58 protein-coding genes (1 of these 58 running past the window's edge) are annotated in these 55,023 nt (G+C 64.7%); 22 read left to right on the forward strand and 36 right to left on the reverse strand.

All coding sequences use genetic code 11. The features are described 5' to 3' along the window. A partial coding sequence (locus tag D1Y85_RS27325; protein ID WP_221410317.1) for a hypothetical protein occupies positions 1-235 on the reverse strand: 235 nt, incomplete at its 3' end. Between the two features lie 143 nt (positions 236-378). Between D1Y85_RS27325 and D1Y85_RS17360 the strand changes: the two genes are divergently transcribed. Then, positions 379-804, forward strand: a complete 426-nt coding sequence (locus tag D1Y85_RS17360) for a phiTE_015 family protein (RefSeq protein WP_124152312.1) — start codon at positions 379-381, stop codon at positions 802-804. 78 nt (positions 805-882) lie between these two features. On the opposite strand, the gene flhC is transcribed toward D1Y85_RS17360, so the two are convergent. After that, complete coding sequence (gene flhC, locus D1Y85_RS17365) at positions 883-1,470, reverse strand: flagellar transcriptional regulator FlhC (protein ID WP_124152313.1); 588 nt, start codon at positions 1,468-1,470, stop codon at positions 883-885. 494 nt (positions 1,471-1,964) lie between these two features. Between flhC and D1Y85_RS17370 the strand changes: the two genes are divergently transcribed. Continuing rightward, positions 1,965-2,897, forward strand: a complete 933-nt coding sequence (locus tag D1Y85_RS17370; protein WP_124152314.1) for a tyrosine-protein phosphatase — start codon at positions 1,965-1,967, stop codon at positions 2,895-2,897. A gap of 30 nt (positions 2,898-2,927) precedes the next feature. Here the strand turns inward: D1Y85_RS17370 and D1Y85_RS17375 are convergent, their stop codons facing one another. The 3 genes from D1Y85_RS17375 to D1Y85_RS17385 form a co-directional block, all read right to left on the reverse strand. Continuing rightward, positions 2,928-4,190 carry an ATP-binding protein gene (locus D1Y85_RS17375; RefSeq protein WP_124152315.1) on the reverse strand — a complete coding sequence of 421 codons (1,263 nt, stop codon included), beginning with the start codon at positions 4,188-4,190 and terminating at the stop codon, positions 2,928-2,930. A 12-nt stretch (positions 4,191-4,202) separates the two neighbouring features. Next, on the reverse strand, positions 4,203-4,952 hold the full coding sequence (locus D1Y85_RS17380; RefSeq protein WP_124152316.1) for a response regulator: 750 nt from the start codon (positions 4,950-4,952) through the stop codon (positions 4,203-4,205). Between the two features lie 78 nt (positions 4,953-5,030). Beyond that, positions 5,031-6,020, reverse strand: coding sequence for a lysozyme inhibitor LprI family protein (locus D1Y85_RS17385; protein WP_124152317.1), 990 nt, complete (start codon positions 6,018-6,020; stop codon positions 5,031-5,033). A gap of 404 nt (positions 6,021-6,424) precedes the next feature. On the opposite strand from D1Y85_RS17385, the gene D1Y85_RS17390 reads away from it, so the two are divergent. Together D1Y85_RS17390 and D1Y85_RS17395 are read left to right on the forward strand one after the other, a co-directional pair. Next, positions 6,425-7,018 carry a hypothetical protein gene (locus tag D1Y85_RS17390; RefSeq protein ID WP_124152318.1) on the forward strand — a complete coding sequence of 198 codons (594 nt, stop codon included), beginning with the start codon at positions 6,425-6,427 and terminating at the stop codon, positions 7,016-7,018. Positions 7,019-7,100: 82 nt separating this feature from the next. Beyond that, positions 7,101-7,853, forward strand: coding sequence for a response regulator (locus tag D1Y85_RS17395; protein ID WP_124152319.1), 753 nt, complete (start codon positions 7,101-7,103; stop codon positions 7,851-7,853). Between the two features lie 71 nt (positions 7,854-7,924). On the opposite strand, the gene D1Y85_RS17400 is transcribed toward D1Y85_RS17395, so the two are convergent. From D1Y85_RS17400 to D1Y85_RS17430, 7 genes are all read right to left on the reverse strand, one after another. Then, positions 7,925-8,575 (reverse strand): flagellar basal body L-ring protein FlgH, encoded by a 651-nt coding sequence (locus D1Y85_RS17400; protein WP_124152320.1) that lies wholly within the window; start codon positions 8,573-8,575, stop codon positions 7,925-7,927. Positions 8,576-8,723: 148 nt separating this feature from the next. Next, entirely contained in the window at positions 8,724-9,515 is a 792-nt protein-coding gene (locus D1Y85_RS17405; RefSeq protein ID WP_124152321.1) for a hypothetical protein, read from the reverse strand. Between the two features lie 14 nt (positions 9,516-9,529). Next, positions 9,530-9,688 (reverse strand): DUF6726 family protein, encoded by a 159-nt coding sequence (locus tag D1Y85_RS17410; RefSeq protein WP_425466945.1) that lies wholly within the window; start codon positions 9,686-9,688, stop codon positions 9,530-9,532. Positions 9,689-9,771: 83 nt separating this feature from the next. Then, the gene (locus D1Y85_RS17415) at positions 9,772-9,957 is read right to left on the reverse strand and encodes a hypothetical protein (RefSeq protein WP_124152322.1); all 186 of its coding nucleotides are present in this window, start codon (positions 9,955-9,957) and stop codon (positions 9,772-9,774) included. A gap of 644 nt (positions 9,958-10,601) precedes the next feature. Beyond that, positions 10,602-11,954: a sigma-54-dependent transcriptional regulator gene (locus D1Y85_RS17420; protein WP_124152415.1), complete on the reverse strand. Its 1,353-nt coding sequence runs from the start codon at positions 11,952-11,954 to the stop codon at positions 10,602-10,604. A gap of 31 nt (positions 11,955-11,985) precedes the next feature. Continuing rightward, a complete protein-coding gene (locus tag D1Y85_RS17425; protein WP_124152323.1) occupies positions 11,986-13,881 on the reverse strand; it encodes a sensor histidine kinase in 1,896 nt (631 codons plus the stop codon). Positions 13,882-14,015: 134 nt separating this feature from the next. Continuing rightward, on the reverse strand, positions 14,016-15,296 hold the full coding sequence (locus D1Y85_RS17430; protein ID WP_124152324.1) for a dicarboxylate/amino acid:cation symporter: 1,281 nt from the start codon (positions 15,294-15,296) through the stop codon (positions 14,016-14,018). 526 nt (positions 15,297-15,822) lie between these two features. Here D1Y85_RS17430 and D1Y85_RS17435 point away from each other — a divergent pair. Together D1Y85_RS17435 and D1Y85_RS27685 are read left to right on the forward strand one after the other, a co-directional pair. Further along, positions 15,823-16,365: a hypothetical protein gene (locus D1Y85_RS17435; protein WP_124152325.1), complete on the forward strand. Its 543-nt coding sequence runs from the start codon at positions 15,823-15,825 to the stop codon at positions 16,363-16,365. 251 nt (positions 16,366-16,616) lie between these two features. After that, a complete protein-coding gene (locus tag D1Y85_RS27685; RefSeq protein ID WP_246024954.1) occupies positions 16,617-17,318 on the forward strand; it encodes a hypothetical protein in 702 nt (233 codons plus the stop codon). Between the two features lie 157 nt (positions 17,319-17,475). Here the strand turns inward: D1Y85_RS27685 and D1Y85_RS17445 are convergent, their stop codons facing one another. From D1Y85_RS17445 to D1Y85_RS17470, 6 genes are all read right to left on the reverse strand, one after another. Continuing rightward, positions 17,476-18,366, reverse strand: a complete 891-nt coding sequence (locus tag D1Y85_RS17445; protein WP_246024955.1) for an ABC transporter permease subunit — start codon at positions 18,364-18,366, stop codon at positions 17,476-17,478. A 10-nt stretch (positions 18,367-18,376) separates the two neighbouring features. Beyond that, positions 18,377-19,177: a taurine ABC transporter ATP-binding protein gene (locus D1Y85_RS17450; RefSeq protein ID WP_124152326.1), complete on the reverse strand. Its 801-nt coding sequence runs from the start codon at positions 19,175-19,177 to the stop codon at positions 18,377-18,379. A gap of 38 nt (positions 19,178-19,215) precedes the next feature. Continuing rightward, positions 19,216-20,274, reverse strand: a complete 1,059-nt coding sequence (gene tauA, locus D1Y85_RS17455) for a taurine ABC transporter substrate-binding protein (RefSeq protein WP_124152327.1) — start codon at positions 20,272-20,274, stop codon at positions 19,216-19,218. Positions 20,275-20,606: 332 nt separating this feature from the next. Further along, positions 20,607-21,611, reverse strand: coding sequence for a lipoyl synthase (gene lipA / locus D1Y85_RS17460; protein ID WP_124152328.1), 1,005 nt, complete (start codon positions 21,609-21,611; stop codon positions 20,607-20,609). A gap of 15 nt (positions 21,612-21,626) precedes the next feature. Further along, complete coding sequence (gene lipB / locus D1Y85_RS17465) at positions 21,627-22,505, reverse strand: lipoyl(octanoyl) transferase LipB (RefSeq protein ID WP_124152329.1); 879 nt, start codon at positions 22,503-22,505, stop codon at positions 21,627-21,629. A 161-nt stretch (positions 22,506-22,666) separates the two neighbouring features. Next, a complete protein-coding gene (locus tag D1Y85_RS17470; protein WP_124152330.1) occupies positions 22,667-22,993 on the reverse strand; it encodes a DUF2917 domain-containing protein in 327 nt (108 codons plus the stop codon). Between the two features lie 99 nt (positions 22,994-23,092). On the opposite strand from D1Y85_RS17470, the gene D1Y85_RS17475 reads away from it, so the two are divergent. Then, entirely contained in the window at positions 23,093-24,061 is a 969-nt protein-coding gene (locus D1Y85_RS17475; RefSeq protein ID WP_124152331.1) for a transcriptional regulator GcvA, read from the forward strand. A gap of 90 nt (positions 24,062-24,151) precedes the next feature. Here D1Y85_RS17475 and D1Y85_RS17480 read toward each other — a convergent pair whose 3' ends face one another. The 9 genes from D1Y85_RS17480 to D1Y85_RS17520 all read right to left on the reverse strand — a co-directional run bounded on the left by D1Y85_RS17480 (position 24,152) and on the right by D1Y85_RS17520 (position 32,241). Continuing rightward, positions 24,152-24,436, reverse strand: coding sequence for a DUF493 family protein (locus D1Y85_RS17480; RefSeq protein WP_124152332.1), 285 nt, complete (start codon positions 24,434-24,436; stop codon positions 24,152-24,154). Then, positions 24,433-25,440, reverse strand: coding sequence for a D-amino acid aminotransferase (locus tag D1Y85_RS17485; RefSeq protein ID WP_124152333.1), 1,008 nt, complete (start codon positions 25,438-25,440; stop codon positions 24,433-24,435). The genes D1Y85_RS17480 and D1Y85_RS17485 overlap by 4 nt, the downstream gene beginning before the upstream one ends. Continuing rightward, positions 25,440-26,657: a D-alanyl-D-alanine carboxypeptidase family protein gene (locus D1Y85_RS17490; protein WP_124152334.1), complete on the reverse strand. Its 1,218-nt coding sequence runs from the start codon at positions 26,655-26,657 to the stop codon at positions 25,440-25,442. The genes D1Y85_RS17485 and D1Y85_RS17490 overlap by 1 nt, the downstream gene beginning before the upstream one ends. Positions 26,658-27,097: 440 nt before the next feature. Further along, a complete protein-coding gene (locus D1Y85_RS17495) occupies positions 27,098-27,730 on the reverse strand; it encodes an alpha/beta hydrolase (protein ID WP_124152335.1) in 633 nt (210 codons plus the stop codon). 13 nt (positions 27,731-27,743) lie between these two features. Continuing rightward, on the reverse strand, positions 27,744-28,070 hold the full coding sequence (locus D1Y85_RS17500) for a (2Fe-2S) ferredoxin domain-containing protein (RefSeq protein WP_124152336.1): 327 nt from the start codon (positions 28,068-28,070) through the stop codon (positions 27,744-27,746). Positions 28,071-28,259: 189 nt separating this feature from the next. Next, positions 28,260-28,880 (reverse strand): ABC-type transport auxiliary lipoprotein family protein, encoded by a 621-nt coding sequence (locus tag D1Y85_RS17505; RefSeq protein WP_124152337.1) that lies wholly within the window; start codon positions 28,878-28,880, stop codon positions 28,260-28,262. Between the two features lie 133 nt (positions 28,881-29,013). Next, the gene (locus D1Y85_RS17510; protein WP_124152338.1) at positions 29,014-29,979 is read right to left on the reverse strand and encodes an MlaD family protein; all 966 of its coding nucleotides are present in this window, start codon (positions 29,977-29,979) and stop codon (positions 29,014-29,016) included. A gap of 244 nt (positions 29,980-30,223) precedes the next feature. Then, positions 30,224-31,111, reverse strand: a complete 888-nt coding sequence (locus D1Y85_RS17515; protein WP_124152339.1) for an ABC transporter ATP-binding protein — start codon at positions 31,109-31,111, stop codon at positions 30,224-30,226. Continuing rightward, positions 31,111-32,241, reverse strand: coding sequence for an MlaE family ABC transporter permease (locus D1Y85_RS17520; protein WP_124152340.1), 1,131 nt, complete (start codon positions 32,239-32,241; stop codon positions 31,111-31,113). Before D1Y85_RS17520 ends, D1Y85_RS17515 begins: the two co-directional genes overlap by 1 nt. A 282-nt stretch (positions 32,242-32,523) precedes the next feature. Between D1Y85_RS17520 and D1Y85_RS17525 the strand changes: the two genes are divergently transcribed. From D1Y85_RS17525 to D1Y85_RS17535, 3 genes are all read left to right on the forward strand, one after another. Continuing rightward, positions 32,524-33,432: a biotin--[acetyl-CoA-carboxylase] ligase gene (locus D1Y85_RS17525; RefSeq protein WP_124152341.1), complete on the forward strand. Its 909-nt coding sequence runs from the start codon at positions 32,524-32,526 to the stop codon at positions 33,430-33,432. Continuing rightward, entirely contained in the window at positions 33,429-34,256 is an 828-nt protein-coding gene (locus tag D1Y85_RS17530) for a type III pantothenate kinase (RefSeq protein WP_124152342.1), read from the forward strand. The genes D1Y85_RS17525 and D1Y85_RS17530 overlap by 4 nt, the downstream gene beginning before the upstream one ends. Before the next feature lie 118 nt (positions 34,257-34,374). Further along, positions 34,375-34,614 (forward strand): hypothetical protein, encoded by a 240-nt coding sequence (locus D1Y85_RS17535; protein WP_124152343.1) that lies wholly within the window; start codon positions 34,375-34,377, stop codon positions 34,612-34,614. A 45-nt stretch (positions 34,615-34,659) separates the two neighbouring features. Here the strand turns inward: D1Y85_RS17535 and rfaE2 are convergent, their stop codons facing one another. The 7 genes from rfaE2 to D1Y85_RS17570 all read right to left on the reverse strand — a co-directional run bounded on the left by rfaE2 (position 34,660) and on the right by D1Y85_RS17570 (position 40,930). Beyond that, positions 34,660-35,145 (reverse strand): D-glycero-beta-D-manno-heptose 1-phosphate adenylyltransferase, encoded by a 486-nt coding sequence (gene rfaE2, locus D1Y85_RS17540; RefSeq protein WP_124152344.1) that lies wholly within the window; start codon positions 35,143-35,145, stop codon positions 34,660-34,662. A 126-nt stretch (positions 35,146-35,271) separates the two neighbouring features. Then, a complete protein-coding gene (locus D1Y85_RS17545) occupies positions 35,272-36,141 on the reverse strand; it encodes a ferritin family protein (RefSeq protein ID WP_124152345.1) in 870 nt (289 codons plus the stop codon). Between the two features lie 449 nt (positions 36,142-36,590). Then, positions 36,591-37,796: a patatin-like phospholipase family protein gene (locus D1Y85_RS17550; RefSeq protein ID WP_124152346.1), complete on the reverse strand. Its 1,206-nt coding sequence runs from the start codon at positions 37,794-37,796 to the stop codon at positions 36,591-36,593. A gap of 55 nt (positions 37,797-37,851) precedes the next feature. Beyond that, entirely contained in the window at positions 37,852-38,529 is a 678-nt protein-coding gene (locus D1Y85_RS17555; protein WP_124152347.1) for a PhaM family polyhydroxyalkanoate granule multifunctional regulatory protein, read from the reverse strand. Between the two features lie 159 nt (positions 38,530-38,688). Continuing rightward, a complete protein-coding gene (locus D1Y85_RS17560) occupies positions 38,689-39,519 on the reverse strand; it encodes an enoyl-CoA hydratase/isomerase family protein (RefSeq protein WP_124152348.1) in 831 nt (276 codons plus the stop codon). 23 nt (positions 39,520-39,542) lie between these two features. Further along, positions 39,543-39,764: a hypothetical protein gene (locus D1Y85_RS17565; RefSeq protein ID WP_185219027.1), complete on the reverse strand. Its 222-nt coding sequence runs from the start codon at positions 39,762-39,764 to the stop codon at positions 39,543-39,545. A gap of 167 nt (positions 39,765-39,931) precedes the next feature. After that, complete coding sequence (locus D1Y85_RS17570; protein WP_124152349.1) at positions 39,932-40,930, reverse strand: fumarylacetoacetate hydrolase family protein; 999 nt, start codon at positions 40,928-40,930, stop codon at positions 39,932-39,934. 276 nt (positions 40,931-41,206) lie between these two features. Here D1Y85_RS17570 and D1Y85_RS17575 point away from each other — a divergent pair, with 276 nt between their 5' ends. From D1Y85_RS17575 to D1Y85_RS17590, 4 genes are all read left to right on the forward strand, one after another. Continuing rightward, complete coding sequence (locus D1Y85_RS17575; protein ID WP_124152350.1) at positions 41,207-42,127, forward strand: IclR family transcriptional regulator; 921 nt, start codon at positions 41,207-41,209, stop codon at positions 42,125-42,127. A 107-nt stretch (positions 42,128-42,234) separates the two neighbouring features. Further along, positions 42,235-43,653, forward strand: coding sequence for a DUF3108 domain-containing protein (locus D1Y85_RS17580; RefSeq protein WP_124152351.1), 1,419 nt, complete (start codon positions 42,235-42,237; stop codon positions 43,651-43,653). 398 nt (positions 43,654-44,051) lie between these two features. Continuing rightward, a complete protein-coding gene (gene pcaD, locus D1Y85_RS17585; RefSeq protein WP_124152352.1) occupies positions 44,052-44,840 on the forward strand; it encodes a 3-oxoadipate enol-lactonase in 789 nt (262 codons plus the stop codon). A gap of 148 nt (positions 44,841-44,988) precedes the next feature. After that, entirely contained in the window at positions 44,989-45,246 is a 258-nt protein-coding gene (locus tag D1Y85_RS17590) for a BTH_I0359 family protein (RefSeq protein WP_124152353.1), read from the forward strand. A gap of 109 nt (positions 45,247-45,355) precedes the next feature. On the opposite strand, the gene D1Y85_RS17595 is transcribed toward D1Y85_RS17590, so the two are convergent. Continuing rightward, entirely contained in the window at positions 45,356-45,841 is a 486-nt protein-coding gene (locus tag D1Y85_RS17595; protein ID WP_124152354.1) for a cupin domain-containing protein, read from the reverse strand. Between D1Y85_RS17595 and D1Y85_RS17600 the strand changes: the two genes are divergently transcribed. From D1Y85_RS17600 to D1Y85_RS17615, 4 genes are all read left to right on the forward strand, one after another. Further along, complete coding sequence (locus tag D1Y85_RS17600; RefSeq protein ID WP_124152355.1) at positions 45,840-46,193, forward strand: hypothetical protein; 354 nt, start codon at positions 45,840-45,842, stop codon at positions 46,191-46,193. The genes D1Y85_RS17595 and D1Y85_RS17600 overlap by 2 nt on opposite strands. After that, on the forward strand, positions 46,190-47,269 hold the full coding sequence (locus D1Y85_RS17605) for a homocysteine S-methyltransferase family protein (RefSeq protein WP_124152356.1): 1,080 nt from the start codon (positions 46,190-46,192) through the stop codon (positions 47,267-47,269). The genes D1Y85_RS17600 and D1Y85_RS17605 overlap by 4 nt, the downstream gene beginning before the upstream one ends. A gap of 92 nt (positions 47,270-47,361) precedes the next feature. Then, complete coding sequence (gene metH / locus D1Y85_RS17610; protein WP_124152357.1) at positions 47,362-50,079, forward strand: methionine synthase; 2,718 nt, start codon at positions 47,362-47,364, stop codon at positions 50,077-50,079. 198 nt (positions 50,080-50,277) lie between these two features. Next, positions 50,278-50,469, forward strand: coding sequence for an acid-shock protein (locus tag D1Y85_RS17615; protein WP_124152358.1), 192 nt, complete (start codon positions 50,278-50,280; stop codon positions 50,467-50,469). Between the two features lie 156 nt (positions 50,470-50,625). Here D1Y85_RS17615 and D1Y85_RS17620 read toward each other — a convergent pair whose 3' ends face one another. After that, a complete protein-coding gene (locus tag D1Y85_RS17620; protein WP_124152359.1) occupies positions 50,626-50,952 on the reverse strand; it encodes a DUF1840 domain-containing protein in 327 nt (108 codons plus the stop codon). A 365-nt stretch (positions 50,953-51,317) separates the two neighbouring features. Between D1Y85_RS17620 and argS the strand changes: the two genes are divergently transcribed. From argS to D1Y85_RS17640, 4 genes are all read left to right on the forward strand, one after another. Next, positions 51,318-53,102: an arginine--tRNA ligase gene (gene argS / locus D1Y85_RS17625; protein ID WP_124152360.1), complete on the forward strand. Its 1,785-nt coding sequence runs from the start codon at positions 51,318-51,320 to the stop codon at positions 53,100-53,102. 104 nt (positions 53,103-53,206) lie between these two features. Beyond that, positions 53,207-54,007 carry an SPOR domain-containing protein gene (locus D1Y85_RS17630; protein ID WP_124152361.1) on the forward strand — a complete coding sequence of 267 codons (801 nt, stop codon included), beginning with the start codon at positions 53,207-53,209 and terminating at the stop codon, positions 54,005-54,007. A gap of 186 nt (positions 54,008-54,193) precedes the next feature. Further along, positions 54,194-54,832 carry a thiol:disulfide interchange protein DsbA/DsbL gene (locus D1Y85_RS17635; RefSeq protein ID WP_124152362.1) on the forward strand — a complete coding sequence of 213 codons (639 nt, stop codon included), beginning with the start codon at positions 54,194-54,196 and terminating at the stop codon, positions 54,830-54,832. Between the two features lie 16 nt (positions 54,833-54,848). Then, positions 54,849-55,023, forward strand: partial view of an SDR family oxidoreductase gene (locus tag D1Y85_RS17640; RefSeq protein ID WP_124152363.1) — the start only. Its footprint extends 602 nt past the window's final position; 175 of the gene's 777 nt are visible here — the first part of the coding sequence; its start codon is at positions 54,849-54,851; its stop codon lies off the right edge, out of view.

Here is a 55,023-nt window from a genome sequence, read left to right on the forward strand (position 1 = left end):
GGTCCGATGGCATCGTCGCGGCATCGTCGTTTAGATCAACGCTGTCGGCCATCGCCGTGACATAGCCCTGTGGCGAGATTCGCACTGCGTCGTCCTGCGACGGCGCATCGCGGTCCGTGACGCCGTCGTTCGCGCGTGTGCCGTACTGGACGGTCTGTCCAGACACCGTCCCCGCGTTGAGTGTGCGCGTAGCGGCGTCGCCGTAGGCGTTACTCGCTGCTCCCCCGATTTGCATGGTCGACTCCTTGCGACTTTAAATGCCCCACGATGTTCGCCCTTTTCTGCTACTTAATGGCCCTCGAATAACACCAATAAATGCGCGATATTCGGCGACCCTACCTTTTGTCTCGTCTGTCACACTGTTTGCATCGGAACGCCATGCGCACATCGCGGCACGGTGACCGCACGACTCCCTCGATCCGCGAGAAGAAGCCCACCGCGACGCCGCATGTAGATGAAGTTTCCACTCCTCACCGATCCGCCCCGCCTCCCGAAGGGGCAAGCTTGAAGCGCCCGTCACGGCGCAAGGTGTTCGAGGCGCATTACCGAGCGCAATATCTACAGGCCCATGCGCGCCTACCCGATATGCTCGCCTGCGACAACAACGGAGACTACGTACAGAGCGTGACACAGATCGCATGGGAAACCTGGCAGGCCGCTGATGCGCACGCGCTCGCACTCGCCGCTCAACTGTGCGAGCATCGTCAGGTGAAATACATTAATCCGGATTCCAAAGCAATCTGCCGTCTATGCGCAAACGATATTCGCGCTTTGCTCTTCGATGCGGCAGGCGAAAACGAATGACGAAAATGCACGCCGCCCGACTTCGGTTACAGCGGACTCGGGTTCGGCCGAGGCGTATTGCTCGCGCAGCGCTTCGGATCAACGGACGTCGACAAGTGATCCGTATATCGCTTCGGGAAGCTCGCCGAACTCGGAACCTGCACGGCCGCGAACTTTACGCGTTGTACCGGCGCGCGAGGGTGGCACGCACATGCAGCAGGTCAAAGGCCTGTTTGCATCGCGCACGGGGCGTACGAAACGGCCGGAGCAGACGGTGCAGCGCGTCATCGTAAGCAGGCCCCCGTCGAAAAAGCGTAGGAGCGTCCACGCTCGCGTAAAACTCAGCACGCGTTCGGTTTCGGCGCACTCACAATGTTCAAGATAGAGTCGATATGCGCGGGTGAGTCCATCAAGACGCGAACACTTCGCCTCGTCCTTGAGAAACATGTAGATGTTGTAGAACAGCGATGAGTGAATGTTCGGCAGCCACGTGAAATACCAGTCCGCCGAAAACGGCAGCATACCCTTGGGCGGCGAAGCGTTCTTGAGTTCGCGATAGAGACAAATCAAACGACCGCGCGACAGCGTCAGTTCCTTTTCGAGCACCGGCATGCGCGCGCCAAGCTGAATCAACTCGATTGCGCGCCGTATCTCTTTGGCCTCGTCGATTACACTGCCTTTGTACATAACGTAGCACTCCTGATTGGCAATCGCTTAATCAAACAACCGCCACGCATGATCGCCTCTATTCACGGGCGATTATAGAGGCGCTGGAATTGACGTCAAGAATAATATTCAGAAAGGTTTGGTTATATTTATTAAGGAAAATCACCGCACTATTTTTATCAGTTCGTTATTGACCGATCCAGACAATCAAACATTACAGTAATGCTTACACGTTCTCGCGAACTGGAAAGGCCTGGCATGGATTTCCTGTATAACCACAGCACTGACCGCTTTTGTGGCGCTTCAAGATGGCACTGCTGCGTCTCGGCAACATACAGTTCGGCGCACCCGATTCCATCGACGCGTCGTGATGTCAACGCAAATTGTTATGGAATATTGCGCTGTAACCTTTTAGGGGCTGTCTGCCGCTAAACTTCGTTCTTTTCGAACGCGGTAGACTTCGGCGCCGCAGCGACTCGCCAGAAATTCGAGTTCCCTACATTAGTTGCCAATCGATGATTCCGCTTCTTCCCGTCGACCCATCTTCGCTCACGCAGGCGGGCAAGCCTTTGCGTGCGTCCGTAACCAGCGACTTCACGCGCCGAAGCGGCGCTACGCCCGCCAGCCCGCAGCGCCGCGCGCTCCTCAAAGGCAGCGTGAGCGTGCTCGCGTTGGGAGGCTGCGCCAGTACGCTGCTGAGCGCGTGTGGCGGCGATTACACCGGAGTCGGCGGGTCACCGGATGAATTAACACCCGTCGTCAATTCAATAGCGAATTTCCGCGATGTAGCGGGCGCCTCGCCTGGCTACGCGACAAGCGACGGCGCCCATGTGCGACGCGCATGGGTCTACCGCTGCGATGCGCTCACGCCGAACGCCGCCGATGCCGCCACGCTCCAGCGCATGGCGCTCGCATACGTCTACGATCTGCACGCGCCGGCCGACGCGGGCAGCGCACCCGACACGGTGCCGGGCACGGCCAGCTATCTCCCACTCAACGTGCTTGGGACGCTCGTGCCACCGTCGTTTGCGGGCATGCAGGCGGCGGAACTGGACGCGGCGATGCAAACGTACTGGAACGCACTCGTGACTGGCCGCGCCCAATGCGCGGCATACGGCACGCTGCTACAACATATCGCGGACGCGCCGGGGCCGCATCTGATCTGCGGCGGGCCGGGTGTGGACGTCGTGGGCTGGGCAAGTGCGCTGTTGCTGCTGATCGCCAACGTGCCGCTCGAAATCGTCGTAGAGGATTTTCTTCTCACGAATGCGTGGCGCTCGACCGGTGTGGATGCGGCCAACGTCGCGCCGCCCGTGCAGCAGAGCTACATTCAAGCCGCGTTCGACGCGCTTCAGACCAACTACGGCGATTTGAGCCGCTATCTCACCACCGGACTCGGGCTCGCGTCTGCCACGCTGGATCGTCTGCGCAGCCGGCTCGTGGTCTGAACGATAGGCAAAGGACGGATATCAGGAGCGTCACCCAGCGGGAAACGCAATACGCACGCGCAGTCCACCATCGGGGTGATTGGACAATTCGCAGCGACCGCCCTGATTGCGCACGAGACGCGTGACGATCGCGAGCCCGAGCCCGCAATGGCCTTCGCCGCCACGCGCCTCGTCAAGGCGCACGAACGGCTTGAGCGCCGCGGCTACGCGCTCGGCCGGTATTCCCGGACCATGATCGCGCACTTCGATAATCCACTGCCCGCCTTCGCGGCGCGTGGCGATGTCCACCGGCGGCACGCCGTGTTCGAGCGCGTTGTCGACGAGATTCGACACCAACCGGTCGAGCAGCGTGCGCGGCAAGCAAAACGCCGGGCCCGCGCGTAGATCGAGACTGAAGATCGCGTCTTCTCCGCCCGCGGTCTCCGAGAAAAACTGTTCGCGAAGCAGTACGTCCACATTCACTTCGGGCCCCGCCTCCGGGCGTTGCCGCGCAAATTCCAGAAACTGCTGGACGATATCATTCAGCGAATCGACTTCTCGAATGAACCGCTCGCGCTCGCGCTCCGTCGCCAGCATGCTCGCATGCAGCTTGAGCCGCGTGAGCGGGGATCGGAGGTCGTGTGCGACGCCGGCGAGCATAACGGCCTGGTCGTCGTCGGCTTCGTTGAGCCGCTTCATCATGCCGTTAAACGCGCCGATCAATGCGCGCAATTCGTGCGGCCCGTGTGCTTCGACGGGCGCAGGCCGATGGCCGGTGCCGAACGCGCGCGCAGCCTGGGCGACGCGCGCAAGCGGCCGCTGCATTTGCCACATCGCGAGCAACGCGAGTATCAGCGAGATCGCGAGCATCGAGCCGAACTGCGGGAGCAGATTGCGCGGCGGCGGCAGATCGATGGGCGCGACGATCCACGTGGGACGCCCCGCGAAACGCACCCAGAGCGCTTCGCCATGGTGCGTGTCGGCGAGTATCTCGGTGCCGGACGGAAGATCGAGCAGAAGTTGCTTGCGCAAGTCGGCGAGCGGCTCATGCCGGGGCACTGCGAGCCGCACGTTGGCGGGCATGTTCCAGGCGGGCACGAGATGCACGCGCAGCGTCGGCGCCAGTTCGACTTCGTTCGGCGCTGCGTTCGTGGCCGCGTAGAGCATGAGCAGCAGGCCGCGCTCGAAGCCCTCCACTTCGTGGCGGCGCGGCTGCGGCGCGAACAAAACGAACCAGCACGTCTGAATCGTGAACAGCACCAGCGCCGACATCAGCGCCATGCGTCCAAACAGCGTATTCAATGGATTGCTCATGCGTTCAGGCAATCATCCTGCGGACAGCACGTTGCCGGCGACCTGGCCTTCGGCGCCATCCTCGTGCTGCGGCACGAACACATAGCCCTTGCCGCGTACGGTCTGCACGAAGCGCGGCTGCGATGGATTGTCCTCGATCACCCTGCGCAGTCTCCAGATCGGAACGTCGATGCTGCGCTCATGACATTCGAGGCCGTCCGCTTGCAGCAGATCATGAATCAGCACGCGTGAAAGCACACGGTACGGATGCCGCGCAAATATTCGCAGCAGTGCAAACTCGCCACCACGCAAGGGTACGCGCACGCCGTCGCGCATTAGCTGCCGCGCGTCGAAGTCGAGCTGGAACGGCCCGAAGCAGTAGCATCCACGCGCCTCGGACGCGCCGGCCGACACGACACCGCGCCGTCGCAGCACGGTCTGGATGCGCAGCAGCAGCTCTTGTGGATCGAACGGCTTGGCGACGTAGTCATCGGCGCCAAGCGTGAGACCCGCAATGCGGTCGCCCACCTCACCGCGCGCGGACGCGAAGATCACCGGCGTGTCGTCGCCCTTCGCTCGCAACGCGGCGAGGGCGCGAAGGCCATCGGCACGGGGCATCATGACGTCGAGAACGACGACTGATGGCCGCTCGCGTTCGAGCATCTGGTCCAGATGCATGCCGTCGATCAAAACCGAGGCTTTGAAGCCGTTGTCCCGGAAGAAAGAGGAAAGGAAATCGCGTACGACCGGATCGTCGTCGACGATGAGAACGTGTGGACTCATCGTCGTATTTTATTTTATGGCGGCGTTTCGCAGAACAGAGCTGGCGCTCGTGAGTCTTGCCGGCGCTTACACGCGCGCCTACTTCACGACCACAGCACCTGACTCGCTGGATGACTCCGCTGCGCGCACAGGCTCCTGCGATGCAACGGCAGAGCACGTGATCACGTTCGTGCCCGATTTCGCACTGGATTGCGCGGACCGTTGCGCGGCGGCACGATCCTGCATGGTTTCTGATGCGCCAATCGCAGGATTATTTTCCGTGGTGCTCGCCGCGCCATTTCCAGTAATTTTCGCGGACTGAGCGACCGGCGAATCGAGAGGCGCCATCCCCACGACTATCGCCAATGCTGCGCTCGCGTTTGCCATTTTCGCGGCCATCGCCGAGGTATCGGTTCGCGCGGATGCCGCTGCGTCCCCGGCTGGCAAGTGGTGCGCGTAAGCTTCGGTGAGGCGCTTCTGGCGCTCATCAGCCGTAACGCCGCTCTGCATTTTCTGCAGCTTGAGTGTTGCATTCTCCCGGGCCGACGCGGAGTTCGCGCCTGCTTTCGTCACGTCCTTCACGTTGTCGGCAGGAGACGCGGGTGCTGCTTTCTGGCCCGTTTGTGCCGGCTCAATGCCATTCATTTCGAGCACGGCATCCTGTGCCGGAGGCGTCAGGTGCTGGTCCACGACCCCCTCCTTAACGCGCTGAACGGCGACCTCCTTGCCGTGTTTCAGATCGCCTTCGAGTTCGGCGATACGGCGGTTATACCAGGCCGTCACGCACTCCTTTTCCTGGCAGTTGTGCTGACGCCATTGCCACTGGCTCACACGATCGGCGTCGAGCGCATCGGCGTCGGCTACCGTATTGAACGCGTTGCGATAGAGCGCGGCCAATTTGTCGTCGAGCGCCGAGAGCGTGGGATCACTGCACACGAGGCGCTCCGACGCGGACGCATTGTGCGGGCAGCGGAAGCTGGCAGCGTGCGCGAACGGCGAACTGGTGAGCGATGCGACGAGTACGATCGCAGCCGCGTTCAGGCAGCGATGGAGAAAATGGGCACGACGGATTTTCTGTTCTCGGTTCATATCAGGCACGATGTTGTTGAACTGGCAGTAAGCGACGGGTGGCCTGCCGGGCGTTGCCACGGCACGAAGCGTCGTTGTGGAAACGATAGCGCAGCGACTTGCGCACCATATGGCGCACAAAGGGCACAATGCAGCGCCGCTTACGAAACATTTCATGGCAACCTCGCGCGATAAGCGATAAGGATCGCGTTGCCAGCGACGCGCCGATCTCACACCATGTGCGCACTATCGGCGCTCAGGCCCTTACAGTTCGAGAGGATTGAAAAGAAGCGGAAAGTCGCGCTAAACATTGGCCGATGTCCCGGTCATTGCACGATGCGCTTTAAAACGATGATGCATGACGAGTTCTGCCGGCCACGTGTCGTGTTTCGCGCAGCCCATTAACGCGTCCGGTATCCGCATCCATGCAACACGAAATCGTGTCACTCCTCGGCCATGCGCGTCCGACGAAATTCGCCGTGGCGCTAGGCGCAGTGCTCGCGCTCAACGGCTGCGCGTGGACGCTGATCACAGCGGCTGACGCGACCGGCTCCGTCATTCAGGCGGGTTACGCGGTTGCGTCGAATTACTCGTCGCCGAAGTTCGTGACGGGGCAGCCGGTGAATCTCACTTCGATCTGCATCGAGAACAATCCGCTGGTCCCGTCCGCCGATTTCGTGCCCTCACTGCAACTCGTGCTCGCACGACGTGGCGTACGCTCGGATGTCTACAGTCCCGGCACCGAGCCGGTCAATTGCGAAGGGCGTCTCGTCTATAACGCGTCGATCGATTTCGGCAGACCGACGTTCAGCGACGACAGCCGCGCCTACCTCTCGACGATCAACCTGACGATCCTGAAGCAAAACCATATTGCGGTGACTGGGCGCTACGAAGTGCACGGCCTCGGCACCGATCGCTATTCGAGCGCAGAGGTGAAACTCAAAGGGTTGGTGGAAAACATGCTGGTCGACCAGACGCAAGCGAGAGGCTGGTTCGCATCCGTGTCGAACAGCCAGTAACCGTCGCTCGGGCGCGGCTCAGGAAAGGAATGGAAAGGAGACGAGCCTATGCCGGCGCGTTTCTCTCCCTTACGATTTGTGCATGGCAAATAATATCTTTCTCGTTGACGACGACCCGGTCGTGCGCGACGTCACCGCCGAATATCTGGAAATGCGCGGCTTTTCCGTCACGAAGCTGTCGTCCGCGCGCGCCATGCAGCAGCAGCTTCGTTCGGAACGGCCACAAGCCGTGGTGCTCGATATCATGATGCCGGAGCTGGATGGCATCGGTGCGCTCCGCGCACTGCGTGAAAACGGCGACGACCTGCCGGTCATTCTGCTGACCGCGCGCAATGACGTGATCGACCGCGTGCTGGGCCTCGAATTCGGCGCCGACGATTACGTGTGCAAGCCGTTCGATCCGGGCGAGCTTGCCGCGCGCATTCGCACCGTCATGCGCCGTCGAAACGCCACACACCTGACGGGTGCGCCTGAAAGCCGCGCCTCGTTTCGCTTCGGTCCTTTCGAACTCGATTTCCGCTCGCGCGAACTGTGTCGCCACGGCGAACGCATTGCGCTGCGTTCGAGCGAATTCGCGTTCCTGAAGCTGTTCGTCAATCACCCGATGACGATTCTTTCGCGCGAGTTCATCATCGACAACGTGTACGGCGAGGCGGGGCGCTGTCGCAATCGCAGCCTCGACGTCGCGATCTGGCGCTTGCGGCGGCTGATTGAAACCGATCCGTCCGAACCGCGCTATTTGCAGACGGTATGGCGACAGGGCTACGTGTTCGTACCGGAAGGCGAAGCGGGTTACGCAGAGCAATTCGGCGAATCTACCGGCGTCGACGACTAAACGCGAACTGGTCCGACAATGAATAAACGCCCCGGACGCACCCTGTGCGCGTTCGGGCGCAACGAACGCGGTTAGAACGTCAGCACGCTGAGAAACATGCGCTGCAGCCAGCCGACCGTGGTCGCATCGTTGAGCATGCCGTGGCCGACGTGCTCGATACGGGCGTTCGCTATTTTTCCCGATTCCACATAATTGTCCGCCTCCACATCGTTCGGGTTGACGATGCCCGAGAGACGCAGGCGCTGATGCTCGCCGCTCATCGAAATGATTTTTTCCCCGGACACAACAAGGTTGCCAGTGGGCGTCTTGCTGATGATCGTGACGGCCAGCGTGCCCGTCATGTCGCTTGTGAGCGAATGGCTGCCATTGCCGTCAAACGTAGTAGATGCCGATCCGACGTTGAAGAGTCGCGCGAGACGTGCTGCTGCACCAGTCGATTGATCGGCGGCGGTGGCCGTGATCGCGCTGTCGCGCTTTGCGGCAGCACCCGAACTATCGTTGCCGCGATAGGCTTCAGACAGGCGGATCGTCAGCACGTCGCCGATACGCTGCGCGCGTGGCGTTTCGTAGAATGCGATGGCCATGCCCGGCTGATAGATCGAGCCGCCGGTGTTGACGTTCAGCGGCGGTTCCGCGAGCGGCGGTGTCATGGGCGTATTGACGATCGAATCGGGTGTAGTACAGGCAGTGAGGGTCGCTGCGATCGACGTGCACAAGAGCATGCCTGGCAGCACCCTCGAACGAATCGATCTCCCTATGCCGACATTCAAGGCGTCAGAGCTGATTAATGATTTCACGGCATAGCGGGCGCTTGAGTGACTCATCGGATGCGTGGTGTTCTTCGGGAGAATCGGTTGACGCGCGCCGCGTTCAGCCTGCGTCGAACTCGCTGATCTTCAGCGACCTCTGGGTACCTTTGGCGCGCGGGCCCGCAGGCTTGAGCAAATAGGTGAGCGTGGCGCTGTGGCTTTCGGACTGCATGCAGATCGTGATCGTGCTCGCCGCGTTATCCCACACGAGCAACGGCAGCGATGGCGTGCCGAGCACGCGCGGCGGCCCATAGTGCACCGCGAGCATATTGCGAAGATCGACGGCCGTTTCGTCGTCCACCATGAACGACATTTCATAGAGACGCAGCGGATCGCCGGCAGAAGCGTGCGCAAAGCGCAGGACATGATCGGCCGCGGGCGTCGCATCCACCACGGCGCGCGATGGCGCCCAGCCCTGTGCGGTTCGATGTGCCCAGCGGCACGCAACCGTAAGGCTCGTCTCACTCTTGATCGTCATGCCGATGTCGCCGCCCGCGACGTCGGTTTCACAGAGCAATTCGCTCTCGTGTGGCGTCGCGCGCACCATGTTCGCCTCGCGCAGCGCAGTCAACGTGATACCAAGTGGAATGCCGCGAAACGCGAACGGTGTGTCGGCGTGCGTGGCTTTACGCGTGCTGGTGACCGATGCAACGGGCGCCACGCGTCGTTGCGCCGTCGCGCTACTTGACGATGCCGGATGCGGCTCGCTCGCACTGTCCACGGACGCAGCGACGTTCGACGCGGCAACCGGCAGCACGCGCCCTTCGAAGTGCGTGTCCGCATGCGCAGGCGAACCCAGTGCGCCAATGCTCGCTGCAAAGACAACGGAAGCGATGAATGTCGCACGCCTCATCAAGTGGACCTCACTCAGTCAATCGCCGCCGCACACGCGTCGAATGGCACCGCTGTGGCATGGCCGACGACCGGCACGATCTTCAGCGTCGCCGACGCGATCCGGCACGGAAACGCCGCCACCGCGCAGCCTTCAAGCGGCATGGCGACGAAGGCGAGTGCAATGGCCGGCACGACACGCGGCAGATACGATTTCAGGCCGGATCGCAAGGGCGTGGATCTGTGCGGCAGCGACACCTCCCGGGACTGCGATGTCGTCATGCGGTGGTGTTGATGTGGTGGCCGATCGGACCGAGGGGCGTCGCTGGAAGCGTGGATTCCCGGTGCGGGGTGGTGTCGCCGCCGTCGCTTTCAGCGCCGGGGTATTTGTCGTAGCGGTTGCCGATCGGCGACGTCAGGGACGACGGCAGTGCAGAAGTGCTCCGGCCGATAGGGCTGGTCATGATGAGGCTCCTTGGCAAAATGAAAAAAAGGGGCGCGCCAAGGGGAATGAGGAGGGTGCGCGCCCCGCGTAGTACCCACGGGTTATGTCGGGAACCGACAAGACAATCATCGCGTCTGCGCGGCTTCGATGAAGCAGGAATCAAAGGGCCCCTTTGACGGGTGCCTTACGGGTCCTTGCGGGTGCGTACGAAAGCGCAAGGAGCGCCTTTTACACGTGAGGTGAGGTGGCGTAAATCGGAACGGCTGGGGCGCGCGTGGTTTTTTACGGGTCACAGGGCTTGTGCGCAAAGACGCCGCTGCCCCGATAGTCGCCGCTCTCGTCGTAGCGGTACCTGGCAGCTTGACTCGTGCGTCAATATCGCCCGCTTAATTACATAGCATTGCTAATTAATTAAAATATTCGAGTACGCTGTGACGAGATTTTTCATCCAGCCACGCTGGTAAATCACATATCGATATTTTCGAACCCCAGCGAGGCTCAGAGGGCCACAGCTGAAGTTCTGAGCCATCGGAGAACTGCGGTTCTCCGAACTTGACCCGTTGCCGAAGAAGGCGCTCGCCACCTGAGCGCACACAATGCGCGGTCCAGATCACACAAACGGCAGCGGTTTCCCCGCTGCCGTTTGTATTTTCGAACGCGCCTCTACTGCTCGCCGCGCACCGCCAACCCGTACCGGCGGATCTTCTCGTAGAGCGTCGCCTTCGCCACCTGCAACTGCGCCGCTGCCTGCGCGACGGCTCCGCCGGACTGCTGCAAGGCGTCGGCGATCAGCGCGCGCTCGTACTGCTCCACGCGCTCCTTGAGCGGCTGCGGCTCGGCCTCGTTTCCGCCAGCGAGTGTCGCGGCATCGTCAGGAATTCCAAGCACATAGCGGTCCGCCGCGTTGCGCAGCTCGCGCACGTTGCCCGGCCAGTCGCGCTGCGCAAGACGCATGCGGTCACGTTCCGTGAGAAGCGGCGCGGGTCGCTGATAACGCACCGCCGCGTCGAGCAGGAAGTGTTCGAAGAGCGGCACGATGTCCTCGCGGCGCTCGGCGAGCGGAGGAAGCGCGATCGTCACGACGTTCAGCCGGTACAGCAGATCGCGCCGGAACGTGCCCGCGGCGACGTGTTCATTCATGTCGCCCTTCGCGGCTGCGGCCACGCGCAGATCGACGCGCACCGGCTGGTTCGAGCCGAGCCGCTCCAGCACGCCGTCCTGCAGCACGCGCAGGAGCTTCACCTGCAGCGAAAGCGGCATGCTCTCGATTTCGTCGAGAAACAGCGTCCCGCCCGATGCATGCTCCAGCTTGCCGATTCGCCGCTTCGACGCCCCGGTGAACGCGCCGGCCTCGTAGCCGAACATCTCCGATTCGAACATCGGCTCGGGCAGCGCGCCGCAGTTCACTGCGACGAATGGCTTGTCGCGCCGTGGCGAGAGTTCGTGCAGGCTGCGCGCGATCAGTTCCTTGCCGGCGCCGGTGTCGCCGTTGATGAGCACGGCGGCATCGGTCGGCGCGACGTTCGCGATGAGGCGCCGCACCTGCTCCATCGCGAGACTTTTACCGATGATGCGCGGCGCAAGCGTGTCCTGCCCCGCCAGCTCGCGGCGCAGCGCCAGGTTTTCGAGCATGAGCGTGCGGCGCTCCAGCGCGCGGCGCACGGTTTCAATCAGGCGCTCGGAAGCAAACGGTTTTTCGATGAAGTCGTAGGCCCCGTTGCGCATCGCCTGCACGGCCATCGAGATATCCCCGTGCCCCGTGACGAGAATCACCGGCACGTCCGGCGCGCACTCGTGGCACTGCGCCAGCAGGTCGAGTCCGCTCGCGCCCGGCAGCCGGATATCGCTCACCACGACGCCCGCGAACTGCGCATCGATCAACGGCAGCGCGGCCTCGGCCGTGGCGAAGCCGGTCGCGTCGAAACCCGCCAGCTGCAGGCTCTGTACGCCCGCACGCCGCACCAGTTCGTCGTCCTCGACGTAGAGCACCCGGCCATTGCCTGAAGCTGGAGGCATCATGTTCGTTCGAGATCCTTATTTTCCTGATTCAGACATCGGCGGCGGCAACCCGCGCCGTGCTCACCTGCGCACGGCGCAGCGTCAGCACGAAGCGTGCGCCGCCGTCCGGTTCGTTGTGCGCGACGAGCGAGCCGCCGCAGTCGCGCGCGATCGACGAAGAAATCGCAAGCCCGAGGCCGAGCCCCTGCCCCATCTCCTTCGTCGTGAAGAACGGCTCGAAGATTCGCGGCATCACGTCGTCGGGAATGCCGGGCCCGTTGTCGCGCACGCTGATCGCAAGCGTTGCGGCAAGCACCTCGATATCGATCGCGATACGCGGCGACGCCGTGTCCGCCACGGCGTCAAGCGCGTTGCCGACGAGGTTGATCAGGACCTGTTCGAGGCGCAAGCCGTCGATCTGCGCGACGAGTTCCGCGTATTCGCCGCGCAAATCGAAGGGAGCTGGCATCGCGTCGACCGTATGGTCGGTCAACGCGAGCGTGAGGTCCACGCCCGTGAGACGCGTGCCGAGCAACGCGAGCGCGTTGCGCAATGCGGGCGCCACCGGCGAGCGCAGGCTGCGCGGACGCGCACGGCCCACGAAGAGCTTGAGCTGGTTCACGATCTTGCCCATGCGCTCGGTGAGCGATCCAATCGCCTCCAGATTCTCGTGCGCCGCCATGTACTGGCCGCGTTCGAGAAACACCCGCGTGTTGTCGGAGAAGCTGCGCAGCGCCGCGAGCGGCTGGTTCAGTTCGTGCGTGATGCCCGCCGCCATCTGGCCGAGCGCGGCGAGCTTGCTCGCCTGAATCAGTTCGTCCTGGGCGGCGCGCAAGTCGGCTTCGGCGCGCGCACGCTCCTGCACCTCACGCTGCAACTGAACATTCGCCTGCGAAAGATCGGCGGTGCGCTCGGCGACGCGTTCGTTGAGCATCGCGTAGGCCTTCTGCAGCATCGCGCGGCTCTTCATTACCTCTTTCACGCGCTGGCGCCGCTGCCGCCAGTAGAAGATGAGCAGGCACAGCAGCGCAAAGCCGAAGCCCGTCATGATCGTCGCGGTACGCGTGGCGTTGACGACGGGGCGCACCGGCGACATCGTCACGAGATCCCAGTCCGGCACGCCGAGCGCGCGGCGCGTCTGGATATAGCGCGGCGCGCCGATGCCAGTGCCGATGCGCACGATTTCGGCGTCGTCGCCCAGCACGCGTTCGATGCGCGCGGGCAGCGGTGAGAGTATCTGGCGCGCGTACTGCTGCGTCTGGACGATGGACTGCGCAACATCGGCGGGCAGCGGCCGCACCGTGTGGTACTTCCAGGCGGGCACCGACGACAGGAAGATCACGCCGTGATCGTCCGTGACGAGGAGCGGCTCGGTGGCGTCGGCGCCCGGAAACCATTCGAGATTGAGCTTGACGACCGCGACGCCGACGATCTTGCCGTCGCGCCGCACCGGCTGCGAAACGTAGTAGCCCGGATCGTGCGAGATCGTTCCGATACCGAAAAAGCGTCCGACGCCGCCATTCACCGCATCGATGAAGTAAGGCCGGAAACGGTAGCTCGCGCCGATGAAGCTGTCGGGGTCGCGCCAGTTGCTGGCTGCGATGCACAAGCCGTCGGCCCGGATGATGTAGGTGGTGGTCGCGCGCGCGTAGCGGTTGACGCGCTCAAGATAGCGATTCGCCGCGTCGACCCACTCGTCCTTCTGATTCACGAGCACGTCCTGCACGAGCGGATGCTCGCCGACGATATAGGGGAGCGATTCGTAGCGCTCAAGCGTGCTCTTGAGCGAGGCCGTCGTGCGGTCGCCGCGCACGGCGGCGTCGCGGCGCAGCGTTTCGATGCCGCTTCGCCAGGCGAGCGTCCACGTCAGTGTGCAGACCGCGGCGAGCCCGGCAGCGAGCGCAAAAAGGATGAGCAGGCGGCGCGTCACGTGGGCGGTTTCCAGACGGTCAGTGGGTCAAAATCAAGATTGTGGCACAGGCCCACTGACGCATCATGACGAAGGCACGCCTTAAAACAAGACAAAAGCGAGACAACGCGCCGCAGGAAACCCGGCGCGCCGCCCCGCTACGTGCGGCCTCAGGCCTCCACGCTTTCCGTCACTTCAGCTTCCCCCGAGAGCACGGCGCGCAGCTTCGAGCGGTCAAGCTCCTTCTCCCAGGCCGACACGACGACCGTTGCCACGCCGTTGCCGACGATGTTGGTCAGCGCACGGCACTCGCTCATGAAGCGGTCGATACCGAGGATCAGCACCATGCCCGAAAGCGGAATCGTCGGCACCACGGCGAGCGTCGCCGCGAGTGTGATGAAACCCGCGCCGGTCACGCCGCTTGCGCCCTTCGAGGTGAGCATCGTCACCGCGAGCAGCGTGAGCTGCTGCGTGAGCGTGAGGTCGGTATTGGTGGCCTGCGCGATGAAGAGCACGGCCATCGTCATGTAGATGTTGGTGCCGTCGAGGTTGAACGAATAGCCGGTCGGCACGACGAGGCCCACCACCGAGCGCGAGCAGCCGAGACGCTCGAGCTTTTGCATGAGCTGCGGCAGCGCCGATTCCGACGAGCTCGTACCGAGCACGATCAGCAGTTCTTCCTTGATGTACGCGACGAAGCGCACGATCGAGAAGCCGACGAAGCGCGCAATCGTACCGAGCACCACGAGCACGAACACGATGGACGTGAGGTAGAACGTGCCGATCAGCTTCATCATCGGGATCAGCGAGCCCACGCCGTACTTGCCGATGGTGAACGCCATCGCGCCGAACGCGCCGATGGGCGCGAGCTTCGTGATGATCTTGACGATGCCGAACAGCACGCTCGAAACGCTTTCGATGAAGTTCGTCACCACACGGCCGCGCTCGCCGATCTGCGTGAGCACCGCGCCGAACAGGATCGCGATGAGCAGGATCTGCAGGATCTCACCTTGCCCGAACGCCGAGAACATCGTGTCGGGAATGATGTGCATCAGGAAGTCGACCGTGCTCTGGCCATGCGCCTTTTCGGCGAACGAAGCGACCGACTTGGCGTCGAGCGTCGCAACGTCGACGTTGAACCCCGCGCCCGGCTTGAGCAGATGGGTGGCCAGCAGGCCGAGCACGAGCGCGAAGGTCGAGACGATCTCGAAGTACAGCAGCGCCTTGCCGCCCACGCGTCCCACCTTCTTCATGTCCTCCATGCCGGCGATGCCGGTCACGACGGTACAGAAGATGATCGGCCCGATCACCATCTTGATGAGCTTGATGAAGGCTTCGCCGAGCGGCTTCATGTCGATGGCGAGAGACGGCGAGTAGTGGCCGAGGACGATGCCCACGATGATCGCGACGATCACCTGGACGTAGAGCACTTTATGGAAGGGTTTTTTCACGGTTTTTCCTGCATGCGTAAGTGAGCCATTGGCCGGGTGCGAGCGAGCGGGCCGGATGGACTATCCGGACGGCGTTCGCGCAACGCGGGCCGCGACAGAACGGGGAAATCAGCAGAACCGGATGGGGGTAACGGACATAGGCTGTCTCCTTGCTTTAGTTGTCGGGCCGTGGTGGCCGTGCGAATACTTCTGCAAGGTTGATGCCAGCTGAATCGTGTGCCAGGAGCGTTGATTTTTAACGGCTTTTTGCTCCAGCAAAACGGCGCGCATCCGGCTTTCCGGAAATCCGGACGTCGGGCGTATGGCTTTCCGGAATCCGCGTCGCTCACGGACGAGGCGAAACGGCGGCGCGGGACGCCCGGATTCCAGCGCACGCAATGCGCCGGGAACTACAGTTACAGAACACAGCGACGGCTGCCATTCACGATGACGTGCATGACCGCAGCCGGGCGTGCGTTACCCCTTGGGCGCGTTAGCGATCCGACGCGAAAACCGAACCCGACTTGTCAACGAGGCGTCGCACACCATGGCCAGCCTTCCCGAAGCTGAAATCGTCGAGATACGCGTCGAGCAGGTCACGCAACTCTTCGAAACGCACGATCCGTATCCGTTCAGGGAACGCAGTCTCGATCCGGCTGCGGAAGCCTACATCGTCGGCCATGCAGAAAGTTTGCGCTCCAGGAGGCCGCTCCACGTTGTGGTTCATCTGCCGCGGCGGGAATCCACGTCTGCGGTGGCGACTCATCTGGAGGACGCCATCACGCGTCACTTCAGCGATCGCGCCGACGCCACACAACGCTTGCTTCGCCAGTTGTTCCGGGATGGCCGGCGCTCGCTGGTGATCGGTCTGACTGTGCTGACTTTGGCTCACCTGGGCGGCAGACTGGCGGAAGATCTGCCAGGGGAGAGGTTTTCCATGCTGGTCGCCGAAGGATTGATCATCTTCGGTTGGGTTGCCAACTGGCGACCGATGGAAATATTCCTCTACGACTGGTGGCCGATTGCGAGGCGCCGCAATTTATATCGCCGCCTGGCCGCAGCCAGCGTGTCAGTGACGGTCGCTGAGTAAAAGTCGCTTACGTGGACGCCTCCCCGATCGCAAGCTGGACTTGTACGTTGGCCTGCAATGTTCTGGCTGCCGACGGGTAGCGTCACATCGTTCATGGGTCCGTGGCCCCGCAACGATCTATTACATGTCCCGTGAAGGTTAAGCATTGTCAGTCCGGAATGGCAGTAGTCAACGTCCGCTATGGGCACACGTTAGATGAGTGCGCGCGAAACGATTGCGCGTGCCCTGTGACAATACTAAGGAGTGGGACCATGCAACGTATGACAGTCGCTTTTCTTTTCGCCGCTTCAGGTCTGCTTGCGTCGATTCCCGCGCACGCACTCGAGCTCAACGTCAATCTTGGCGGGTCTCCGGTTGTCGTTGCTCCTGGTGGCGAGTCGCAGGGTAATGTGTCGGAAGGCTGGCACGGTGATCGTTATTATGATGGCCAGCGCTACTGGCAGCGCAACGAGTGGGAAGCACACCAGGCCGACATGCGTCGTAATCCGGACGGTATGCGCGGGCGTGAGGCAAACATGCACAACCAGGATGGTATGCGTGGACGCGGTGCGGACATGGATAACCGGAACGATATGCGCGGGCGTGAGGCAGACACGCACAACCAGGATGGTATGCGTGGACGCGGTGCGGACATGGATAACCGGAACGATATGCGCGGGCGTGAGGCAGACACGCACAACCAGGATGGTATGCGTGGACGCGGTGCGGACGTAGATAACCGGAACGGTATGCGCGGACGCGAGTCGGACATGCGCAACCAGGACGGTATGCGTGGAAGCGGTGCGGACACGGATAACCGGAATGGTATGCGCGGACGCGAAGCGGACATGCGCTCAAACGCCGGGGGCGATAATCAGCGTGGCAATATAGAACGCGCAGGCGCAGCTAATGGTCAGTCAACCCGTCGTGGACAGCACGACGATTTCGGCACCGGGAATTCCACGAGGCAATAAGCGTCAGTCCGATTGAGACAACGCGCAGTGACCTCAAGGACTGCGCGTTTTTTTGTCTAAACGCGTTGTTTGTCCGGCGATCCGGGATGACCGGACCGTGCCAGCCGTGACTCCGTCGCGCCGCTGTCGCACAACAGGCGGCCCCGAACGCGCTGACTCACCCTCTCCCCTTCCACGGGACGAGCCGCCGCTCCAGCGCACGCATGCCGAGATCGAATCCCCATGCAATGAGGCCAATCAGCACGATGCCCATCACGACGACGTCGGTGCGCAAGAAACTCGACGCGTTGAGCACCATCTGGCCGAGGCCTGCTGTCGCGGCCACCATCTCGGCGGCGACGAGCGTCGTCCAGCCAAAACCGATCGCGATGCGCAAGCCGGTGAGGATCTCGGGCAACGCGGCGGGCAGCACGACAAAGCGCACGATCTGCCAGAAGCTGCCGCCGAGCGAACTCGCCGCGCGGATCTGCTCGACGGTGGCGCTTCTCGCGCCCGCGCGCGCGGCCATGGCGATCGGCGCGAAGCAGGCGAGAAAGATGACGACGATCTTCGCCGTTTCATCGATGCCGAACCAGATCACAACGAGTGGCAGATACGCGAGCGGCGGCAGCGGACGATAGAACTCCAGCGGCGGATCGAGCAGACCGCGCGCGACGCGCGAGACGCCCATCAGAATGCCGACGGGAATCGCCGTCGCCGCCGCGAGCGCGAACGCGCCGAACACGCGCAGCGCGCTCCACGCGAGATGCTCGGAGAGTGGCAAACCGCCCTGGATGCGGCCTTGCCATGCATCGGCGAACGCCTGCCAGACGGCTTCCGGCGTCGGCAGGAACAGCGGCGGCAGCCAGTGCAGATGCGTGGCGAGCCACCAGAGCAGCGCGAGCGCAGCGACGGACGCTGCGGAAAGCGCCGCGGTCGGGCCTTCGCCGGGCATGCGCCAGACCTTCGCACGCGAAGAAGCGGCGAGCGTTTCCGGCGCGTCCTGCTGCGCCTCGCCGGCGCGCGCCGTTAATGCGGTGTCGAGCATCGATTCTTGAGGCACGTCCATGCGCTCCCCCTTACGACATGGCCAGCGCGAGCGAACGCGCATGCAGCAGACGAATCAGCCGCTCGCGCCACTCGATGAATTCCGCCGACGACTTCACCGCGCGCGCATCGCGCGTCTCGAGATAGCGCTGCGCGAACGGCAGCGTGTATTCGTGTTCGATGCGGCCCGGCCCCGGCGTCATCACGACGAGGCGCGTCGCGAGAAAGAGCGCTTCCTCGACATCGTGAGTGATAAAGAAAACCGTCTTTCGCGTGCGGCCCCAGACGTCGAGCACGAGTTCCTGAATCGACTCGCGCGTCATTGCATCGAGTGCGCCCATCGGTTCGTCCATCAGCAGCATCTGCGGGTCGCTCGCGAGCGCGCGCGCGAGGCCCACGCGCTGCTGCATGCCGCCCGAAAGCGCGTAGACGCGCGAGCGCGCGTGCGCAGTGAGGCCCACGAGCGCGAGCTGCTCGCGAGCGACGCGTTCGCGCTCGGCCTTCGGTACGCGCTGAAAGCGCAGCCCGAGCGCGACGTTGTCGAGCACGTCGAGCCACGGCATCAGCGCGTGCTTCTGGAACACGACGCCGCGATCGGCGCCCGGCTCTGTTACGCGCGTGCCGTTCACGCGCACTTCGCCCTGCGTCGGCGGGATGAAGCCCGCGATGCAGTTGAGCAGCGTGGTCTTGCCGCAACCCGACGCGCCGAGCGCGACGACGAACTCACCGCTCTCGACAGCGAGATCGACGTTCGCGAGAGCGACGGTCGGCGGCGCGCTACGCGTCGCGCCTTCGTAGACGACACTCAGATCGCGGATTTCAAGCGTGCTCATTCAGCATCCCTGTGCGAAGGCAGTCGGCCTGATTGACCTCAATGGGCAGCGGCGCGCTGCACGAACTGCGGATCGACGCCGACCGAATAGTCGGTCAGAACGTTCTGGATCGTGCCCTGCGCCTTGAGGAACGTCGCGGTCGCGAGGAGCGATTGCGCCGCGCCCGACTGCGCGCCGCCACCGAGCCAGGTCTTCGATGCCTGCTCGGCGGGCGTCGGAAAAGCGTAGAGCGCGAGACTTGCAGGCACGTCCTGCGCATTCGCTCCGGACTCCTTCGCAACAGCCTCCACCTTCGGCGACGCAGCGGTCCACGCGGCACGATTCGCGCTGTAATCGGCATCGGTTGCAGCTAGCACCTTCACGAACTTCGCGACGAAATCGGCATTGTCTTTCGCGAAACGGCGATCGACGACGAAACCGTCGAAAGTCGCCTTGCCCGTCGCCTTCGCCACCTGGCCCGAGGTAATCAGCACGCGGCCGTTCTGCTTCACCTTCGCGAGCACGGGGTCCCAGATGTAAGTGGCGTCGATGTCGCCGCGCTGCCACGCCGCCGCAACTTCGGGCGGACGCAGGTTCACGATCTTCACATCCGCGGGATTGACGCCCGCCTGTTCGAGCGCGACGAGCGTATGGAAATGCGACGTCGACACATACGGCACGCCGATCGTCTTGCCCTTGAGCGCGGCCACGCTCGTTACGCCGGAGCCGTTGCGGGCGACGAGCGCTTCGGCGTCGTTGATGTTGTCAAGCACCCAGAAGAGCGAGATATCGACGCCCTGCGAAAGCCCCGCTGCGATCGGGCTCGACCCCGCTTCACCGAGTTGCACCGAGCCCGATGCGAGCGCGCGGATCACGTCGGCACCGCTCGCGAGTTTGCGGTAGGTGACCTTGTAGCCCGTGGCCTTTTCGACGGCACCCGTCGCCTGCGCATAGCGCCACGGCACCACCATGTCCTGGTAGGCAATCACGACTTCGCGCGGAGCGCCGGTGTCGGCGTGTGCGGCGCTGGCGCCGAACGTGGCCGCAAGCGCGGCGGGCGCGGCGACCGTCGCAATGAAATAGCGCACGAGGCGCGACGAAGAAAAAGCGTGTTTCATGTGGGCAGACTCCGTAAGCGAGGACGTTCGAGAGAAGGCAGAACCCGACTATAGGGAGTCTGACGGCGACCGGTTCCAACTTATCCGCGTAAGCATTTCACGCTGTTCGAGCATTGCTTTTCGCGCTTTCGCGGCAAAAGCGGACGCGCATGGTGGGGCACAGTGCGGATCGTCTATCGTGCACTGCAAACGCGCCGCGCATAGTCGCAAAAAAGCCCGCGTTTAGCGGGCTTTTCGGAGCATGGGCCACCGAGGCGGACCGATGCTTTCGGTGCGGCTTTCACCGCCCCTTTCAATCTGACGACGAATCAGGCTGTGAATCAGGCTGTAACTCAGACCACACCGGCACCGTGCGCCTGAAGATCGGCGTGATAGCTCGAACGCACCATCGCGCCGACGGCCGCGTGCGTGAAGCCCATCTTGTACGCCTCTTCCTCGTACATCTTGAACACGTCGGGATGCACGTATTCGCGTACCGGCAGGTGGTGCTCGGACGGCTGGAGATACTGGCCGATCGTCAGCATGTTGACGTCGTGCGCGCGCAGATCGCGCATCACCTGGAGAATCTCTTCCGTGGTTTCACCGAGACCTACCATCAGGCCCGACTTCGTCGCGACATCGGGATGCAGCGCCTTGAAGTCCTTCAGGAGCTTGAGCGAGTGCGCGTAGTCCGAGCCCGGACGCGCTTCCTTGTAAAGGCGCGGCACCGTTTCGAGGTTGTGGTTCATCACGTCGGGCGGCGCGGTGTTCAGGATCTCCAGCGCGCGATCCAGACGGCCGCGGAAGTCCGGCGTGAGGATTTCGATGCGCGTCTGCGGCGACTGCTCGCGCACCTGGCGGATGCAATCGACGAAGTGACCGGCACCGCCGTCACGCAGATCATCGCGGTCGACGCTCGTGATCACGACGTACTTGAGCTTGAGCGCGGCGATCGTGCGCGCGAGATTCGCCGGTTCGTTGACATCGAGCGGATCGGGACGGCCGTGGCCGACATCGCAGAACGGGCAGCGGCGCGTGCACTTGTCGCCCATGATCATGAACGTCGCGGTGCCGTGGCCGAAGCATTCGCCGATGTTCGGGCAGCTCGCTTCCTCGCAGACCGTGTGCAGCTTGTGCTCGCGCAGAATCTCCTTGATCTCGTAGAAGCGTGAATTGCCGGTGGCCGCCTTCACGCGGATCCATTCCGGCTTCTTGAGCTTCTCGATCGGGATGACCTTAATCGGAATGCGCGAGGTCTTCGCCTGCGCTTTCTGCTTCGCGGTGGCGTCGTATTGTTGGGCGTCGGTGGCAGGGGTGCCTGCGGCGTTCGCGCCGGAGGTGGGCGTTGCGTCAGTCATTCTGTCGAGATCCAGTCAGGCCGCCGGTACTGTGCCGGCCTGCGGTTGCGGCGGTTGCCCGCCTGAGGCCGCCTGTGCGGCCGGGTCCCCTGCTGCCGCTTCGGCTGCGGGGTCTGCGGCAGCCGCTTCGGCTACCGGAAGATCGGGTGCGTTGTGCGCGAGTGCATGTCCATCGAGATTCGCTTCGAGCCGCGCGGCAAGCGTGGCGGCCACATCGTTCCAGCTCGCGGTGGCACCGAGTGTCGCCATGTCGACGGTTTCGAGGCCCGCATAGCCACACGGATTGATGGCGAGGAACGGGCTCAGGTCCATCGAGACGTTCAGGCTCACACCGTGGTAGCTGCAGCCGTTGCGGATCTTCAGGCCGAGCGCGGCGACTTTCGCGCCGGCGTGCGCGACGCTCGCGTCGCTGCTTTGCTCTACATCTGGCACGTATATGCCGGGTGCGCCGTCCTTGCGAACACCGGCGAGATTATACGCCGCCAGTGTTTCGATCACGGCCGCCTCGATGAGCGTGACCAGTTCGCGGACCATCAGCCTGCGGCGGCGAAGGTCGAGCAGCAAATACGCGACCACCTGGCCTGGACCGTGATACGTGATCTGGCCACCCCTGTCGATCTGGACGAGTTCGATGCCGCTGTTCGCGACGAGCAGGTGCTCGGGCTTGCCGGCCTGACCCAACGTGAAGACAGGAGGATGTTCGACGAGCCAGATTTCGTCGGGCGTGTCGGCGGTGCGGGCGGCGGTGAACTCACGCATCGCGTCGAAGCTCGCCTGATACGGCTCGACGCCGCGCCAGCGCAGCTCGATCGAGCCGGGATTCGCTGGGGAGACCGGCCCCGGCATATCGGGGTCGGATGTGACTGGAAGAGGTGAAACCGGGGTCGCGCACATGATTTCGCGAGTTTACCGAAATCGAGACAACCCCGCCCGAGTTGGGGATAAAGACCCGGCCGACGATCCGGCCAAAGATCACGCAAAAACCGTGGCCGAACGACAACCCCGGCGAATCGCGCGCGACGTTGCCCGTCGCGCACGACGCCACCGCTCATGCATCAAACCGTGCGCCACCCATCGCCCGCGTGCACACCGAGCCGGGCTGCGGCGCGAGTCACCACGTCGACCATCTGCTGGCGCACGCCCACGGGGAGCGCGAATGCCACCCACGCGGGCTTGCCACCTTCCGCGCCGATCCACAGCCGCTCGCCACGCCGCAGCCGCAGTGTGTGGCCCGGTTCGAGCCAGTAGTCGGCCACATCGTCGCTGCGCGTAAGCCAGACGGCGCCGCACTTCACCGTCAACCGCGTGCTGCGCGTAACACGCACCGACGCGACCCGATCCATGGGGACTTCAAACGTGACATCCGAAGAAATTTCTCGCATTTCCGCCTCCGCCGATGCTGCACCAATGGCTACAATCGTAGTCACGGCAAGGGTTTAGGAAAAACGATCAATTTTCACGGCTATGTGAGAAAAACTACGATGGATCTCCGCCAGCTCCCTGCGCTGAACGCCCTGAAAGCGTTCGAAGCCGCCGCCCGCCACGAAAGCTTTTCGCGTGCCGCCGACGAACTCTTCGTCACGCACGGCGCGGTGAGCCACCAGATCCGCGCGCTCGAAGCCGAACTGGGCGTCGCGCTTTTCGCGCGCGACGGCAAGCGCGTGCGGCTCACCGACACGGGCCGCCGCTATGCAACCCGGGTGAGCGACGCGCTCACCCGGCTCGCCCAGGCCACCCAGGAAATCCGCGCGGGCGACCGCGAGCGGCGCCTCGTGGTGTCGATGCTGTCGTCGTTCGCGGCGCGCTGGGTGACGCCGCGCATCGGCAGGTTCATCGAGGCGCATCCGCAGTGGGACGTCGAACTGCAATCGACGAACCAGCTCACCGATTTCGCGCGCGACGATGTGGACGTGGCGATCCGCTTCGGCTTCGGCAATTACCCCGGCCTGCATGTGGAATTGCTGCTCGACGAGATTTTCTTTCCCGCCTGCGCGCCCGGCTTCAACGGCGGCAAGCTGCCCGAAGATCCGCGCGAACTCGCGAAGCTGCCGCTGCTGCGCTCGGACGACGAACTCTGGCGTCCGTGGTTCGACGCGGCGGGCCTTCAGGATATGCCGGAGCCGAAGCGCGGCGTGCTCTACCAGGATTCGTCGAATCTGTTGCAAGCCGCGATGGACGGCCAGGGCGTCGCGCTCGTGCGGCGTTCGCTCGCGATGCACGAGATCACGCTTGGGCGGCTCGTGCGGCTCTTCAAGGACATCGACGGCCCGAGCCCTTGGCGCTATTACTTCATCTGCTCGCCGCAGCGCATGCAGACCGAACGCGTGCGGGCGTTCCGCGATTGGGTATTCGACGAAGTCGCACGCTTCAAGCGGCTCTACGAGGACGCTTGTGAAGCGGGTCCGTTGATGACGGCAGCGGCAGCTGCATTGCGAGCCGACGAGCGTTAGCGCTTGGCCCCATACCCGCACGCAAGAAGAACAAAGGGCCGCATAAAGCGGCCCTCATCGCGCAAACGGCACACCCCGCGGCACACCCCGTCACAGCACGATCTTCACCATCGGATGCCCGGTAAGCGCGCGATATATATCGTCGAGATGCGCCTGGCTCGTCGCGCGCACGCTCACGGTGAGGCCGGTGTAGTTGCCACCGCTCGACGGACGCATTTCGATGGCGGCGTCATCGAAGCTGCCGTCGAACGTGCGGATCACCATCGCGATGGTCTGCGCAAATTCCGGGTGGGTCTTGCCCATGACCTTGATCGGGAAATCGCACGGAAATTCGATCAGCGATTCCTTCGGGCTGGCGTTCTGCGCCTCGTTCATTTTTCCATTCCTTGCAGCGATCCAGCCGCGATAGTCTGATTGCGTTGCGCGAGAGCCTCCGCGGCCGCCCGCGCCTTGGCGCGTTGATACGCCGCGTAGAGCGCCGCATACACCGGCCCCGGCTTGCCGTTGCCGACCGCCGCGCCGTCAAGCGACGTCACCGCCAGCACTTCCCTCGTCGCCGAGGTCACGAGGATCTCGTCGGCTGCCCGCAATGCTGCCTCGTCGATCTCGCGCGCCTCGAAGCGGATGCCGCATTCGCACGCCAGTTCCTCGACGAGCGCGTAACGGATGCCTTCGAGAATCAGGTTGCTCTTCGGCGGTGCATACAGTGCGCCATCCTTGACCACCCACACATTCGACGACGACCCTTCGGTGACGAAGCCATCGCGCACCTGAATCGTCTCGAACACGCCGTGCTCGACGGCATACTGCGCCATCAGCACGTTTCCGAGCAGCGACGTCGACTTGATGTCGCAATTGAGCCAGCGGCGATCCTCTGCGGTCACGCACGCCACGCCGTCCGCGCGCTGCGCGTCCGTTGTCAGGACGAGCGGGTTCACCATCACGAACACCGTGGGCGTCGCGTCTGCCGGAAACGCGTGGCCGCGCTTCGCGACGCCGCGCGTCACCTGCACGTAGACGTTCGCGTGCTGGTCGCGCGAAAGCGCACCCGACGTCTCGTTCGCCGCGATGACCCGCGCGATCAGCTCACGCCAGCCGTGCTCGTCGAACGGATTCGCGATGCCGACCTTCCCGAGCGAACGTGCGAGCCGGGCGAGATGCTGAGCGATGCGAAACGGCACACGCACGATGGCCGAGGCGCCCGAGGCGTCTTGCGCTTCGAGCGCGTAGGCAGGCACCACTTCGTAGATACCGTCACCGAAGATGAAACCCCGGTCGAGCACCGGCACCCGCGCCTCCGAAAGCGGCGTCAGCGCGCCGTTGAGCCAGACGATGGGCTCCGGCGTTGCGTCTGCGGGCGTCGAAGGCTGGGCGTTCATTACTTCTTGCTGACCATGAGCATCAACGAATCCCACACGCGTCCGACGATGCCAGCCTGCGGCACGGCGGCGAGCGCGACCACCGGGATCTGCGCGAGCACCTTGCCGTCGGCGCCGACGAACTTCGCCGTGCCCACCTGCTGGCCTTGCGCGATCGGCGCGATCAGCGGACTCGTGAGTTCGACCTGCGGCTTCGCCTTGTCGGCGGCGCCCTTCGGCAGCGTCACGTACTGATCCTTCGTCACGCCGGCCTTCACGGTATCGGCGGCGCCCTTGAATACGCGCGGCGTCGCGATGGTCTGGTTCGCCTGATAGATGCGGGTGGTGTCGTAAGCGCTATAGCCGTAGTTGAGCATCTTCAGGCTGTCCTGCACCCGGTCGTGCTCCTTCTCCTCGCCCATCATCACCGAGACGAGACGGCGCGCGCCGCCGCCCGCTAGCGGACGTTTCGCCGACGAGATCAGGCAGTAGCCCGCCGCTTGCGTGTGGCCGGTCTTCAGGCCGTCGACGGACGAATCGATCCACAGCAGGCGGTTGCGGTTCGGCTGCTTGATCTTGTTGTACGTGAAATCCTTGACCGAGAAGATGCTGTAGTACTCGGGATAGTCGCGGATCAGGTGCGTCGAGAGCGTCGCGAGGTCGGCGGCCGTCGTGTAGTGATTCGGGTCGGGCATGCCGTTGACGTCGGCGAAACGCGTGTGCGTCATGCCGAGCTTCTGCGCTTCGGCGTTCATCATGTTGACGAAATTCGACTCGCTGCCGCCGACCAGTTCGGCAAGCGCGATCGCCGCGTCGTTGCCCGACTGCACGATCATCCCGTACACGAGATCGTGCACCGAGACCGGCTTGTTCGCTTCGATGAACATGCGCGATTCGGCGTTCGTCACGCGGCGTACGGCCTCGCTAGGCTCGATGACCTGGTCCATCGAGATCTTCTTCGTCTGCAGGGCCTCGAACGTGAGGTAAGCGGTCATCAGCTTCGTGAGCGACGCCGGTTCGACGCGCTCGTCGGCGTTAGCGGAGGCGAGGACCTGGTTCGCCGTGGCATCGACGAGCACCCATGAGCGCGCGTTCACCGCGGGCGGCGGCACCTGCGCGAAGGCGCTGGCCGACGCGAGCAGCGTGGCCGGCAACAACGCGCCGAGCGTGACGGTACGAACGAGCGAACGGGAAACGGAAGCGGAGGAAGACAGTTGGCCAGTGGAGAGAAAGCGCATAAGTTCGTGTCGGGCTGGATGAGCTTCGCACGCCATGCGGCGCACGGTCTGGGGAATTCGGTGAGTGGACGCCTGGGCCCTCGCCAGCAGCAAGGAAACCGCAAGAACGAAGCGAAAGCGGGGCACAAGCCACGCACAAGCAACGCAAACGGCCCGTTGGACCCGCTGCGCGGCGCGTTGGTTCGCGCGCGTTCACGTTGGTACGCGCGCAGTGCTTGCGCACAAGCAAGGTCGGACGGTGCCCGAGCGCCGCTAACCGCGGGCCGTGGCATCCACAAAAAGAACGGCCATTATACGCGCCGCGTTGCAGCGTTTTTTCGCAAATCCCGCCTTTTTCCAGACCTGTCATGCATTTTTCGCAGGCGATCAGCGGCGGCACGACGGGCGAGCGCCGCAGTACGCATGTGTGAAAAAAGGGGACGACTGGAGGCGATCGGCGGCTATCGCCAGGCGTCGACGATGATGCGCTTGAGGATATGCAGCTTGCGATGGAGAAAGTGTTCCGCCCCCGGAATCACGACGACAGGCATCTCTTGCGGCCGCGCCCATTCGAAGACGGAGAGGATCGGCACGGTGTCGTCGAGTTCACCATGCACGACGAGCGTGTTTTCGGGCACCGGCGCAACTTCCCAGCGGCTCGCAGCCGTGCCGACGAACACCATGCGCTCGATCGCGCCCCCCGCTTCACGGTAGCGCTTCGCGACGTGCGAGAGCACGAACGTGCCGAACGAAAAGCCCGCGAGCACGAGCGGCACGTCGGCCTGGCCCGGTTGCGCGCGCATGTGCGCGATGACTGCGAGCAGATCATCCTGCTCGCCGATGCCGTTGTCGTGCGTGCCCGCGGTTTCGCCGACACCGCGAAAATTCGAGCGGTACGTGGTGTAGCCGAGTTGCACGAGCGTGCGCGCGAGCGTCTGCGCGACCTTGTTGTCCATCGTGCCGCCGAAGAGCGGATGCGGGTGCGCCACGAGGGCGATGCCGCGCGGAGGCGTCCCCGTGTCGGGCAGGTCGAGCGCGCATTCGATCCGGCCGACCGGGCCGTCGATCTGGAACTTCTGCGTCTGAGCATTCATCGCGCGGCGGTCCTTAGCGGTCGATCTTCAGCCGTTCGACCACCTGGCCGTTCTGCAGATGCGAGACGACGATTTCCTCGATGTCGGTCTCGTCGACGTAGGTGTACCAGGTTCCTTCCGGGTACACGACGACGACCGGTCCTTCCTCGCAGCGGTCGAGGCAACCCGCCTTGTTGATGCGCACCCGGCCCGGACCCGCGAGGCCCAGTTCCTTCACGCGCTTTTTCGCGTATTCCTGCATCGGCGCTGCGTTGCAGTTCGCGCAGCACTGGCGGTCGGCGCCGGGCTCACGCTGGTTCAGGCAGAAAAAGACGTGGTACTTGTAGAACGAATCAGTCATGGCGTGGGGTACCGGTGAGGGCTTCGCGCCCGGTTCCTGGTGTTGTGGCTTGTGCGGTTCGTGCGGGTTGTCTGGTCTGCGCGCGAAGCATGTCGCGCGGCGTATCGGCTCCGGCCGATTATAACGAGCGCGGCGCAAACCCTCGCGCACCCACCGTGGCCGCAGCGTAACGCCCGCCCTGCGTCGTCGTTACTCTCCTCCCGCCAGTCGCTGCGTGCCGAGCCACGCGCCGAGCTGGCCCGCGAAGTCGTCGCTTGCCGCCGCGAGCGCGCGCACACCGCCGGCCGCATCCGGCGAAACGGCCGGCGCCCTCGCGACAAACACGCGCTGCGCGATCACGCTGCCACCCTCGATCAGCGTCGCGCGTGCCGTAAGTACACCGGCGCTTTCGGTCGCGCTGTCGAACACCTGTTCGAACTGTTCGAGTTCGACCTTCAGCATCGGCGCGCGCACGGCGTCGGCGCCCGCGAGTACCGTCACGTGCGCGCCGAGCGTCGTCCGCAGGCGCAGCGTGAGCAGGCGGGCGGGCGACATCGTCCAGCGGCTGTTCGCGTAGCGCGCCGTGCGCTGCGAATCGCTGCTCAGGCGATAGAGAATGCCGTCGTGGTCGAGCTGCGGCGGTGCGCTGACTTCGAGGACCTTGAGGGGCGGCAGCGTGCCGGCGACCGTCGTCGCGGGCGGCGGCCCAAGGTCGTAGCGGATATCGTTGAGCACGGCCGGATTGCCCGCACAGGCCGCGACGAGCACGACGGCCAATAACGCCACAAGCACCTTCAACGCGACACGGCAATGAAAGATCGAGCGAGACATTACTGCTCCTTCAGGGTCGTGCGGCGCCATGGCGCCGCGCTTCATGCATCGAACGTTATTCGGGGGGCTTCGCACACCGGACTCGCGACACCGACGCCTCGCGCGATCTCCACCGTGGCCACCGTGCGTTGCGTCACTTGCCGCCGCCCGCCGCGGGCCAGGCGAAACCCGCCTCGCCCGGCCCCGGCATGGCCTGCGGCGCACCGCCGAACAGCACGCTGCGCGGACTCGTGCTGAAGGTGCCCGCCGCGCGATCCACCGAGCGCATCGCCGAGCGCACGTCGTCGGTCAGCGAATCGACGCGCGGCAGCGTGTCAAAGCCAAGGCGCGCCGAGAGACTCTGAATCGACGCATCCATCGACTGCAGCGCAACACCCGCCTGCGCCGCCGCCGTGCCGGCCTTGTTCAGGTTCGTCTGTAACGGGCCATCCGGGCGGTTCATGTTCTGGACCAGCTGGTTCGTCGAGTTCAGCGTGCGCTGGAGGTCGCTCACCGCCGCGGGCAAGCGGCTCGTCGTCGGTTCAAGCTGTTTTGCGAGCGTGGTCGCGCTGTCGGCGGCCTGCTGCAGGCTCGTGACGGCCGCCATCATCTGCTTGCGATTCTGCTCGGAGAGCAGTGCGTCGACGTCGACGGCGATGGCGTCGAGCTTGCGCAGGAGCGCGTCGCCGCGCCGCTGCAACTGATCGAGCAGGCCAGGACGCAGCGGCAACTGGGCGACGTTTGCTTCCGACGTTTGCAGCGGCGTCTCATCTTGACCGGTGTCGTCGAGCTGCACGAACGCGATGCCCGTCACGCCCTGCAGCGCGAGCGTGCCGAAGGTGGAGCGCGTCATGGGCGCCCGCTTGTCGACGAGGATGCGGATCACGATCTGACCCGGCCGCTTCCTGTCGAACTTGATCGACTCCACCCGGCCGACGTCCAGACCGCGATAGCGCACCGACGCATCGGGGGACAGGCCCGTCACGTTCGAGCGCGAGATCAGGTCGAAGGGCTCGCGCACGGTGCGGTCGACACTGAAGTAGAACACCACCAGCCCGATCACGACCAGGAGGCCGATCGTGAACAGGCCGGCCCAGAACGCATGCGGTTTGTTTTCCATCGTCAGGTTTCCTCTACGGCGGCCGATGCGCGATACGACGCACCTCGCTTCATGTTGCCGTGTGTGCAGGTCAGTGCGCGTGCCGGACGGCGCAACGCGTTCTCCGCGCTGCGCGTTGCGTACCGCGCGCGGCATTGCGTGGGCGCTCCCGCGCGCGAAGCCTGGCCCGCCTGCACTCGCGGTGCGCTCGCAGCCGCCGCACGCTGCGCGCCGCTTCGTTCGTTGGGAGGCATCCTGCGCCGCGTCATCGTGCGCTGCCCCCGGTCGTGCCGAACGCCGGCGCGAGCGCCGCGCCCGGCAGCTTCGCGCGCCGCTCGGGCGGCAGCGCCTGCAGCGCGCGCCGTCCGCGCGTGCCGAGAAAATATTCGCGGATGAAAGGATGGTTCACGCCCGCCACCTCCTCCACCGGCGCCGCAACGAGCACGCGACGCTCGGCGAGGACGGCCACACGCGTCGAAAGCGCGACCATCGCGTCGAGATCGTGCGTGACCAGCACGACCGTCAGCCCAAGCGCGCGATGCAGCGTGCTGATCAGATCCACGACTTCGTCCGACGATCGCGGGTCGAGCCCCGCCGTCGGTTCGTCGAGAAACAACATTTCGGGCTCCAGCACGATCGCGCGCGCAAGACCCACGCGCTTGATCATGCCGCCCGATAGCGCCGCCGGCATCTTCGACGCGTGCTTGCAAGGGAGCCCGACCATCTCCAGCTTGAGCATCACGATGTCGCGCAGCAGGTCGGCGGGCACCTTGCCCAGTTCGCGCACGGGCTGCGCGACGTTGTCGAACACCGACAACGAGGAAAACAGCGCGCCATGCTGGAACAGCATGCCCGTGCGAGTGCGAATGAGCCGGATGTCTGCCGGAGCGATCTGCGTGAGGTCCTCGCCGAACAGCCTGATCGCGCCCGACGTCGGTTTTTCGAGCCCCAGAATGTTCCGCACGAGCGTCGTCTTGCCCGAGCCCGAACCGCCCACGAGCGTCACGATCTCACCGCGCCGGACGTCGAAATCCAGATGCTGGAGCACGAGATTGCGCCCATAGCGCTTCGTCAGGTTGCGCACCTCGATCACCGGCTCGCCGATGGCGGGCAGCGGCAGATCGCGCACAGCGTCTTTGAGCGGCGTACTCACTAGAACCCCACGTTCTGGAACAGCATCGCGAACACGGCGTCGGCGAGGATGACCATCGTGATCGACGCGACGACCGACGTCGTCGTCCCCTCGCCGAGACTCTGCGAATTCGCCTTGATGCGAAAGCCGAAGTGGCAGCCGATGATCGCAATGAGCATGCCGAACGCCACGCCCTTGCCGAGGCCGAACCACAGGTTCGAGATCGGCACCGCCTCGGGCAGCGAGCGGACGAAATACATCATGCTGATGTCGAGCACCCAGTTCGCCGCGAGCGCGCCGCCGAAGAGCGAGATGATGTTGGTCCAGATGACGAGGAGCGGCATTGCGATGGCGAGCGCGAGGACGCGCGGCAGAATCAGCCGCAGGCCGTGCGAAATGCCCATGACGCGCATGGCGTCGAGTTCCTCGGTCACGCGCATCACGCCGATCTGCGCGGTAATCGCAGATCCCGAGCGTCCCGCGACGAGAATCGCCGAGAGCACCGGCCCGAGTTCGCGGATGATCGCGAGCCCGAGGATATTGACGATGAACTGGTTCGCGCCGAAGAGCCGCAGCTGCTGCGCGGACAGATACGAGAGCACGATGCCGATCAGGAACGCGACAAGCGCCGTGATCGGCAGCGCGCGCGCGCCGGCGTTGTAGATGTTCGAGGAGATCTCGATCCAGGGCGTGACCTTGGGCTTGCGCAGCACCAACAGCAGGTCGAGGACCACGCGGCCGAGCATGCCGATGCCGCCGTACAGGTGATCGAAAAACGAGAAGATCGCGAGTCCGAGCCGCGTGACCGGATCGACGCTAACGACCTTCTCCGCCGGCTCGCGCTCCGCGTCGAGCAGCGCGATGCGCTCGAAGATGTCACGCTGGGTGTCGGTTAGCGCGACGAGGTCGGGCGGCAGCTTGCGCCCCCAGACACGCCAGAGCGCCTGGCCGCCCACGTGGTCCATGCGTTCGACGCGCGAGAGATCCCATTCTCCGACGTGTTCGCTCGCAAGCGCGCCCAGGCGCAATACGGCCCCGCCCAGCTCCCGGTCGCGCGCAAGCGCGAGCGCCGTCCACTGGCCGGAGAGGCGGACGATCTTTCCGTGGGTACCGGCCGAGATATCGAGGCCGGGCGGCGTCTCATGAGTCAAGGGTCGGCGCTCTGACGGCAAAAGGTGAGGAAAGTGACCAGTCATTGTATCGAACGCACCCTGTTTTGGCCCTGCTCACGCGCAGGGTGGGTCGCCAGGTCGATTGAGCACACGAGCAGCGAGCAGGCACAAGCGGTCGCCCTCGCCCGCACGCGTGTGTGCGTCGACTGCCGGAACGGTTTTATTCCCGCAGCGAGCCGCACCCGCGCACCCTCCTCAAAGCCCCACTCGCCCCACAATCGCCGCGCTTCCACGACGGCGCCACCTACTACAATAGCGCTCATGAACGCGAAGTCTTCATCCCCCGATACCCCGCCCGCCAGCGACTGGCGCATCGACCGCGACCACGCGGTCACGTTGTTCGGCCCGGCCGCCCTCGACTGGCCCATTGAGATCGTCGAGGAAACCGGTTCCACCAATGCCGACCTGATGGCGCGCATGAAGGCGCTCCCGCAGCGCCGCAATGCACTCGCGCGGCCGATCGTGCGTGTCGCCTATCTGCAGACTGCCGGCCGCGGCCGGCGCGGGCGCAGCTGGGTCGCGCAACCCGGCGACGCGCTCCTGTTCTCGATCGCCTGCGTGCTGCCGCGTCCGATCGACGGCCTCGCGGGCCTGAGCCTCGCGATCGGCTCGGCGCTCGTCGATGGCCTGCGCACGCTGCCCGTCGCCGCCCCCGGCCAGATCGCGCTCAAGTGGCCAAACGACGTGCTGCTGGAGGGCGACAAGCTGGTCGGCATCCTCATCGAAACCGCGTGGAGCACGCCCGACGCAACGGCGGTGGTGATCGGCATCGGCACAAACGTGCGCGGTGCCGACGAACTCGCTGCGAAAATCGACGCGCAGAATGCGGGCGCCGCCGCGCCGTCCGTGCCCGGCACGACGCCGACCGCGCTCTCGCGCGCGTGGCCGAACGCGAACCTCACCGACACGCTCGCCGCCGAACTCAACGCCCTCGAAGGGGCGCTGCAGCGTTTTGGTCAATCGGGCTTTGCCGCGTTCCAGGCGCGCTGGAACGCGTGCCACGCGTATGCGGGCCGCGAGGTCGTGCTGTTCGAGCAGGGCAAGGAAGTGATGCGCGGCATCGCGGTTGGCGTGGACGAGCGCGGCCAGTTGCTCGTCGATACCGCGCAGGGGCGCGAAACCGTCACGACCGGCGACGTCTCGCTGCGTATCGCGGACGGCCGCGCATGAAGCGCGCGCCGGACCGGTCGCCGTTTCTGCTCATCGACGCGGGCAATAGCCGGATCAAATGGGCCGTCGCCGACGCCGCCGGCGTGCGCACGCACGCAGGTGCGGCGAGCCATGACGGTGTGACGGACGGCGCGCAGGTTCTCGCCGACTGGTCGAATCTGCCCGCGCCCGCCAGCGCATGGATCTCGAACGTCGCGGGCGAAGCCGTCGCGCGGCGGCTCGACGCGCTCATCGAATCGCGCTGGCCCGGCCTGCCGCGCACCGTGATCCGCGCATGCCCGCAGCAGTGCGGCGTGACCAACAGCTACACGACACCCGATGCGCTCGGCAGCGACCGTTGGGCGGGCATGATCGGCGCGCGCGCCGCGTTCCCGGGCGAGCCGCTCCTGATCGCGACATTCGGCACGGCGACGACACTGGAGGCGCTGCGCGCGGACGGCACGTTCGTCGGCGGCCTGATCGCGCCGGGCTGGTCGCTGATGATGCGCTCGCTCGGCGAACACACCGCACAGTTACCGGTACTCGATGCGGGCGCGGCACGCGAGCTGACAGGCGTTGCCGGAAACGATGACGCAGGCGCTGCAGAACGCGGCCCGCTCTTCGCCACCGACACGAAGCGCTCCATCTCCGCGGGCTGCGCGCTCGCGCAGGCGGCGCTGATCGAGCGTGCGTGGACGGATCTGAACGATGCCTGGAAGGTGCCGGTGCGGCTCGTGGTGAGCGGCGGAGCAGCCGCCGAAGTGACAACGGCGCTCAAGGTGCCGCATACTCGCCACGACGCGCTGGTGCTTGCGGGCCTCGCGCTGATCGCGACGCAATCCTGAGCGCCGGTGACGCATGAAAGAAGCGGAAACAAGCGGGAACAAGCGGGAGCGAGCAGGAACATGCACCGCGCGCGGCCCGCGCCGTGACTAACTAACGATTTCGACGGAGCTTCACACGATGCTGCGCTGGGTGATCCCCCTCCTGATTCTCGCCAACTCCGCTGCTGCTGCGGCGAACGCCGGCGTATTCGGCCCGACACCCGCTTCGGGCTTGCGCGACAGCGCGCCGCTCACGCGGCAGATCCATCCGGAACGCCTCACCGTGCGGCCGATCGTGGCGTCCGAATCGGTCGACGTGCCGGTGGTCGGTGGCCCTGTTTCCGACCCTGCCGTGCAGACCGCGCCGCTCACGCAGTAAAGCAGTCGTACACACGCGGCGCGCCCAGCCGCGCGCTCCCCCCGCTTACGCCTCTTCTGCGCGCACCTTCTTGAGCAGCTTCGTCGTCGAGCGGTCATGCTCGAACGGAATCGCGAGTGCCCGTCCACCCCAGCCGCGCACGAGCGCCGACTCGGGCAGCGCGTCCATGTCGTAATCGCCGCCCTTCACCAGCACGTCGGGACGGAGCGCCTCGATCAGTTCGACGGGCGTGCGCTCGCCGAAACACACCACCCAGTCCACGCTCTCCAGCGCTGCGAGCAGCGCCATGCGGTCGTCTTCCGTGTTGATCGGACGATCGTCGCCCTTGCCGAGCATGCGCACCGACGCGTCGCTGTTCACACCGACGATCAGCGTCGCGCCGAGCGCCTTCGCGTCAGCGAGATAGGTGACGTGCCCGCGATGCAGGATGTCGAAGACCCCGTTGGTGAAGACCACCGGGCCGGCGAGCGCGGGGCGCAGTTTCGCGAGTGCCTCGCGGGTCGTGATCTTGCGTTCGAAGGAAGCGGGCATCGGATGAGAATCGAAAAGAAGATAGGCCAATAGAAAACGAAAACGGCCCGGTACGCGCGAGCGCTCCGGGCCGTGGCTGATGCGGGCGACGCGCGTGAAACGCCTGCGCCTCGCGGATCTGCTGCGTCAGGCGTGCTGCTGCGTGCCCTGCTCGGCCTGCAGGCGCAGAACCACTTCCTTGCGATAGCGGTTCAGCTCCTGTGCCGTGGTGAACGTACGCTCGAACAGGATCGACATGTTGTGCAGAATGCGTTCGACGACCTTCTTTTCCCAACCGTCGTCGAAGCGGATCTGCTCGTCGAGCCAGCGCTCGAGCCATTCCGGATCGGGCAGGCGCGACTGCACGGTGTCGCGCGGGAACAGCGACTGGTTCACGTGCAGGTTCGTCGGGTGCAGCGGCTTTTCGGTGCGGCGCGCCGAGGCCATCAGCACGCCGATCTTTGCAAACGCCGCACGCGCGACGTCGCCGAAGTTCGTGAGCGCCTTCTTCATGTAGCGCAGATACGCGCCGCCATGGCGCGCTTCGTCGCGCGAAATGGTTTCGTAGATGGCCTTGATGACCGGCTCCGTGTGCCATTCGGCTGCGCGGCGATACCAGTGATTCAGGCGGATTTCACCGCAGAAGTGCAGCATCAGCGTTTCGAGCGGCGGCGCCGGATCGAACTCGAAGCGCACGGCGTGCAGTTCTTCCTCGGTCGGCACGAGTTCCGGCTTGAAGCGGCGCAGGTACTCCATCAGCACGAGCGCGTGCTTCTGCTCTTCGAAGAACCACACGCTCATGAACGCGGAGAAGTCGCTGTCGTTGTGGTTATCGCGCAGGAACATCTCGGTGGCCGGCAGCGCGGACCATTCCGTGATGGCGTTCATCTTGATGGTCCTGGCCTGCTCGTCGGTGAGGAGCGATGCGTCGAACTTGTCCCAGGGAATGTCCTTCTCCATGTCCCATCGGACCGACTCGAGCGATTTGTAAAGTTCCGGATAAAGCATCGTGTTCATAGTTCCGCCCCAGATCTGCGCATGACGTGCGCATGACGATTTCATAGCGTGCCGCGTGCCCGCGGGACAACGCGGCGCGCAGGCGAAAAGCATTTAATTTTACGCGGTAATCGCGGTAATCGGCCGCCCAGACGCGTGCAGCATGCAGTCTCCCGCCTGCCGCACGACAATCCTCGGTACCCGAATGAAAGACGGCCTGGCAGGCCGTGGTGGAATCCGTGCCTCAGTCCGGGCTGCCGATGTGTCCGCCGGGCATAGCCCTTACCGCTGGTCCCTCGCGTCGTCCTGCGGGCCATCGCCCACTGCGACCTATTGCCGCAACGCTGCCGTCCGCCGCCTCGCGAACACCCGGCTCCCTACCTGAAAAAGCGCCGAAGTGGGTGAAACCGGGTCAAACAGCGTCAAAAAAACCGCGATAAAACATTACGGAATGATAGCACGGCGGTCTTTCAGCCCCGGCGCGCCTCGGGATGGGCTTCCGGAGCGCCGGTCGACGACTGGAGCCAGATCAAAAGCAGGTCGCGTTGTGCCAGCGTGTCCCGATAGCCGAGTTCGATCAGTTCGCGCGTGAACGTCTGCTCGAACAGCAGATAACTCGCGAACGCCGCCCCCGATGCGCGATTGCCGCCAACCGCGCCAAGCAGCATGCGCACCGACGCGGGCAAGCGCAGCAGATGTCGTGCGGCGATCAGTTCGATACGCTCGCTGGGCGCGATGGCGAGCACGTCGACGTGACGCCAGCCGCTTTCGGGCTCCACCGCGTGCGGCAACTGCAGCACCACGCGGTTGATGTGATCGAGGCGCTCCATATCGGCGCCGAGCGAATCGAGGAACACGCTCGCGAGCACCTGCTGGCCGATCTGCGCGAGCGTCGGATAGACGTCGATGTCGGGGCAAGCGGCCGGCACCTCGGGCGTCGGCACAGCGGCGCCGATCACGACGATGCGCTGCGCGCCGAAGTGGATGGCGGGACTGAGCGGCGCGATCTGGCGGATCGAGCCGTCGCCGAAATATTCGTGATGGCCGTCGAGTTCGAGGCGCACCGCAGGAAACACATACGGAATCGACGCCGACGCGAGCAGATGCGCGGGCGTGAGCGCCACCATGCGCGCCGTGCGCTGCGCGCGGCGCCAGGCGTGGATGGGTTCGCTCGCCTGATAAAAGGTGAGATGCCGTCCCGACGAATAGCTGAGCGCCGTGACGGCAAGCGCATGGAGACGCCGCTCGTCGAGCATCTGCTCGATGCGGTGAAAGCTCAGTGTGCGCGCGATCAGGTGTTCGAGCGGGGTGTTGTCCAGCAGCGTGCGCGGCATGCGGCGCGCCATGAGGCCGAACGTGGCCCAGCCGAACGCGAGCGCCCCGAGCCAGCGCGCGCCCGCCGCCGCGATGCCGGGCCAGTCGGTGCGATAAACCTGATCGGGTGTGATGTTCGACCAGACGTCGACGAGGCGTGCCGCGCCCTGCGCGAAATGGTCGGCGTGACTGGCGATCGACGTGGCGTTGATCGCGCCCGCAGACGTGCCGCAGACGATCGTGAACGGCATCGCGCGGCGTGCGGGGTCGGCCGCTTCCGCCAGCTCGGCGAGTGCGCGCAACGCGCCGGCCTGGTATGCCGCGCGTGCGCCACCGCCCATCATCACGAGCGCAAGCCGCATGATGCCGACGCTCCCCGTATGCGCTCTCGCGCCGTTCAGGCCTGCCCCGCGCCCCTCACTCGGGCTTCGCCGGCGCCTTCTTCGCTGCGCGCGACGCGGACGACTTGGTCGTGCCGCCGCTGCGCCTCGCCGCGGGCTTCGCGTCCGCGTTCTGCGCCGCCGCAGCGTCGCCCTCCTTTGTCGCCGGCACGGGCTGCGCCGCCGCGAACTGCGCGAGCTGATTGAACTGGGCCTGCAGCAGATTCCACCAGGCCGAGGTGTCGAAACCCGGGGGCGGCGCGCTGTCCGAAGCGGACGCCTCGGGCGCGGGCTCAGGCTCGGGCGCGGCGTGCGCAGACCGAGACGAAGAGGCACTCGACGACGCCGGCGGCGGCGACATCTGCGACTGCGCGAACGCGCCAAACGCACGCAGCGTCGAGAGCGTCGCGCGCTGCACCTCCAGCGCCTGGATCGACGACTGCAACATGCTCAGGTTGAGCTTGAGCCATTGCTCGACGGCGCGCAGGTCGGTGATGCGCTTGTCGAGTTCCTCGATGTTGGTGAGCGGAGTCATCATGTCGGACATCATCGACAGCGATGGACCAAAGCCCTGCGCCATCCCTGGCTCGCTGCCAGGAAACGCGCTGCCGAACGGTGTGAGACGCATCATCCCCCACATGCGGTCCAGCATTTCTGCGGGCGGGAAACCGGGAAATCCCGGGAACGGCGGCACGGAACCTGCTGAATCGGTCATGCGGATCTCCTCGCACAGTTGGAGGTCAAGAGACATGCGGTCCGATCATACCGCGCGGGCCGCACCGTGCGCGACGGTCGGCGCTCGTCGCGGTCCATACGATCAGGCCATCGTGCCGCCCGCGCAAATCATGGATCGTGACGCCATGGCCATCGGCCGTCACGCCCCGAACGGATCGCCGCCGGTGAAATCGGGCGCACGGCGCTCGCGCAGCGACTTCACGCCCTCATGCACATCCGGGCCCGAGAAGCCCATGAATTCGAGCGCGAGCGACGTGTCGAAATTCGGCCCAGCCATGCGCAGCCAGTTGTTCAGCGCGTACTTCGTCCAGCGCACCGCCGTTTGCGAACCGTTCGCGAGCCGCTTCGCGACTTCGAACGCCTTCGGCACCAGATCGTTTTCATCCACCGCGAGCGACACGAGGCCGATGCGCTCAGCCTCCTCGCCGCTCACCGGCTCGCACAGCAGCAGGTAGTACTTCGCCTTCGCCATGCCGCACAACAGCGGCCAGACGATCGCCGCATGGTCGCCCGCTGCGACGCCGAGACGCGTGTGCCCGTCGATGATGCGCGCCGTTTTCGCCGCGATCGAGATATCCGCGAGGAGGCCCGCGACGAGCCCCGCGCCCACGGCCGGCCCGTGCATCGCCGACACGACAGGCTTGCTGCAGTTGATCACGTTGTAGACGAGGTCGCGCGCCTCGCGCCAGACGCGCGCGCGCACGTCGAAGTGCGTGGCCATGTCCTCGACGAGCTGCAGATCCCCGCCCGCCGAAAATCCCTTGCCCTCGCCGCGGATCAGCGCGACGCGCGCATCGGGGTCGCGGTCCACGTCGCGCCAGATCTCGGCGAGTTCGCGGTGCATGTTGGCGTCGGCGGTTGCGAGAGCGCTCTTGTTCGTGCCTTCGCCGCTCATCACGATCTCGATGATGCCGTGCTCGTGCCGCTCTACGCGAAGCGCGCGATAGCTGGCGTAAAAAGAATCGTTCATGGACGAATACTCCTTGCTTCGTATTACTGATTGGTTGAACTGGATTTCAATGCCTGCGACGCGACTCGGTGCGGCCGATAGACCCACTTGCCGTCGCGAATCTCGACCATCACGCGGACGCGACCGTCGAGGACGAGGTGATCGTTGGCGCTCGTGTTGACGACACCATTCGCATCGACGAGATCGCGCGCCGATACGAACGCATCGCGCAGCACGGCGGCACGACTCCGGCGAGAGGGCTTCATGGTGTCTCCAGATTTATGGTGCGCGCGCATTCTTCGCATCGCTTCGCTCACCACACCGTCACCGGATCAAGCCAGCAGCGGCGCGGTGCGTGCCGGATGCGGCATCCGGCGAAACCCTTTCGGACTGCATCGCGCACGCGCCGCCCATGCAAGCGCGTCACCCTCAATCACGCTCCGGCTGCTTCATGCAACGGCACCACCGCCTGATCGATCGCGCCGAAAACCGACTTGCCCGCCTCGTCGAGCATTTCGATCTTCACGGAGTCGCCGAACTTCATGAATTCCGTGCGCGCCTCGCCGTGCTCGATCATTTCGAGGCAGCGCTTCTCGGCGATGCAACAGTAGCCGCGCTTCGCGTCCTTGTTCGAGATCGTGCCCGATCCGACGATCGCTCCCGCGCGCAGATTGCGGGTCTTCGCGGCGTGCGCGATCAACTGGCCGAAGTGGAACACCATGTCGGTGCCCGCGTCGGGCTGGCCGACCTTCTTGCCGTTCCAGTGGACGAGCATCGGCAGATGCACGCGGCCCTCGCGCCAGTGGCCGCCGAGTTCGTCGGGCGTCACCGCGACCGGCGCGAACGACGTGGCCGGCTTGCTCTGGAAAAAGCCGAAACCCTTCGCGAGTTCGGCGGGAATCAGGTTGCGCAGCGAAACGTCGTTGACGAGCGTGACGAGACGCACGGCTTTGAGCGCGTCGTCGGGCGTGACGCTCATCGGCACGTCGCCGGTGATCACCGCCACCTCGGCCTCGAAGTCGATGCCGAACGCTTCGGACGCACACACGATGTCGTCGGCGGGGCCCAGAAGATCGTCGCTGCCGCCCTGGTACATGAGCGGATCGGTCCAGAATTCCGGCGGCATTTCGGCGCCGCGCGCGCGGCGCACGAGTTCGACGTGATTCACATAGGACGATCCGTCCGCCCATTGATACGCACGCGGCAGCGGCGCCATGCACGCGCGGGCGTCGAAATTGAAGGCGTGGCGAGCGCGGCCCTGGTTGAGCGCATCGTAAAGATCGAGCAACTGCGGCGCGTAAAAGCGCCAGTCGTCGAGCGCGCGTTGCAGCGTGGGCGCGACCTGGTCGGCGATGGCGGCGGTGCGCAGGTCGCGGGAAACGACGATCAGCTGGCCGTCGCGGGTGCCGTCCTTCAGTGTGGCAAGTTTCATGGAAGCGGGCGTTGTCCGGATGACGATAGAGGAAATGTATTCTACGATGGTGAATCCGTGCAGCCCAAGCGGCGATAGCACAGGGGCGGCAGGCCGTTTTCGCGCTGGCGCCGTGGCTCGGGGCTTGCGGTGGGTTCGGCAGCCACCGCGGGCGATGGCCGCAGAAACCGTGGCTGCGTCACCCGTCGCTGCGGCCAGGCTACGCCGACGCGCCCTGCCCACGCTGTCTTGCCACCCGCTGCGCCAGTTGCTGTTGCCCTGACCAGAACGATATTCATGCCACCATTCGCACGCACCGCTCCGCGCTTTGCTACCGGTCCGACCGATCCGTCCGCCGCGGACGACCTCGGCCCGGACGACCTCGCCGATGCCCACGACCTCGCCGACGCCGACGCATCCGCTGGCGGCGAAGAAAAACTGCGATCGGGCATCCAGTCGATCGAGGTGGGTTTTCGTCTGCTGGAAGTGCTGACCAGCGAGCCGCGCGCGATGATGCTGCGCGACCTCGCACGGCGCGCGGGCATGAGCCCAGCCAAGGCGCACCGCTATCTCGTGAGTTTTCTGCGGCTCGGCGTGGTCGCGCAGGATCCGCTCTCGGGACGCTATGAACTCGGCGGCTTCGCACTGCAACTGGGCCTCGCGCGACTCGCGCGCGTCGATGGCGTCAAGCTCGCACGACTCGCGCTGGCCGAATTGCACGATGCGCTCGATGTCACGCTCGGCATCGCCGTGTGGGGTAATCAGGGGCCCACGGTCGTCCACTGGATAGAGTCGAGCCATCCGGCGAAAGCATCGCTGAAGCTCGGCGACGTGATGCCCATGCTCAGCTCCGCCACCGGCCTGCTGTTCGCCGCGTACCTGCCGCGCAGCAAGACCGGCCCTTTGATCGAGCGCGAACTCAGCGGCGCGCAGCATTTCACGACGGGCGCGACGCCGCGCACGGTCGAGCAACTCGAACGCGCGCTGGCCGAAGTGCGCGAGCACGGCGCGGCGCGCGTCGAAGGCATGCTTCTGCCGACGATCCACGCGTTCTGCACACCGGTCTTCGACGCAACCGGCGACCTCGCGCTCGGCCTGATCGCGCTCGGTCACGAAGGCGCGTTCGACATCCGCTGGAACGGCTCGGTCGATACGGCATTGCGCGCGTGCGCGCAGAAGCTGTCATGGGAATTGGGGTACAGTCCAGACGAACGCTGAACCACCATCGACATGCAACCGCCGGAGTGGAACGCCGCGTCTTTGTGCGTGGTCGAACCCGCTTCATGTCACATTAACGTTCATCGTCATCGCCAGCGATCCAGCCAATGTCGACCGCCACCGTCCCCACCCGCCCCGGCCCTGTCCGGCCGCGCCGCACATACGCGTGGCGCTGGGTGACGGCGTTCGTCGCGGTGACGATCGTGCACGGGCTCGCCGGCGAGTGGTTCGAGCGTCATCGCGGCGTGCCGCCACCCGTCGCCGCGGTGCACGTGCCGGTCCAGGTCGCGCTGCTGAAGCCCGAGCGTATCGAACGCGAAGCACGTCCCGGGTCGCCGTCCGCGCACGCGCCGAAACCGGCCCCGCGCCCCGTACACCACAAAGCGCCTGAGCCGCACACGCTCCATGCGATCACGCCGCCGCGGCCGCATGCGTCGTTGCCGGCGGAACAGCCCGCAACGAGCCCCGCCGCCGAAGCGTCCGACGCCGCCGCAACCGACACATCGACGCCCCCGAGCCTGAATCAGAACGGCAATGCGAACGCTGCACCGGGCGACGGCAATACGCCATCGGCGGCCCTTGCGAACGCGTCACACGGCGTGAAGTTTTCGATCCCGCCCTCGGGCGATCTGCAGTACGACACGTTTTATAACGGCGTGCGAAATCAGCCGGGCACGATCCACTGGATGAGCGACGGCGCGCGTTACGAAATGGTGGTGTCGGTGCCGCTGCCGTTCGTCGGCATGTTCAGCTGGACGAGCCGCGGACGCGTGGACGCGTTCGGCCTGGCTCCGGACAAGTACATCGAGAAGCGAGGCCGTCGCCCCGAGGATGTCACCCACTTCAACCGCAGCGACAAGCAGATCGAGTTCACGCGCACGCCGGCCTCGCTCGCGTTGCCCGACGCCGCGCAGGATCGCTTCAGCATGGTGATGCAACTCGCGAGCCTCGTTCGCGGGGACCCCGACGCGTACCAGCCCGGCGTCACGCGCGAGTTCTACGTCGCCGACAACGATAGTGCCGAGACCTGGCCCGTCACGACGATCGGCGACGAGACGGTGCAGACGAGACACGGCTACCTCACGGCGCGCCACTTCATGCGACTGCCTCGCCGCGAGGGCGACAAGCGGCGCATCGATGTGTGGCTCGCGCCGTCGCTTGGCTGGCTGCCGGTGCGGCTCGTGCAGACCGAGCCCAATGGTACGGAATTCGAATTGCTTTGGCGTGGTGCGGTCACACCGCCCGCATCGAACGAAACCGGCGGCACAAGCACGGCAGGCAACGGTGCGAACGCGGCGGCGCCTGCGATCGAAGCAGCGCCATCGAGCGAAACAGGCGCTGCGTCCTCGGGCGACGTGACGTCCGTGCCGTCTGCATCGCCGGCATCGGTGACGACAGTGACTGGATCGCAATCTTCATCGCCTCCCGCCATAACGCCGCAACCGGCGACGTTACCCACGGCGCCCTCGCCAACATTCGCAAGCCCGAATGCCATACCGGGCATGAGCGACGCCATCAAGCCCTGAAGCACGTATTGGCAACGCACAGTCTAAAAATGCGGTAACGCCCGCTCACAATCGAACTTGACCAGTGCTTTACATCGCTCGGCAAGTCGCCGCGAAATAGCGCATACTGCAATCACAGGAAGCGAGCGTTATCGGGAACATATCGGGTGCATGCGGTAGCCCATTCACTGCGCCCTCGATCTTGATCACAGCTTCCAGCATTGCGCTTCGCAACGCCCCAATCTGAAGAATAGAACTGACGAAAAGATCGAAGCGCGCTGTCCAAATGAATTCCGGGGACCGCACCCCAAACCGTCCCGCGCACGTTCGACGCGCGCGGGTTGCTCCACCGGCATCACGTCCACGCAGCACCTCGCAGACGGCCTGACTCCCGACCCGGCAACGTGAAGGAGGAAACCATGCAAGTGACTGTCAACGGCATCGATACGCACTATGTCCTCGATGCGCGCAGTGGCGGACCCGCGCTCACGTTCGTGCATCAACTGGGCGGCGATCACACCGTGTGGGACCAGGTGGCGGGTCATTTTCGTCATCGCTACAACGTGCTGCGCTATGACGTGCGCGGTCACGGCGCCAGCGCGATTTCGCGCGAACCGTTCGGCTTCGCACAGCTTGCCGCCGATCTCAACGCCATCCTCGATACGAAGGGCGTAACGAGAACGCACCTCGTCGGCGTGTCGATGGGCGGCATGATCGCACAGCAGTTTGCGATCGACTATCCGGCACGCGTGCTCTCACTGACGCTGTGCGACACATCGAGCCGCACACCGCACGAGGCACGCGACATGTGGACCCAGCGTGCCGCGCTCGTGCGTCGCGAAGGCACAGCGATGCTCGCGAACGCCACGATGGAGCGCTGGTTCACGCCGGAGTTCCGCCAGGCACACGGCGAAACGGTCAAGGTAATTTGTGACGTTTTATTACGGACAGCTTCGGAAGGTTATGCGATGGCGTGCGAGGCACTGCGTGATTTCGACGCGCACGACCGGCTCGCGGAACTGCGCGTACCCGCGCTCGCCGTCGCTGGACGCTACGACGGCGGCACGCCGGCTGCCGCCACACGTGCGCTCGCGGACGCCATCGCGGGCGCACGTTTCGAGATCCTCGACGCTGCACATCTGGCCCCTGTAGAGGAATCCCACAGATTCACGGCGTTGCTTGAAACGTTTCTGCATCAATCGGTCTAACGGAGGCGCCAGACAAGGGAAGCAGCACGAGAACGAGAAAGAGAGCAGCCCACAAGAGCAGTAATGAGGGACCCCCTTGAATTCCAGAACCAACGCTCCATGTATTGCAGTAAGGAAGCCAGGGAGCACAGGAAAAAGGAGTGTCGCCATGCAAATGATCTACAACAGTCCGAACTATTGCGTCGTCGAATTCCCGCCGGAGGATGGTCACGGCGCGATGAAGTCGGGTGGCTATGAAATCGTCGACAAGAATGCACGGCGCGAGATCTTCATCGACGGCGTGATGGCGGCACATTTTCGCGAGCATGTGCAAAAGCTCATCGAGGAAGAACCGTCGCTCGATGAAGTCGACGAGTTCCTCGGGCAATTCGACAGTCTCATGATGCACCCGGTGGTGCTTCACTGACCTCCCGCATTAGCGACGCTCGCGCATCCGCTCAGAAAACCCCGTCCGCATCGCGGGACGGGGTTTTCTTTTTCTGCTTCTTCGTCTCTTTGCCGGGAGAACGGCAGCATCACTTTTTACCGACAGCGCCGCCGACCTCCTCAATATCGGCCAAATCCACGAGATTCCTCGGCATGTCCGAATTGCGGAACAGCCGTTTGTTCTGGCGAGGATAGTCGCAAACATCATGCGCGCGACGTTCTCCGACGACGATACAGCGCAAGGTCTCTAAACCGGTATTCCTGATCGAGTGAGGCAAGCCCCCCTTCCTGTAGCCGATGAAATCCCCTTGCCCGATGGCGTACTCATCGTCCCCGATCACAGCGGTCGCTGTTCCGCTCAGTACGAAGACGCACTCATCCTCATGATGGTGAAAGTGATGCTCGGTCGTCTCATGGCCCGGCTCGACCTCGATTAGATGGAAGCCGAATCCGGTAAGCCCGGTCGCATCCCCTAGCGACTTGTTGATACGCATTGCGCTCGGGTTTCTGAAATGGGTTTTTCTTGTGCCCTCCATCTCAGCGATTTCCTGGCTTTTGATCAGATACTGGCTCATGGTGATCCTCGTTCGCGATGTCCGATATCGTTACGCAATTCAGCCGGAAGAACTTTACCGCCGAAACGGCAGCTACCTCCTGAAGATTCAACGGATCGATGGAATCATTCAGCCAGTGCATCGAAGCCTGGTGTCTTTCGAGGGCGTTCGACTCTCGTCGCACAGCGTGTTCGTCCGCAGTCCACCCGCGCAGTCCGCCCGTATCTACCCGTTCCCGATCTTTGCAGCCATCATCGCACGCACCCCGCCGGCTGCGCGGCGGACCGCGCCGGCGCCCGGCGAAACTGCCCGTCAGCGGCTACAATATTGGGTTTCACCGCTCGACCGGCGCCAAGCCCACCGCCTTCCATGAACCAGCCTGCCGATAACGTTCCTAGCGCCGTTCCAGCCCAGTACACGCGCGGGGCCGCCCTGCCCGCGCTGCTCGCGTCGCGCATCCTGATCCTCGACGGCGCGATGGGCACGATGATCCAGCGCTACAAGCTCGACGAAGCCGCGTATCGCGGCAAAGGCGGCGTCGAGCGCTTCGCGGACTATCCACGCGATATCAAGGGCAACAACGAACTGCTCTCGATCACGCAGCCGCAGATCATCCGCGAGATCCACGACCAGTACCTCGCGGCAGGCGCCGACATCATCGAGACCAACACGTTCGGCGCGACCACCGTCGCCCAGGCCGATTACGGCATGGAAGACCTCGTCGACGAGATGAACCTCAAATCGGCGAAGCTCGCGCGTGCTGCGTGCGACCAGTACTCGAGCGCCGACAAGCCGCGCTTCGTCGCGGGTGCGATCGGGCCGACGCCGAAGACCGCGAGCATCTCGCCCGACGTGAACGATCCGGCCGCGCGCAACGTCACGTTCGAAGAATTGCGCGCCGCGTACTACCAGCAGGCGAAGGCGCTGATGGACGGCGGCTGCGACCTGTTCCTCGTCGAGACGATCTTCGACACGCTGAACGCAAAAGCCGCGCTGTTCGCCCTCGACCAGTTGTTCGAGGACACGGGCGAGCGGCTGCCGATCATGATCTCGGGCACCGTCACCGACGCATCGGGCCGCATTCTCTCGGGCCAGACCGTCGAGGCGTTCTGGAACTCGCTGCGTCACGCAAAGCCGCTCACGTTCGGCCTGAACTGCGCGCTCGGCGCGGCGCTGATGCGCCCGTACATCGCCGAACTCGCGAAGCTGTGCGACACGTATGTGTCGTGCTACCCGAACGCGGGCCTGCCGAACCCGATGAGCGACACCGGCTTCGACGAACTCCCCGCAGACACATCGGGCCTGCTCAAGGAATTCGCGTCGGCGGGCCTCGTGAACATCGCGGGCGGGTGCTGCGGCACGACGCCCGATCACATCGCCGCGATCGCCAAGGCGCTTGCGGAAGTGAAACCGCGCCGCTGGCCTGGCCAGTATCGCGACGCCGCCTGAAATCACGATGCGGCCGCGAAACGCTGTGCCGCCGTCGCGCGGGGCGCAAGCCCGCCGCCACCCAAGACAACCCGACGACCCGGCCCCACGCCATGACTGACCATACCTTGCGACTCTCCGGCCTCGAACCCTTCAACGTCACGGAAGGCACGCTGTTCATCAACGTGGGCGAGCGCACGAACGTGACCGGCTCGAAGGCATTCGCGCGGATGATCCTGAACGGCCAGTTCGACGAGGCGCTCGCCGTCGCGCGCCAGCAGGTCGAAAACGGTGCACAGGTCATCGACGTGAACATGGACGAGGCCATGCTCGACTCGAAGGCGGCGATGGTGCGCTTCATGAACCTCATCGCATCCGAGCCCGATATCGCGCGCGTGCCGATCATGATCGACTCGTCGAAGTGGGACGTGATCGAAGCGGGCCTGCAATGCGTGCAGGGCAAGGCGATCGTCAATTCGATCTCGATGAAGGAAGGCAAGGAGCAGTTCGTTCACCATGCGAAGCTGATTCGCCGCTATGGCGCGGCGACCGTCGTGATGGCGTTCGACGAACAGGGCCAGGCCGATACCTTCGCTCGCAAGACCGAGATCTGCAAGCGCTCGTACGACATCCTCGTGAACGAAGTGGGCTTCCCGCCCGAGGACATCATCTTCGACCCGAACATCTTCGCGGTGGCGACGGGCATCGAAGAGCACAACAACTACGCCGTCGACTTCATCGAAGCGACGCGCTGGATCAAGGAGAACCTGCCGTACGCGAAGATCAGCGGCGGCGTGTCGAACGTGTCGTTTTCGTTCCGCGGCAACGATCCGGTGCGCGAAGCGATCCACACCGTGTTCCTCTACCACGCGATCCAGGCGGGCATGGACATGGGCATCGTCAACGCGGGCCAGCTCGGCGTCTATGCCGAACTCGACCCCGAACTGCGCGAACGCGTGGAAGATGTCGTGCTCAACCGACGCGCCGACGCGACCGACCGTCTGCTCGAAATCGCCGACAAGTTCAAGACCGGCGCCGCGAAGAAGGAAGAGAACCTCGAGTGGCGCAATCAGCCCGTCGAGCAGCGTCTCGCGCATGCGCTCGTGAGCGGCATCACGAACTTCATCGTCGAGGACACCGAAGAAGCGCGCCAGAAAATCATGAACGGCGGCGGACGCCCGATCAACGTGATCGAAGGTCCGCTGATGGACGGCATGAACATCGTCGGCGACCTGTTCGGTCAGGGCAAGATGTTCCTGCCGCAGGTCGTGAAATCGGCGCGCGTGATGAAGCAGGCCGTCGCGCACCTGATTCCGTTCATCGAAGAGGAAAAGCGTCTGCTCGCTGAAGCGGGCGGCGACGTGCGCGCGAAAGGCAAGATCGTCATCGCGACCGTGAAGGGCGACGTGCACGACATCGGCAAGAACATCGTGTCGGTCGTGCTCCAGTGCAACAACTTCGAAGTCGTCAACATGGGCGTCATGGTGCCGTGCAACGAGATCCTCGCGAAGGCGAAGGTCGAGGGCGCTGACATCATCGGGCTTTCGGGGCTCATCACGCCGTCGCTCGAAGAGATGTCGTACGTTGCCTCCGAAATGCAGCGCGACGACTACTTCCGCGTGAAGAAGATTCCGCTCCTGATCGGCGGTGCGACTACATCGCGTGTTCATACCGCCGTGAAGATCGCGCCGCATTACGAAGGACCGGTGGTGTATGTGCCGGACGCGTCGCGCTCGGTGTCGGTGGCGTCGAGCCTGCTCTCGGACGAAGGCGCGACGAAATACATCGACGAACTCAAGAGCGACTACGAGCGCATCCGCGACCAGCACGCGAACAAGAAGGCGCAGCCGCTCGTCACGCTCGAAGAAGCGCGCGCCAACAAAACGAAGATCGACTGGACGAACTATCAGCCCGTGAAGCCGAAGTTCATCGGCCGCCGCGTGTTCAAGAACTTCGATCTCAACGAACTTGCGAACTATATCGACTGGGGTCCGTTCTTCCAGACGTGGGATCTCGCGGGTCCGTATCCGCAGATTCTCAACGACGAGATCGTCGGCGAATCGGCGCGCAAGGTGTTCTCGGACGGCAAGTCGATGCTCGCGCGCCTCATCCAGGGCCGCTGGCTCCAGGCGAACGGCGTGATCGCGCTCCTGCCCGCCAACACGGTGGGCGACGACGACATCGAGATCTACACTGACGAGTCGCGCAGCAAGGTCGCGCTCACGTGGCGCAACCTTCGCCAGCAGTCGGTGCGGCCGGTGGTGGACGGCGTGATGCGCCCGAACCGCTCGCTCGCCGACTTCATCGCGCCGAAGGAATCGGGCGTGGCCGACTACATCGGCATGTTCGCGGTGACGGCGGGCATCGGCGTGGACGTGAAAGAAGCGCAGTTCGAGAAGGACCACGACGATTACAGCGCGATCATGCTCAAGTCGCTCGCGGACCGCTTCGCGGAAGCGTTCGCCGAAGCGATGCACGCACGCGTGCGCCGCGACCTGTGGGGCTACGCGGCGAGCGAAACGCTCGACAACGACGCGCTCATCGGGGAGCAGTATTCGGGCATCCGTCCGGCCCCGGGCTATCCGGCGTGCCCGGACCACCTCGTGAAGCGCGACATGTTCGACTTCCTGCAGGCGGACGAAATCGGCATGAGCGTGACCGAATCGCTCGCGATGCTGCCGGCCGCGAGCGTCTCGGGCTTCTATCTCGCGCATCCGGACAGCACGTATTTCTCGGTGGGCAAGATCGGCGCCGACCAGCTCGCAGACTACGCACGCCGGATGGCACTCTCCGACGCGGACGCCCGCCGCGCGCTCGCGCCGCTGCTGTGACACCTGGACGAACGGGTGCGGCAGGCTGAACGTTCTGCCACACGCGACGCTTCGTTTTTGTAAGATGGGGCACTACCACAGGCCAGAGGGCCGCATCGGTTAAACGGTTACGGCGGGCGGCGCATTGCGTCGTCTCCGGCACCGTACCTGCTGGCGGGTCAGCAAGTCCTCAAAAGCAACTACCGACGGAGTAATCGTATGAAGAAGCTGATGTTGATCGTGACAGCCGTGGGCGTCGCCGCGCTTGCCCAGCCGTCGTTCGCCCAGCCGGTTGCGCCGCAGGAATCGAGTGCCGTGTCGTCTTACTCGGCGCCCACCGAAAAACATGTGAAGAAACCGAAGATGAAAAAGGCGAAGAAGGACGCGGCCTCGGCCGCCACGGCGAGCTAGCCGCCAGCGACCATGCCCCATGCCGCGTCACGCGGCCCGCCCAAAAAAAGAGCCCGCAAATGCGGGCTCTTTTCTATCCTGAGTAAACCGGCGCCAACGCAACGCGGCTCGCGATCCTACTGCGAAGCCATCCGCGAGACCTGCCCGTGTGTGCCCTCAAAGGCCCCACACGATATCGTTCTGCTCCTTGCGCGCCGCGCGCAGCATGTCGAGGAACGGGAACGCGCGCTGGGCAAGGCCGACGGGCAACTCGTGGTGAGCGCGATCGTCCTCGCCTTCGTGGAAGTGGCCCTGGTGCTCGGCGCCCTCCTTCTTGTCCGTGGCGATCGCCGCTTCGAGCTTCGTGATCGCGGCATCGAGTTCGTCGTGGGTGATCACGCCACGCGCTGAAAGCCGCTTGCCGATGATGCCGAGCAGGTACTGTGCGAGGTTGTCCATCATCATGACATCAGGCGCCGCATGGCATTTGAATGTAACCAGCATGACTGTTCCCTTTTGATTTTTGAGGTCTGCAACTTCCGGCCGACAAACCGCGAAGAACACCCATCGCGCAGCCGACAAGCCCACCCGGCAAGGAACCCGCACGGCGGCTGCCTGCAGGGCCGCGTCCGCCCTTGCAGGGCATCGCATTACACATATTAGCACCTGCTAAAATCCCTCTGAACGAATTACCCGTAGGGCGCGGCCGGCAAGGCGCGGACCGGATTCGCGCCAGACTGCGCACTGCGCGCGCGAGCCACGGCCACCACGCCCGCCCTCACCCGTCGCAGTCGACGGCACACTGACGACACGCCCCGGCCCGTGCCGTCGGAACGCACCCAATCACCCGCACAGGATCTGCAACCAGCATGCTGCCCGCACAGAAACACACCCTGGAGACCCTGCTCGCCGACGCAGTCGGCCAGGTCGCCAAAGCCATCGAAGGGGCCGCCGAATCGGCATTCGTCGTGCCCTCCATCACGCTCGAGCGACCCAAGGTCGCGGCCCACGGCGACGTCGCCTGCAACGTCGCGATGCAGCTCGCCAAGCCGCTGCGCGCCAATCCGCGCCAGCTCGCGCAGCAGATCGTCGACGCCGCGCTCGCGCTGCCCGCGGCCGCGGGCCTCGTCGAAGCGGCGGAAGTGGCCGGCCCCGGCTTCATCAACCTGCGCCTCACGGCGAGCGCAAAACGCGACGTGATCGGCGCCGTGTTCGCCGAAGGCGAGGCGTTCGGCCGCTCGAAGCTGGAAGCGGGCAAGCGCGTGCTGGTCGAGTTCGTGTCCGCGAACCCCACGGGCCCGCTGCACGTCGGCCACGGCCGCCAGGCCGCGCTCGGCGACGCCATTTCCAACGTGCTCGCCTCGCAGGGCTACGACGTGCACCGCGAGTTCTATTACAACGACGCGGGCGTGCAGATCCACAATCTCGCCGTTTCGACCCAGGCGCGCGCGCGCGGCCTGAAGCCCGGCGACGCGGGCTGGCCCGAATCCGCGTACAACGGCGAGTACATCGCCGATATCGCGCAAGACTATCTCGCGGGCGAAACGGTCGCCGCGAAGGACGGCGAGCCCGTGAAGGGCGCGCAGGATCCCGAAGACCTCGACGCGATCCGCCGCTTCGCCGTCGCGTATCTGCGCCACGAGCAGGACCTGGATCTGCAGGCGTTCGGCGTGAAGTTCGACCGCTATTACCTCGAATCGTCGCTTTACACGGAAGGCCGTGTGGACAAGACCGTCGAGGCACTCGTCGCGTCGGGTGAGACCTACGAAGATGGCGGCGCGCTGTGGCTCAAGACCACCGACTACGGTGACGACAAGGACCGCGTGATGCGCAAGTCCGACGGCACCTACACGTACTTCCTGCCCGACGTCGCCTACCACGTCACCAAGTGGGAGCGCGGCTTCACGAAGGTCATCAACGTGCAGGGCTCGGACCACCACGGCACCATCGCACGCGTGCGCGCGGGCCTGCAGGCGCTCGGCATCGGCATTCCGAAGGGCTACCCCGACTACGTGCTGCACAAGATGGTCACCGTGATGCGCGACGGCCAGGAAGTGAAGATCTCCAAACGCGCGGGCAGTTACGTGACGGTGCGCGATCTGATCGAATGGTCGGGCGGCGCCACGCCGGATAGCGACGTCTCGCCCGAATTGCTCGACGAGGCCACGATCCGCCGCGGCCGCGACGCCGTGCGCTTCTTCCTCATCTCCCGTAAGGCCGACACCGAATTCGTGTTCGACATCGACCTCGCGCTCAAGCAGAACGACGAAAACCCCGTGTACTACGTGCAGTACGCGCACGCACGGATCTCGTCGATCCTGAACGACTGGCAGGCGAAGCACGGCGGCAACCTTGCCGCTCTGCCCAAGGTCGGTCTCGCGCCGCTGTCGAGCGAGCGCTCGCTCGCACTGGTCGCGAAGCTCGCCGAGTTCCCCGACATGCTCACGCACGCCGCCGCCGAACTCGCGCCACATGCTGTGGCGTTCTATCTGCGCGAACTCGCCGCCGAGTTTCACTCGTTCTACAATGCCGAACGCGTACTCGTCGATGACACCGCCGAGCGCGACGCCCGCGTCGCACTGCTTGCAGCCACGCGCCAGGTGCTCGCGAACGGGCTTGCGGTGATCGGCGTCTCCGCGCCCGAGCGCATGTAACAACGGCCACGCGCGAGAGCAGCACGCGAAGCGACATGTATGGGACCGTCCGCTATATTGCGGGCGGTCGTTCCAGGATTCCTTGTTTGCAGGTGATTCAGACGATGGCACAACCGCGCCGCACTACAAAACAGCAGTCAAAGCAGTCCGGGGGTACGTTTCTCGGTGTCGTCCTGGGCCTGATCGTCGGCCTCGCGATCGCGGTGGTGGTAGCGCTCTACATCACGCGCGCGCCGACGCCGTTCGTCGCGAAGGTCGCGCCGCCGGCCGCTTCCGATGCGAGCCAGCCCGACGCCCAGTACGACCCGAACCGCGCACTACAGGGCAAGTCGCCGGGCCAGCCGGTGCCGCAGACGGCGCAAACCACACCGCCCAACACCGCACCGGGTCAGTCCGCGAACCCTGCACAGTCGTCGGGCATGCTCGAAGAGCCGCAGATCGTCGAAGTGCCGGGGTCGGCCCCGGCGAGCGCGAACGGCATTGCCGTCGCCCCGCCCGCGGCCGGTTCGAACGATATGGCCAATGCCGCGAAGAAGCCGCAGTCGACAGGCAATCCGCCGCAGACCCTCGCGAACAACGAGCCGCAAAAGCCCGCAACGGCCATCCCTGCACCGGGCGCCAAGCCCGCGACGGGCAGCGCGGCTGCGCCGGGCGCCGCCGACGCGAACGCCGGCTACTTCCTGCAGGTAGGCGCGTACAAGACCTCCTCCGACGCCGAGCAGCAGCGCGCGCGTCTCGCGTTCCAGGGCTTCGAATCGAAGGTCACCCAGCGCGACGCAGGCGGTGTGACGTATTATCGAGTCCGCATCGGCCCGTTCGGGAAGTTCGACGATATGAACTCCACGCGTCAGCGTCTGTCAGACGCGGGCATCGATACGGCCGTTATCCGTTTCAGCAAGCAGTAACCCAGGCGCCCGCGCCGTGCCGCCGTCCCGCCCGCTTGCAGGGCGCGCAGGCGGCGCGTCCCGCGGGCAACAAACGACGCAGCACCCCCGCATGTAGGAGCAGGCCCGGTACGAGCGACGCTCGCGCAAGGGGCGATGCGGTTCAACGCCGGCTGTGCCGGCCAAGTCAACGAAGGTCAATAGAACATGAAACGACTTCTTGGTTCGCTTTTGCTCTCGCTCTCGATGTTCGTCGGGATCGCGCATGCGGCGCCAGCCGCGCCCGTGTCCGGCAAGGACTACGCGGTCCTCGCGACTCCGCAGCCGGTCAACGTGCCCGCCGGCAAGATCGAGGTCATCGAGTTCATGTGGTACGGCTGCCCGCACTGTGCAGAATTCGACCCGCTCCTCGAAGCCTGGATCAAGAAGCAAGCTCCGGACGTCGTGTTCAAGCGCGTGCCGGTGGCATTCCGCGACGACTTCATCCCGCACTCGAAGCTGTTCTACGCGATCGATGCGCTGGGTCTCTCGCAGAAGCTCACGCCGGTCATCTTCAATGAAATCCACGTGAACAAGAACTATCTGCTCACGCCGGAAGACCAGGCCAAGTTCCTCGCCACCCAGGGCGTCGATCCGAAGAAGTTCATGGAGGCGTACAACTCGTTCTCGGTGCAGAGCGCACTCCAGCGCGACAAGGAAGTCGCCACCGGGTTCAACATCAGCGGCGTCCCGACGCTCGCCATTCAGGGCAAGTACGAAACCGGCCCGGGCCAGACCAACAGCCTGCCGCGCACGATCGAGGTGCTCGACTACCTCGTCTCGCGAGTCCGCGCAAAGCAGATGTAATTCCCGGCGCGCCGGTATGGGTCAACCGCTCAAGGTCTTCATCACCGGCGCGTCGAGCGGTATCGGCGCGGCGCTGGCCGCCGAATACGCGCGGCGTGGCGCCATTCTCGGGCTCGTCGCGCGCCGTGCCGATGCCCTCGCCGGTTTCCGGCAGTCCCACCCGCAGCATCCCATCTCCCTCTACCCCGCCG

It is taken from the genome of Paraburkholderia dinghuensis, from assembly GCF_003837865.1.
Classification (GTDB): domain Bacteria; phylum Pseudomonadota; class Gammaproteobacteria; order Burkholderiales; family Burkholderiaceae; genus Paraburkholderia; species Paraburkholderia dinghuensis.

Bases quoted from the DNA above. Each gene is read 5' to 3' on its own strand.
- D1Y85_RS17360 (WP_124152312.1), top strand. From the start codon at position 379: ATGCGCACATCGCGGCACGGTGACCGCACGACTCCCTCGATCCGCGAG.
- flhC (WP_124152313.1), bottom strand. From the start codon at position 1,470: ATGTACAAAGGCAGTGTAATCGACGAGGCCAAAGAGATACGGCGCGCA.
- D1Y85_RS17370 (WP_124152314.1), top strand. From the start codon at position 1,965: ATGATTCCGCTTCTTCCCGTCGACCCATCTTCGCTCACGCAGGCGGGC.
- D1Y85_RS17375 (WP_124152315.1), bottom strand. From the start codon at position 4,190: ATGAGCAATCCATTGAATACGCTGTTTGGACGCATGGCGCTGATGTCG.
- D1Y85_RS17380 (WP_124152316.1), bottom strand. From the start codon at position 4,952: ATGAGTCCACACGTTCTCATCGTCGACGACGATCCGGTCGTACGCGAT.
- D1Y85_RS17385 (WP_124152317.1), bottom strand. From the start codon at position 6,020: ATGAACCGAGAACAGAAAATCCGTCGTGCCCATTTTCTCCATCGCTGC.
- D1Y85_RS17390 (WP_124152318.1), top strand. From the start codon at position 6,425: ATGCAACACGAAATCGTGTCACTCCTCGGCCATGCGCGTCCGACGAAA.
- D1Y85_RS17395 (WP_124152319.1), top strand. From the start codon at position 7,101: ATGGCAAATAATATCTTTCTCGTTGACGACGACCCGGTCGTGCGCGAC.
- D1Y85_RS17400 (WP_124152320.1), bottom strand. From the start codon at position 8,575: ATGCTCTTGTGCACGTCGATCGCAGCGACCCTCACTGCCTGTACTACA.
- D1Y85_RS17405 (WP_124152321.1), bottom strand. From the start codon at position 9,515: ATGAGGCGTGCGACATTCATCGCTTCCGTTGTCTTTGCAGCGAGCATT.
- D1Y85_RS17415 (WP_124152322.1), bottom strand. From the start codon at position 9,957: ATGACCAGCCCTATCGGCCGGAGCACTTCTGCACTGCCGTCGTCCCTG.
- D1Y85_RS17420 (WP_124152415.1), bottom strand. From the start codon at position 11,954: ATGCCTCCAGCTTCAGGCAATGGCCGGGTGCTCTACGTCGAGGACGAC.
- D1Y85_RS17435 (WP_124152325.1), top strand. From the start codon at position 15,823: ATGGCCAGCCTTCCCGAAGCTGAAATCGTCGAGATACGCGTCGAGCAG.
- D1Y85_RS27685 (WP_246024954.1), top strand. From the start codon at position 16,617: ATGCAACGTATGACAGTCGCTTTTCTTTTCGCCGCTTCAGGTCTGCTT.
- D1Y85_RS17445 (WP_246024955.1), bottom strand. From the start codon at position 18,366: ATGGACGTGCCTCAAGAATCGATGCTCGACACCGCATTAACGGCGCGC.
- D1Y85_RS17450 (WP_124152326.1), bottom strand. From the start codon at position 19,177: ATGAGCACGCTTGAAATCCGCGATCTGAGTGTCGTCTACGAAGGCGCG.
- tauA (WP_124152327.1), bottom strand. From the start codon at position 20,274: ATGAAACACGCTTTTTCTTCGTCGCGCCTCGTGCGCTATTTCATTGCG.
- lipA (WP_124152328.1), bottom strand. From the start codon at position 21,611: ATGACTGACGCAACGCCCACCTCCGGCGCGAACGCCGCAGGCACCCCT.
- lipB (WP_124152329.1), bottom strand. From the start codon at position 22,505: ATGTGCGCGACCCCGGTTTCACCTCTTCCAGTCACATCCGACCCCGAT.
- D1Y85_RS17470 (WP_124152330.1), bottom strand. From the start codon at position 22,993: ATGCGAGAAATTTCTTCGGATGTCACGTTTGAAGTCCCCATGGATCGG.
- D1Y85_RS17475 (WP_124152331.1), top strand. From the start codon at position 23,093: ATGGATCTCCGCCAGCTCCCTGCGCTGAACGCCCTGAAAGCGTTCGAA.
- D1Y85_RS17480 (WP_124152332.1), bottom strand. From the start codon at position 24,436: ATGAACGAGGCGCAGAACGCCAGCCCGAAGGAATCGCTGATCGAATTT.
- D1Y85_RS17485 (WP_124152333.1), bottom strand. From the start codon at position 25,440: ATGAACGCCCAGCCTTCGACGCCCGCAGACGCAACGCCGGAGCCCATC.
- D1Y85_RS17490 (WP_124152334.1), bottom strand. From the start codon at position 26,657: ATGCGCTTTCTCTCCACTGGCCAACTGTCTTCCTCCGCTTCCGTTTCC.
- D1Y85_RS17495 (WP_124152335.1), bottom strand. From the start codon at position 27,730: ATGAATGCTCAGACGCAGAAGTTCCAGATCGACGGCCCGGTCGGCCGG.
- D1Y85_RS17500 (WP_124152336.1), bottom strand. From the start codon at position 28,070: ATGACTGATTCGTTCTACAAGTACCACGTCTTTTTCTGCCTGAACCAG.
- D1Y85_RS17505 (WP_124152337.1), bottom strand. From the start codon at position 28,880: ATGTCTCGCTCGATCTTTCATTGCCGTGTCGCGTTGAAGGTGCTTGTG.
- D1Y85_RS17510 (WP_124152338.1), bottom strand. From the start codon at position 29,979: ATGGAAAACAAACCGCATGCGTTCTGGGCCGGCCTGTTCACGATCGGC.
- D1Y85_RS17525 (WP_124152341.1), top strand. From the start codon at position 32,524: ATGAACGCGAAGTCTTCATCCCCCGATACCCCGCCCGCCAGCGACTGG.
- D1Y85_RS17530 (WP_124152342.1), top strand. From the start codon at position 33,429: ATGAAGCGCGCGCCGGACCGGTCGCCGTTTCTGCTCATCGACGCGGGC.
- D1Y85_RS17535 (WP_124152343.1), top strand. From the start codon at position 34,375: ATGCTGCGCTGGGTGATCCCCCTCCTGATTCTCGCCAACTCCGCTGCT.
- rfaE2 (WP_124152344.1), bottom strand. From the start codon at position 35,145: ATGCCCGCTTCCTTCGAACGCAAGATCACGACCCGCGAGGCACTCGCG.
- D1Y85_RS17545 (WP_124152345.1), bottom strand. From the start codon at position 36,141: ATGAACACGATGCTTTATCCGGAACTTTACAAATCGCTCGAGTCGGTC.
- D1Y85_RS17550 (WP_124152346.1), bottom strand. From the start codon at position 37,796: ATGCGGCTTGCGCTCGTGATGATGGGCGGTGGCGCACGCGCGGCATAC.
- D1Y85_RS17555 (WP_124152347.1), bottom strand. From the start codon at position 38,529: ATGACCGATTCAGCAGGTTCCGTGCCGCCGTTCCCGGGATTTCCCGGT.
- D1Y85_RS17560 (WP_124152348.1), bottom strand. From the start codon at position 39,519: ATGAACGATTCTTTTTACGCCAGCTATCGCGCGCTTCGCGTAGAGCGG.
- D1Y85_RS17565 (WP_185219027.1), bottom strand. From the start codon at position 39,764: ATGAAGCCCTCTCGCCGGAGTCGTGCCGCCGTGCTGCGCGATGCGTTC.
- D1Y85_RS17570 (WP_124152349.1), bottom strand. From the start codon at position 40,930: ATGAAACTTGCCACACTGAAGGACGGCACCCGCGACGGCCAGCTGATC.
- D1Y85_RS17575 (WP_124152350.1), top strand. From the start codon at position 41,207: ATGCCACCATTCGCACGCACCGCTCCGCGCTTTGCTACCGGTCCGACC.
- D1Y85_RS17580 (WP_124152351.1), top strand. From the start codon at position 42,235: ATGTCGACCGCCACCGTCCCCACCCGCCCCGGCCCTGTCCGGCCGCGC.
- pcaD (WP_124152352.1), top strand. From the start codon at position 44,052: ATGCAAGTGACTGTCAACGGCATCGATACGCACTATGTCCTCGATGCG.
- D1Y85_RS17590 (WP_124152353.1), top strand. From the start codon at position 44,989: ATGCAAATGATCTACAACAGTCCGAACTATTGCGTCGTCGAATTCCCG.
- D1Y85_RS17600 (WP_124152355.1), top strand. From the start codon at position 45,840: ATGGTGATCCTCGTTCGCGATGTCCGATATCGTTACGCAATTCAGCCG.
- D1Y85_RS17595 (WP_124152354.1), bottom strand. From the start codon at position 45,841: ATGAGCCAGTATCTGATCAAAAGCCAGGAAATCGCTGAGATGGAGGGC.
- D1Y85_RS17605 (WP_124152356.1), top strand. From the start codon at position 46,190: ATGAACCAGCCTGCCGATAACGTTCCTAGCGCCGTTCCAGCCCAGTAC.
- metH (WP_124152357.1), top strand. From the start codon at position 47,362: ATGACTGACCATACCTTGCGACTCTCCGGCCTCGAACCCTTCAACGTC.
- D1Y85_RS17615 (WP_124152358.1), top strand. From the start codon at position 50,278: ATGAAGAAGCTGATGTTGATCGTGACAGCCGTGGGCGTCGCCGCGCTT.
- D1Y85_RS17620 (WP_124152359.1), bottom strand. From the start codon at position 50,952: ATGCTGGTTACATTCAAATGCCATGCGGCGCCTGATGTCATGATGATG.
- argS (WP_124152360.1), top strand. From the start codon at position 51,318: ATGCTGCCCGCACAGAAACACACCCTGGAGACCCTGCTCGCCGACGCA.
- D1Y85_RS17630 (WP_124152361.1), top strand. From the start codon at position 53,207: ATGGCACAACCGCGCCGCACTACAAAACAGCAGTCAAAGCAGTCCGGG.
- D1Y85_RS17635 (WP_124152362.1), top strand. From the start codon at position 54,194: ATGAAACGACTTCTTGGTTCGCTTTTGCTCTCGCTCTCGATGTTCGTC.